The 40,823-nt window shown below is 60.4% G+C and carries 40 protein-coding genes and 1 pseudogene; 25 read left to right on the forward strand and 16 right to left on the reverse strand.

Features of this window, described 5'->3' with window-relative positions:
• Positions 1-188: 188 nt before the first annotated feature.
• From EKK30_RS17625 to EKK30_RS17640, 4 genes are all read left to right on the forward strand, one after another.
• Positions 189-1,586, forward strand: coding sequence for a GYF domain-containing protein (locus EKK30_RS17625; RefSeq protein ID WP_290986991.1), 1,398 nt, complete (start codon positions 189-191; stop codon positions 1,584-1,586).
• A gap of 2 nt (positions 1,587-1,588) precedes the next feature.
• Positions 1,589-1,939, forward strand: coding sequence for a DUF3147 family protein (locus tag EKK30_RS17630; protein WP_290986992.1), 351 nt, complete (start codon positions 1,589-1,591; stop codon positions 1,937-1,939).
• Between the two features lie 39 nt (positions 1,940-1,978).
• Positions 1,979-3,880 carry an ABC-F family ATP-binding cassette domain-containing protein gene (locus EKK30_RS17635; protein ID WP_290986993.1) on the forward strand — a complete coding sequence of 634 codons (1,902 nt, stop codon included), beginning with the start codon at positions 1,979-1,981 and terminating at the stop codon, positions 3,878-3,880.
• Between the two features lie 200 nt (positions 3,881-4,080).
• Positions 4,081-4,365, forward strand: coding sequence for a hypothetical protein (locus EKK30_RS17640; RefSeq protein ID WP_290986994.1), 285 nt, complete (start codon positions 4,081-4,083; stop codon positions 4,363-4,365).
• A gap of 98 nt (positions 4,366-4,463) precedes the next feature.
• On the opposite strand, the gene glyS is transcribed toward EKK30_RS17640, so the two are convergent.
• From glyS to EKK30_RS17675, 7 genes are all read right to left on the reverse strand, one after another.
• Entirely contained in the window at positions 4,464-6,593 is a 2,130-nt protein-coding gene (gene glyS / locus EKK30_RS17645) for a glycine--tRNA ligase subunit beta (RefSeq protein ID WP_290986995.1), read from the reverse strand.
• Positions 6,594-6,732: 139 nt separating this feature from the next.
• A complete protein-coding gene (locus EKK30_RS17650) occupies positions 6,733-7,200 on the reverse strand; it encodes a hypothetical protein (RefSeq protein ID WP_290986997.1) in 468 nt (155 codons plus the stop codon).
• Positions 7,197-8,147 carry a glycine--tRNA ligase subunit alpha gene (locus tag EKK30_RS17655; protein WP_290986998.1) on the reverse strand — a complete coding sequence of 317 codons (951 nt, stop codon included), beginning with the start codon at positions 8,145-8,147 and terminating at the stop codon, positions 7,197-7,199. The genes EKK30_RS17650 and EKK30_RS17655 overlap by 4 nt, the downstream gene beginning before the upstream one ends.
• 180 nt (positions 8,148-8,327) lie before the next feature.
• Entirely contained in the window at positions 8,328-8,534 is a 207-nt protein-coding gene (locus EKK30_RS17660) for a hypothetical protein (protein WP_290986999.1), read from the reverse strand.
• A gap of 17 nt (positions 8,535-8,551) precedes the next feature.
• Complete coding sequence (locus tag EKK30_RS17665; RefSeq protein WP_290987000.1) at positions 8,552-9,385, reverse strand: S49 family peptidase; 834 nt, start codon at positions 9,383-9,385, stop codon at positions 8,552-8,554.
• 108 nt (positions 9,386-9,493) lie between these two features.
• Positions 9,494-10,282 (reverse strand): methyltransferase, encoded by a 789-nt coding sequence (locus EKK30_RS17670; RefSeq protein WP_290987001.1) that lies wholly within the window; start codon positions 10,280-10,282, stop codon positions 9,494-9,496.
• Positions 10,269-10,502, reverse strand: coding sequence for a DUF2007 domain-containing protein (locus tag EKK30_RS17675; RefSeq protein ID WP_290987130.1), 234 nt, complete (start codon positions 10,500-10,502; stop codon positions 10,269-10,271). The genes EKK30_RS17670 and EKK30_RS17675 overlap by 14 nt, the downstream gene beginning before the upstream one ends.
• A gap of 182 nt (positions 10,503-10,684) precedes the next feature.
• On the opposite strand from EKK30_RS17675, the gene EKK30_RS17680 reads away from it, so the two are divergent.
• Positions 10,685-11,620 (forward strand): polyprenyl synthetase family protein, encoded by a 936-nt coding sequence (locus EKK30_RS17680; protein WP_290987132.1) that lies wholly within the window; start codon positions 10,685-10,687, stop codon positions 11,618-11,620.
• Positions 11,621-11,640: 20 nt separating this feature from the next.
• Here the strand turns inward: EKK30_RS17680 and EKK30_RS17685 are convergent, their stop codons facing one another.
• From EKK30_RS17685 to EKK30_RS17695, 3 genes are all read right to left on the reverse strand, one after another.
• Entirely contained in the window at positions 11,641-12,507 is an 867-nt protein-coding gene (locus EKK30_RS17685) for a 4-(cytidine 5'-diphospho)-2-C-methyl-D-erythritol kinase (RefSeq protein ID WP_290987002.1), read from the reverse strand.
• 69 nt (positions 12,508-12,576) lie between these two features.
• Positions 12,577-14,409 carry a tetratricopeptide repeat protein gene (locus EKK30_RS17690; RefSeq protein WP_290987004.1) on the reverse strand — a complete coding sequence of 611 codons (1,833 nt, stop codon included), beginning with the start codon at positions 14,407-14,409 and terminating at the stop codon, positions 12,577-12,579.
• 239 nt (positions 14,410-14,648) lie between these two features.
• The gene (locus tag EKK30_RS17695; RefSeq protein WP_290987006.1) at positions 14,649-16,331 is read right to left on the reverse strand and encodes an electron transfer flavoprotein-ubiquinone oxidoreductase; all 1,683 of its coding nucleotides are present in this window, start codon (positions 16,329-16,331) and stop codon (positions 14,649-14,651) included.
• 143 nt (positions 16,332-16,474) lie between these two features.
• Between EKK30_RS17695 and EKK30_RS17700 the strand changes: the two genes are divergently transcribed.
• Both EKK30_RS17700 and moaB read left to right on the forward strand, forming a co-directional pair.
• Positions 16,475-17,371, forward strand: a complete 897-nt coding sequence (locus EKK30_RS17700) for a uracil-DNA glycosylase (RefSeq protein WP_290987008.1) — start codon at positions 16,475-16,477, stop codon at positions 17,369-17,371.
• Positions 17,372-17,385: 14 nt separating this feature from the next.
• The gene (gene moaB / locus EKK30_RS17705) at positions 17,386-17,922 is read left to right on the forward strand and encodes a molybdenum cofactor biosynthesis protein B (protein ID WP_290987009.1); all 537 of its coding nucleotides are present in this window, start codon (positions 17,386-17,388) and stop codon (positions 17,920-17,922) included.
• Between the two features lie 11 nt (positions 17,923-17,933).
• Here the strand turns inward: moaB and EKK30_RS17710 are convergent, their stop codons facing one another.
• On the reverse strand, positions 17,934-18,641 hold the full coding sequence (locus EKK30_RS17710; RefSeq protein WP_290987011.1) for a TIGR04283 family arsenosugar biosynthesis glycosyltransferase: 708 nt from the start codon (positions 18,639-18,641) through the stop codon (positions 17,934-17,936).
• A 147-nt stretch (positions 18,642-18,788) separates the two neighbouring features.
• Between EKK30_RS17710 and EKK30_RS17715 the strand changes: the two are divergent.
• The 4 genes and pseudogenes from EKK30_RS17715 to EKK30_RS17730 all read left to right on the forward strand — a co-directional run bounded on the left by EKK30_RS17715 (position 18,789) and on the right by EKK30_RS17730 (position 24,342).
• Positions 18,789-19,901: pseudogene (locus EKK30_RS17715) on the forward strand (PA0069 family radical SAM protein).
• Positions 19,902-19,933: 32 nt separating this feature from the next.
• Positions 19,934-20,575 carry a ribonuclease HII gene (locus EKK30_RS17720; RefSeq protein ID WP_290987012.1) on the forward strand — a complete coding sequence of 214 codons (642 nt, stop codon included), beginning with the start codon at positions 19,934-19,936 and terminating at the stop codon, positions 20,573-20,575.
• A 162-nt stretch (positions 20,576-20,737) separates the two neighbouring features.
• The gene (locus EKK30_RS17725; protein ID WP_290987013.1) at positions 20,738-21,853 is read left to right on the forward strand and encodes a DNA methyltransferase; all 1,116 of its coding nucleotides are present in this window, start codon (positions 20,738-20,740) and stop codon (positions 21,851-21,853) included.
• Between the two features lie 290 nt (positions 21,854-22,143).
• The gene (locus EKK30_RS17730; protein WP_290987015.1) at positions 22,144-24,342 is read left to right on the forward strand and encodes an EAL domain-containing protein; all 2,199 of its coding nucleotides are present in this window, start codon (positions 22,144-22,146) and stop codon (positions 24,340-24,342) included.
• Between the two features lie 13 nt (positions 24,343-24,355).
• On the opposite strand, the gene mutY is transcribed toward EKK30_RS17730, so the two are convergent.
• The gene (gene mutY / locus EKK30_RS17735; protein WP_290987016.1) at positions 24,356-25,486 is read right to left on the reverse strand and encodes an A/G-specific adenine glycosylase; all 1,131 of its coding nucleotides are present in this window, start codon (positions 25,484-25,486) and stop codon (positions 24,356-24,358) included.
• A gap of 46 nt (positions 25,487-25,532) precedes the next feature.
• Between mutY and EKK30_RS17740 the strand changes: the two genes are divergently transcribed.
• The 10 genes from EKK30_RS17740 (at position 25,533) to EKK30_RS17785 (ending at position 34,533) form a co-directional block, all read left to right on the forward strand.
• Positions 25,533-26,132 carry a DciA family protein gene (locus EKK30_RS17740; protein ID WP_290987017.1) on the forward strand — a complete coding sequence of 200 codons (600 nt, stop codon included), beginning with the start codon at positions 25,533-25,535 and terminating at the stop codon, positions 26,130-26,132.
• Positions 26,133-26,275: 143 nt separating this feature from the next.
• The gene (locus EKK30_RS17745; RefSeq protein WP_290987018.1) at positions 26,276-26,944 is read left to right on the forward strand and encodes a DsbA family protein; all 669 of its coding nucleotides are present in this window, start codon (positions 26,276-26,278) and stop codon (positions 26,942-26,944) included.
• Positions 26,945-26,956: 12 nt separating this feature from the next.
• On the forward strand, positions 26,957-27,766 hold the full coding sequence (locus EKK30_RS17750; RefSeq protein ID WP_290987019.1) for a DsbA family protein: 810 nt from the start codon (positions 26,957-26,959) through the stop codon (positions 27,764-27,766).
• Between the two features lie 58 nt (positions 27,767-27,824).
• The gene (gene smc, locus EKK30_RS17755) at positions 27,825-31,286 is read left to right on the forward strand and encodes a chromosome segregation protein SMC (protein ID WP_290987020.1); all 3,462 of its coding nucleotides are present in this window, start codon (positions 27,825-27,827) and stop codon (positions 31,284-31,286) included.
• Positions 31,287-31,387: 101 nt separating this feature from the next.
• On the forward strand, positions 31,388-31,690 hold the full coding sequence (locus tag EKK30_RS17760) for a hypothetical protein (protein WP_290987021.1): 303 nt from the start codon (positions 31,388-31,390) through the stop codon (positions 31,688-31,690).
• 245 nt (positions 31,691-31,935) lie between these two features.
• Positions 31,936-32,343 carry an AtpZ/AtpI family protein gene (locus tag EKK30_RS17765; protein WP_290987022.1) on the forward strand — a complete coding sequence of 136 codons (408 nt, stop codon included), beginning with the start codon at positions 31,936-31,938 and terminating at the stop codon, positions 32,341-32,343.
• An 18-nt stretch (positions 32,344-32,361) separates the two neighbouring features.
• A complete protein-coding gene (locus EKK30_RS17770; RefSeq protein ID WP_290987023.1) occupies positions 32,362-33,111 on the forward strand; it encodes a F0F1 ATP synthase subunit A in 750 nt (249 codons plus the stop codon).
• 89 nt (positions 33,112-33,200) lie between these two features.
• A complete protein-coding gene (locus EKK30_RS17775; protein WP_013949763.1) occupies positions 33,201-33,425 on the forward strand; it encodes a F0F1 ATP synthase subunit C in 225 nt (74 codons plus the stop codon).
• Between the two features lie 46 nt (positions 33,426-33,471).
• On the forward strand, positions 33,472-34,029 hold the full coding sequence (locus EKK30_RS17780; protein ID WP_290987027.1) for a F0F1 ATP synthase subunit B': 558 nt from the start codon (positions 33,472-33,474) through the stop codon (positions 34,027-34,029).
• 12 nt (positions 34,030-34,041) lie between these two features.
• Entirely contained in the window at positions 34,042-34,533 is a 492-nt protein-coding gene (locus EKK30_RS17785; RefSeq protein ID WP_290987029.1) for a F0F1 ATP synthase subunit B, read from the forward strand.
• An 87-nt stretch (positions 34,534-34,620) separates the two neighbouring features.
• Here the strand turns inward: EKK30_RS17785 and EKK30_RS17790 are convergent, their stop codons facing one another.
• Positions 34,621-35,280 (reverse strand): hypothetical protein, encoded by a 660-nt coding sequence (locus tag EKK30_RS17790; RefSeq protein WP_290987031.1) that lies wholly within the window; start codon positions 35,278-35,280, stop codon positions 34,621-34,623.
• Positions 35,281-35,452: 172 nt separating this feature from the next.
• On the opposite strand from EKK30_RS17790, the gene ispH reads away from it, so the two are divergent.
• The 3 genes from ispH to rnhA are packed head-to-tail and all read left to right on the forward strand — an operon-like array spanning position 35,453 to position 37,923.
• On the forward strand, positions 35,453-36,454 hold the full coding sequence (gene ispH / locus EKK30_RS17795; protein WP_290987032.1) for a 4-hydroxy-3-methylbut-2-enyl diphosphate reductase: 1,002 nt from the start codon (positions 35,453-35,455) through the stop codon (positions 36,452-36,454).
• 15 nt (positions 36,455-36,469) lie between these two features.
• Positions 36,470-37,441, forward strand: a complete 972-nt coding sequence (locus EKK30_RS17800) for a homoserine kinase (protein ID WP_290987034.1) — start codon at positions 36,470-36,472, stop codon at positions 37,439-37,441.
• Positions 37,438-37,923, forward strand: a complete 486-nt coding sequence (rnhA, locus tag EKK30_RS17805) for a ribonuclease HI (protein ID WP_290987036.1) — start codon at positions 37,438-37,440, stop codon at positions 37,921-37,923. Before EKK30_RS17800 ends, rnhA begins: the two co-directional genes overlap by 4 nt.
• Here rnhA and EKK30_RS17810 read toward each other — a convergent pair.
• Entirely contained in the window at positions 37,915-38,412 is a 498-nt protein-coding gene (locus EKK30_RS17810; protein WP_290987038.1) for a peroxiredoxin, read from the reverse strand. The genes rnhA and EKK30_RS17810 overlap by 9 nt on opposite strands.
• A gap of 61 nt (positions 38,413-38,473) precedes the next feature.
• Positions 38,474-39,295, reverse strand: a complete 822-nt coding sequence (locus EKK30_RS17815) for a protein-disulfide reductase DsbD domain-containing protein (RefSeq protein ID WP_290987039.1) — start codon at positions 39,293-39,295, stop codon at positions 38,474-38,476.
• A 168-nt stretch (positions 39,296-39,463) separates the two neighbouring features.
• Between EKK30_RS17815 and EKK30_RS17820 the strand changes: the two genes are divergently transcribed.
• Positions 39,464-40,081 carry a YqgE/AlgH family protein gene (locus EKK30_RS17820; protein WP_290987040.1) on the forward strand — a complete coding sequence of 206 codons (618 nt, stop codon included), beginning with the start codon at positions 39,464-39,466 and terminating at the stop codon, positions 40,079-40,081.
• Positions 40,082-40,118: 37 nt separating this feature from the next.
• Here EKK30_RS17820 and EKK30_RS17825 read toward each other — a convergent pair whose 3' ends face one another.
• The gene (locus EKK30_RS17825) at positions 40,119-40,520 is read right to left on the reverse strand and encodes a hypothetical protein (RefSeq protein WP_290987043.1); all 402 of its coding nucleotides are present in this window, start codon (positions 40,518-40,520) and stop codon (positions 40,119-40,121) included.
• Positions 40,521-40,823: the final 303 nt, after the last annotated feature.

A 40,823-nucleotide genomic window follows, 5' to 3' on the forward strand; every position in this document is an offset into this window, starting at 1 on the left:
GCGATCCGCCGCCAGCAAGCGCGGCACGGCGGGCGGCCGGGATCCGGTTGCACGTCGCACGCAAAAGTGGAGCTTTACCGCATAATCGCCCGATTGACGGGCGCAATTACGTGTGAACAGTGTGGGCCGGCGAAAAGCGCACGGTCGGAGGGTGGGGCAGCAATGCCTACGTGTGCGAAGAAGCAGAGATGACGGCACAGGCCAACGACATTCAGTGGTACATCGCCCGTGACGGCAAACAGCACGGGCCGCTGACCGACATCGAGATGCGCACGTTCGTTGCGCACAATTACCTGCGGCTCAGCGATCTGATCTGGCGCCCTGGCATGCCGGAATGGCAGTCGGCGCCGAACGTGTTCCCGACAGCATTCGAAGCGCTTGGGCAGGAGCCGGGTGCAGCTCCCGTAGCTGCGAGTGCGCCGGTCGCTGCGCAGAATGGCCCCGCCTATTCGTCCGCTGCCGTACAAAATAATCGCCGCGGCATCGACTATGAAGGCCAGCCCGCGCCGACGCCCGATCGCAGCTTCATCAAACGGCTGGCGATTGCCGCTGTGGCAATCACGGTCATAGGTGGGGGAGCTTTTGCCTTCACGAATTACCGCGATGCGATCATGGAAATGGTTTCCGGAGGTTCCAGCGGTACGACGGCGGACAACGCGCCTGTGGTCGCTGCTCCCGACAATTCCGCATCGGGACAAGCGCCTGCCCCGCATAGCGATCCAGTGCAGACCGCCGCGACCTCGGCTGCGAACGGTCCGTCGACGAGTGACGTCATTCCTCCGTCGCAGCCGGCCGACACGACGACATCATCCGTTTCGACGCCGAACACGGTCACCGACGCTTCGCCCGCACCTGAGACGCCAAGCACGCAAACACAAGTTGCCGCGGTGGAGCCGCAGTCGTCGACACCGCCTCCGCCCGCCGGAATCGATGGCTCGCCGCTCGATCTTCGCCTGCAGACGGTTCCCGTGTGGGCGCTGATCAAACGCGAATATCCCGACTGGTATTCCAACGAGATCACGTCGGCGAACAAGCTCGTCGCCGATAAGAAGCCGGACAACGAAGTCGCGACGTTGTTGGCCCAGGGCCTCGTCAATCTGCGCAGGCAGAACGCGGAGAAAGCTCTCGCCGCGAGTTCGGAAAAGCTCCAGGCAATCGCGGAAGCGTTTCTCAACCACTTGAAGTCGCTGCGCGCCCAGAGCGTCAGCGCCTGCTTCGGTTTCATTTCCAAGGGTGAGATGAGCCCCGCCGTCATTCAGATGATGGAGCATCCCGAACAGGCTTCCGCGCTCAACGCGCAGGCCGGGGCCATCTTCGAGGCCATCTCGGAAGGTTCGAAGAATCCGGCGAAGCACGACTCAGCCGTCAAGAGCGATTACGACATCCTGATCAAGGAACTCGGCAAGCTCGGCTGGAAGGAAGAGGATCTGCAGGTCTTCTCAAACCCGAAGCTGCTTGCGAAGCGCGAACCGGAGCAGGTTTGCAAGATGGTGCAGGAGTGGTTCGTTGCGCATCTGGCCGTGCAGGATAAGTCCGTTCGCGACAGGCTGCTCTATGAAACCCTGAAGCCCGTCGTTTCGGGCTGACGATGGCTTACACCGCGCTCAAAGTTCTGCTGAGTGCGGTCATGATTGTTGCCATCTCGGAAATCGCCAAGCGCTCGACCGTTCTGGGCGGCATTATCGCCTCGCTGCCGCTGACATCGCTATTGGCCTTCATTTGGCTTTATGGCGAAACGGGCGATACGGCGAAGATCGCCGGGCTATCGAATAGCATTTTCTGGTACGTGCTGCCGTCGCTGGTGTTGTTTCTCGTCCTGCCGCTCCTTCTAGCGCGCGGGCTCGGCTTTTGGGCGAGCCTGGCGATTGCATCGGCGCTAACCTTTGCGGCCTATCTGCTGATGACGGCCCTACTCGCGCGCTTCGGCGTAACGCTCTGACCCGGTGACAGCGGGCGGCGGACCGGCTATCGGCATCCCATGCTGCACATCAACGATCTCACCTATCGCATCGAAGGCCGGCCTATCCTGGACCAGGCTACCGCCGCCATTCCGTCAGGCCACAAGGTTGGGCTCGTCGGTCGAAACGGCGCAGGAAAATCGACGCTGCTTCGGCTCTTGAGGGGCGAGATCTCCCCCGACGATGGCTCGATTTCCATTCCGCGCAATGCGCGTCTTGGCCATGTCGCGCAGGAGGCGCCCGGCGGCGACGACAGCCTGATCGACTGGGTACTGTCGGCAGATACCGAGCGCGCCAGCCTTCTCAAGGAAGCCGAAACCGCGAGCGACCCGGAGCGGATCGCGGAAATCCAAATGCGACTGACGGACATCGACGCGCATTCTGCGCCCGCTCGCGCCGCGCGCATCCTTTCAGGCCTGGGGTTCGATGAGGACGCACAGCGACGCGCGTGCCGCGACTTCTCGGGCGGGTGGCGCATGCGGGTGGCGCTCGGCGCGATCCTGTTCCTGAAGCCGGATATCCTTCTGCTCGACGAACCGACGAACTATCTCGATCTTGAGGGCACACTCTGGCTCGAGAACCACCTCAAGAGCTATCCGCATACGGTGCTGATCGTCAGCCATGACCGCGACCTGCTCAACAGCGCGGTGACGGAAATCCTGCATTTGGACAAAGGCAAGCTGACCCTCTATGCGGGCGGCTACGACGATTTTGAAGAGGCGCGGCGCGAGAAGCAGCGCCTCGAAATGAAGCTCAAGAAAAAGCAGGACGAGCAGCGCCGGCATCTGCAGGCATTCATCGATCGCTTCAAGGCGAAGGCCAGCAAGGCGGCGCAAGCGCAGAGCCGTGTGAAAGCCTTGGCGAAAATGCAGCCCATCGCCGCGCAGGTGGACGATCGGGTGGTGCCGTTTCATTTCCCCGATCCGCAGAAAATCATCGCCAGTCCGCTGCTGCGCATGGAAAAGGCGAGCGCCGGTTATCAAGCCGATAATCCGGTCCTGTCCGGTATCGATCTTCGCATCGACAACGACGATCGCATTGCGCTTCTCGGCCAGAACGGCAACGGCAAATCGACGTTCGCCAAGCTGATCGCAGGACGACTGAAGCCGCTATCGGGCGACATGTTCGGCGCCCAGAAAGTCGACGTCGGCTACTTCGCACAGCATCAGCTCGACGATCTTCTGCCCAACGCGACGCCCTATGATTACATGTTGAAGCTCATGCCGGAGGCAACGGAGGCGCAGCGGCGCACGAAGCTCGGCACATTCGGTTTCAGCGCCGATAAAGCCGACACCGCGTGCGGGAAGCTTTCGGGTGGCGAGAAGGCGCGCCTTCTGCTGGCCCTGACCGCGTTTCATGGTCCGCACATTCTTATCCTCGACGAGCCGACCAACCATCTCGACATCGACAGCCGCGAAGCCCTGATCCGCGCGCTGATGGAGTACAACGGCGCCGTCATCCTGATCAGTCACGACCGACATCTCGTCGAAGCGACTGCCGACAGGCTCTGGCTCGTGCGGAATGGCACGGTGAAGCCTTACGACGGCGACATGGAAAGTTATCGCGCATTGCTGCTCGAAGAACGCGGGGCACGATCGAGTGAGCGGCGCGATGACAGCGGCGGCGAAGGGCGTGCGTCGCGAACCGACCAGCGCCGTCTCGCAGCGGAAAAGCGGGCCGAGCTGGCCCCGCTCAAGAAGGCGATGGTTGCGGCCGAGAAGCAGGTTGAAAAGCTGTCGAAGGAAATCGCGGCCCTCGACGCGGTGCTCGGAGATACTTCGATCTACACGGTCAATCCGCAAAAGGCGCGGGCCGCCGCACAGCAACGAGGACAGCTCGCGCGAGACCTCAGCTCTGCCGAAGAGGCGTGGCTTTCGGCGACGGAGGCTTACGAGCAGGCGGCCGAAGGAGCCGACGCCTAGCCGTTTTGATTCGGCTGAAAGGCGTAGACCCTCTGATTTTCCATCGTGATTTGAAGAAGAAGGGCGGAATTGCGAATTCGTCGCGTCTATCCACACCTGGACGCGGGGCATTTCGGAACCCATTTCACTGTCCAGAAGTTCAATGGAACGCGCAGACAGAGTGCACCTTCCCCCGGCGTACTGCGCAAGTGAGAACGATCATGGACCAGAAATTCGTCTACCACCCCCTCAACCGCACGAACTCTTCGCGTGCACACGCCGCGAGCGCGAAATTGGTCGTGTCGGAATATCTTGCTTATCTGACCATGCTTTCGGCGGCGGTCGTTATTGCAATCGTTACCTTCGCTTACGCCGCTAATATTACAGTGCACTGGCTCTCTCACGTCAACGGCCCTGGCTTCTTTTCGTCAGAAGTCCAGCCCGTATCGAATTCCAGCATCAAGCCGTTCGCGCCCGAGAAGGTTGCGATGGTTTCAGCGCGTTGAACTGAATTCTTCGTCCACGCCTCGTGAATGCTTGATCCTCGGGTTTCCCAACCCGAGGACTTTTTATTGCGTGCGAGCGGCTGCAGCGGCGGTGAGGATCAGCCGCTGATCTTGGAGAAGTCGGCGACGGTGGCCGTCGCGGCGCGGATCTCGGACAACAGGTGCAGGCGGTTCTCGCGCACCTTCTTATCTTCTGCATTCACCAGGATCTTATCGAAGAACTGATCCACGGGGGCGCGGAGTTCGGACAGCGCGCGCATAGCACCGCCGAAATTTTCGACCTGTATCGCGGCGACGGTATCCTGCTTTACGGCTTCGATGGCGGCGGCGAGCGCGATTTCTTCTTTCTCGGTGAGAAGCGCAAGATCATAGGAACCCGCGTAGGACTTCTTGTCCTTTTTCTCTTCGATCGAGAGGATGTTGGCGGCGCGTTTGACGCCGGCGAGCAGATTGGCGCCGTCGTCGGTCTTCAAGAAGTCGTCGAGCGCTTCGACGCGACGGACGATGAGCGCGAGGTCCTCCTGGCCCCCTAGCGAAAACACAGCGTCGATCAGGTCGTGGCGCTTGCCTTGATCCTTGAGGAAGACCTTCAGGCGGTCGGCGAAGAAGGAGAGCAGATCTTCCTTCACCTTCGGAACATCGAACCTGTTGGGCATCAGCGCGTTGCTTGGAGCCCCTACCCCGCCTTTGAGTTTCCAACCAAAGAGTTTGGCAGAACTGTCGATGGCAGTGAGCAGAGGAAGACGAAGGTCATTCTCCAGCACGATGCGAATGACGCCGAGCGCGGCGCGGCGAAGCTGGTAGGGATCGCCGGAGCCGGTTGGCTTTTCGCCGATGGCCCAGAAGCCAACGAGCGTGTCGAGCTTGTCGGCGAGGGCGACGGCGCAGGCGACGGCGTCGCCCTGATCTTCACGCGGAACGGAATCGGTCGGGCCCTTCGGCTTGTAGTGCAGCTCGATGGCGCGGGCGATTTCGGGCTTAGTGCCGACGTGCTCCGCATAGTAGCGGCCCATCAAGCCTTGCAGCTCGGGGAACTCGCCAACCATTTCGGAAACGAGGTCCGCCTTGCAGAGACCAGCGGCGCGGCGCGCATCTTCCGGCACGGCATCACAGGCACCAGCGAGTTCGAACGCGAGCTGCTCGATGCGCTCAACGCGATCTTTCTGCGAACCGAGCTTCTCGTGGAACGTGACGTGTTCGAGCCGACCCGCCATCTCGCCCAGCGGATGCTTCAGGTCCTGCTCCCAGAAGAACTTCGCATCCGACAGGCGCGCGCGACTGACCTTCTCGTTGCCCGAGATGATTTCCTTGCCCCCATCTTTGGCGACGAGGTTCGAAACGAGAAGGAACTTGTTTGCGAGTTTCTTTGATTTCGGATCGCGAACGGAAAAGCACTTCTGGTGCGTCTTCATCGAGGTGGTGAGAACTTCGCCCGGGACTTCGAGGAAGGCCTTTTCGAACGATCCCATCAGAACGACCGGCCACTCGGTCAGCCCGGCATTCTCCGCTAGAAGCGCGTCATCCTCAACGAGCTCGAGCTTGGCTTCCTTGGCGAGCGCATGCGCCTGCTCGGAGATCGCAGCGACCCGTTTTGCCGGATCGAGCATGACGTGGTGCGCCAGGAGCTTCTCTTCGTAGTCGGCGAAGCTTTTGACCTTGAACGGTCCGGGACCGAGGAAACGATGGCCTCGGGTTTCATTGGCCGACGCAAGGCCGTTGATTTCGAACGGCACGACCTTGCCGCCAAGCAGGCAGAGCACCGACTGGAGCGGACGCACCCACTGAAAGGGAGACGCGCCCCAGCGCATCGATTTCGGCCAGGGGAATTTCGCGACGACGTCGATGACCGTTTCGGCGATGATCTCAGCCGCGGCCCGGCCGGGCTTCTCGATGTTGGCGACGTAATAATCGCCCTTCTTGTCGTCCTTGACGACAGAGGCGTCCTTGATAGACGCAAGGCCAGCAGACTTCAGGAACCCGGCGACCGCTTGTTCCGGCGCACCGACGCGCGGACCCTTCTTCTCTTCGGAAATCGCAGGGGAGCCGTGCGGGACATTATCGATGACAAGCGTCAGCCGACGAGGCGTGGAATAGGCCCGCGCGTCGCCAACTTCCAGACCGCGCGATTTAAGGCCGTCGAGGACAAGGCGTTTCAGATCTTCCGCTGCGCGCAATTGCATGCGCGCCGGGATTTCCTCCGACAGAAGCTCAAGCAGCAGTTCAGACATTCAGGATCGATCTCGCGAGACTGTCTCTTTCCTGGTCTTACAGGAAAGAGTGAGGGTGAGGGGTAAAGATGCAGGGCGCCCTTAGGCCCCTCACCCTGGCCTCTCCCCATCGCGATGCCGCTACGGGGAGAGAGGTTTCTTATGGGTTCGCAGGCGCCGGCGTTGCAGGCGGCGTCGCGTTGTCGGGTTTGCTTTCCGGAGCCGGAGTTGCCGAAGGCGCGGGCTCGGCCGGCGGCGTCGCAGGAGCCGCTTCCGGAGCAGGTGCTGGAGCCGCCGGCGGCGTTGCTTCCGCGGCAGGTGGGGTTGGTGGGGTCGGTGGCGTGGCTGGTGGCGTTGTTTCCGCTGGCGGTGGCAACGCCTTCATCGCGCCGCCATCAGCCGGCGCCTCTTCCGCCTTTTTGTGCTCGGGCAGAATTCCAGCCGGAAGCGAAACGCGCACCTTGTGTCCGAACTCCTTCATCGTGCCGGTCGTTTGCAGATAGCCAATGCCAACGGCGACCAGCGCGATGAAAAACGCAAATACCCACGGCAAGCGCCGGAGAGCGAAGAAGCCAATAATGACGAGCGGCACAGCAGCCGCGATAATACCGAGGGTCGTGTCGTTCATACGCGTCCTCCTCCTTCAGTCTTAAGCCACGCGCCGCAACAGGCTTTCGCCAACTCCCGAACGCGCAGGATATAGCTCTGACGTTCCGTGACCGAGATCACGCCCCGAGCGTCGAGCAGGTTGAAGATGTGGCTCGCCTTTATGCATTGATCGTAGGCGGGGAGAGCGAGCAAGTGCTCCTCGCCATTTCTTGCGCCGGCCTCAAGCAGGGCCATGCATTCCGCTTCTGCGTCCTTGAAATGCCGGAGCAGCGCCTCGGTGTCGGCGTGCTCGAAGTTGTAGCGGGAATATTCGCGCTCGGCCTGCAGAAAGATGTCGCCATAGGATAGGCGTTTGTCGTCGTCGCGACCGTTGAAGTTCAGATCGAACACGCGATCAACGCCCTGGACGTACATGGCGAGGCGCTCGAGCCCATAGGTGATTTCGCCGGCAACAGGATTGCAGTCGAAGCCGCCGACCTGCTGGAAGTAGGTGAACTGCGAGACTTCCATGCCATTGCACCAGACTTCCCAGCCAAGGCCCCAGGCGCCGAGCGTCGGGCTTTCCCAGTCATCCTCGACAAAGCGAATGTCATTGAGCGTCGTATCGATGCCAATGGCATCGAGGCTCGCCAGATAGAGCTCCTGCATATTGGCGGGAGACGGCTTCATGATGACCTGGAACTGGTAGTAATGCTGAAGCCGGTTCGGGTTTTCGCCATAGCGTCCGTCCTTGGGACGACGGGACGGCTGCACGTAGGCGGCGGACCATGGCTTGGGCCCAAGCGAACGCAGGGTGGTTGCCGGGTGGAACGTGCCGGCGCCGACTTCCATGTCGTAGGGCTGCAGGATCACGCAACCCTCGGCGCTCCAGAAGCTTTGCAAAGTCAGGATGAGATCCTGGAATGCTGCTTTTGGGCGCAACGGCGGGAGGCGCCCGGCCTTGGTTGCAACCGACGTCTGGGGCATATTTTCTTGCTCGATCCGGCTGGAATTTGCGGCCGCAATATACGCGTTAAAGAACCCTTGTCACGCGCTGTCGGCGTTTTGAGGAAGGTAGGGCCAGGCGCGCTCCGCCTTGCTTGCATCCGGGGCTGCGATGCGCCGCAGCACAGCCGTCATCTTGAACGACCGGCGGTTCAGAGTTGGTCAGTTGTCGCGTTGCGCGCGGGGACGATAAACGCCGGCAACCTCGTCCCATTCGAGGTTGCCCAGATCCCGGACCGGTGCCGTCGCCCGGCGCACCCGGGCTTCTTCCTTACGCGCGGCCTGACCATATCGAGCCAAAGAGGACAGCAGCCGGTATCCGGCGATCCCAGCGGCACCAACGACTGCAAGAAACATCAACGGGGGCATTGTTCGGCCCTCCGGGCCTAGATCCCAAAACGCGACCACATCGTGCGCGTCTCGGCAGCGGACACCAGATCGTCGGCAAAAGCAAGACCACCTAGGCCTATGGCAGAGGCGCCAGGGGCCCGTCGCAGCCGCGACAGCAGACCACCGCGCTCGGGTTCAACGACTTTGAAGCGGACTTTGTCGCCGAAAACCTGCTGCATCTTGGAACGCATATCGGAAATGCCGTCGATGAGGCCAAACTCGGCGGCCTTCGAGGCGGACCAGAAGGCGCCCGAGAAGAGTTCTTCGTCGGGTGCCTTGAGCTTGCCAAGGCGGCGCTCTTTGACAAGGCCGATGAACACGTCGTGGACGTCCTTCTGAATGGCCTTGAGGCGTTCGACGTCTTCCTGATCCTCGGGAAGAAAGGGATCGAGCTGGTTTTTGTTGGCTCCTGCCGTGTAGACGCGACGCTCGATTCCCGCCCGCTCAAGCAGCTCCACAAAGCCAAAGCTGCGAGAGACGACCCCGATCGAGCCGATAATCGATGAAGGATCGGCATAAATTTCGTCGCCTGCGATGGCGAGGAAATATCCGCCCGACGCGGCGACGTCTTCGCAGAAGACGTAGATCTTCTTCTTCTTCTCGGCGGCCATCTGACGGAGCCGCTTGAAGATCAAGTTCGACTGCACCGGCGAGCCGCCTGGCGAGTTGATCACGACGGCCAAGCCCGGAAGCTTCGATAGCGAGAACGCTTTGTCGATGGCGCCGGCGTAACTTGCGAGCGACAGCCCCGGCCTTAGAGGCGTCGCCATTCCGATTGGACCGGTAAAGCGCAAAACAGGGATAGTCGGCTGACGCGAAAACGGCCACATGAATGGAAACTCCTGCGGGGCGATGTGGGGATTTGTGAACCGGCTTGAAAGAGGCGAGTTTCTAGAGCAATTGCCCGTTTGCTGCCAGTAGAGATCGGGTCGCCGGTATCAAGTAGGCAGAGCGGCGCCGTGGCGGAAGACGGCTTCGATCTCGGGTCTAAAAGCCTGATCCGGACCATGGAGCACGATACCGGGCTGAATGGAAATCGGTGCTCGGCTGCCCTTGATGCCGGATACGATCACGCGAATGGCCGGTTCGCTGGCACGTGCGTGTATCGGAAGCACGCTAATCGCACCGAACCTGGTCGCGAAGGCTGAAAGAATGCGCGGCAGCGCCTCCGCCTTATGGATCATCGCCGCGCGCCCTCCAGGCGCGGCCATCCGGTTCATGAAGCGCGCCCAGGTATCCAGCGCGTCCGGTGCCATCTGATGTGACGCCGCTCGCAACTGGTTGCCCGCCGCAGTGCTGCGCCCCTCCTCGTGGTAGGGCGGGTTGGCTAAGACGTGGGCGAACGTTTCCGATGGGATCCCCGCGAGGTCGAGCGCACCGGAAGCGCGTGCGAGATCGCCCTCAACAACCGAAACGCGCATCGCCAGGCCGTTTTTCTCGACATTCAAGCGGGCGAGCTCGGCCAGCTGCGGCTCACGTTCGAACAAAACGACTTTGGTGCCAGGGCACCGCGCTGCTACGCAGAGCCCGACGACACCGACGCCCGAGCCGACGTCCAGGACGGGCCCGCCGTGAGCTGAATTTGGCTCCAGAGTGGCTGCCAGGAGGACGGCATCGGTACCCGCCCGATAGCCGCTTCGGGGCTGTACGACGCTTAATGCGTCTCCCAGGAATAGATCTTCGGTCACCGGGTCGGACGAGCGCTTTTCAGCCTCAAGCGCGTTCATTGCTCACGACCCATTCACCAAGTCCGGCGTCGACAAGGATGCGGCTTGCGCGGTGCCATGTTTCCTGCGCAACGACAAGACGTCGCGGGAATGCTCCGATTGACCCTTCCATCAAGCTCATATTTCGATCAAATACCACCGCTTCGATCCCTTGGTCGGCGAGCAGAGCCTCCACGTAACTGAGCAAGACCGCATCATTCGTTAAAATTAACTCGCGCATGGCAATTCCGAAAATGAACAAAGTTGTTGCCACGCTGTACCGCGTGACGACTTGACGACGACTGCATATATATTAGCACGCAATGAAAACTGGGGGCCACCTTGGGTCGCGTAATTCCACTCGAAGACGTCCGGGAAACGAGCCAGAAGCTGCAGCCGCTTCTCGATCTCGTGGCCGACGACATGGAAGCGATCAATCGCATCATTCTCGACAAGGCGGTGTCCGACGTCGAGATGATCCCGGAACTGGCGCATCACCTCATCGACAGCGGCGGGAAGCGTCTTCGGCCGATGGTGGCGCTGGCGACCGCGAAGCTCTGCGGATACACGGGCAACGGCCACATCCGCACGGCTTCGGCTGTGGAATTCATGCACACCGCGACGCTTCTGCACGATGACGTCGTCGACGAAAGCGCCGCACGGCGCGGCCGGAAGACGGCGCGCATGATCTGGGGCAATCAGGCGAGCGTTCTTGTGGGCGATTTCCTGCTCGGCCAGGCGTTCAAGATGTTCGTGGATGTCGGGTCTCTTTCCGTGCTCCGCATCATGTCCAATGCCGCTGCAACGATCGCCGAAGGCGAAGTCATGCAGCTCGCCGCGGCCAAAAACACCTCGACCACCGAAGACGATTACCTGACGATCATCAATTCCAAGACGGCCGCTCTGTTCTCTGCCGCGGCCGAGGCCGGCGCCGCGCTTGCCATGCGGCCCAGCGAAGAGCAGGCGGCGCTGCGTTCCTACGGAAAGAATTTGGGCCTGGCATTTCAGCTTGTCGATGACGCCCTCGACTACGCAGGCGACAGCACGCGGCTGGGAAAGTCAGTTGGCGACGATTTCCGCGAGGGCAAAATCACGCTCCCCGTCATTCTCTCATTCCGGCGCGGTTCGAACGACGAGCGGCAGTTCTGGAACCGGACCGTGGCGGAAGGCAAAATCGCCGACGGTGATCTTGAGCACGCGGTCGGCCTCATGCGCCGGCATAAGGCAATCGAGGCGACGTTCGAACGCGCACGCTCCTACGGTTCCATTGCGCGCGACGCGCTCGCGATATTCCCTGACAGCCAGGAAAAAGATGCGCTCGAGCAGGTGATTGCATTCTGCATTAGCCGTTCTCACTGAACGAGCGAACGGCCGGCTGTTCAAACCAAACGCGAGTGGGCAACCCACCATTGGGGCTGCCGCGATTTCAAGATGCGCGCTCCTGTCTTAGCTGCGTGCTCTGTTTCGAAGAGCGCGAAACAGGTGGGGCCTGCCCCCGACAGTTGCGCAGCGCGTGATCTCGGGAGCTTGGCGAGCGCGGAGACCACAGCGTTGATCTCGGGGATCAATTGGCGTGCCGGCGCCTCGAGTGCGTTGCCCCGCAACGCTGCGTAGCGAAACACATCCCGGACGGACGAGAAGACCGGTGCGCTTTCCTTGGCGGCATCGGGCGCGAGCGGCTGGGCGTTGAGAAGACGAAACACCTCTGCGGTTTTCTTTGCCGGAACAGGTACGAGCGGATTCGCCAGAACCACGAATAGATCGCCGGGAAAAGCAGTCGGGCTGATGTCCTCCCCGATGCCGGTCATCGTCGCTGCCCGGCTCTGCAAGCAAACGGGAACATCGGCGCCAAGTTCTTGCGCAATTCCGGTGAGATCGAGCTCAGCAATTTCAGGATGCGCAAGGCGCAAGAGACGCAGCGCAGCAGCCGCGTCTGCAGAGCCGCCGCCGATACCGCTCGCGACAGGCAGATTTTTCTCGAGCTCTATCCGGCCGAGTTCGCGTGATGGCACCACGCGCGATACTGCGGCAATGGCGGCGTCGACGAGATTGGATCCCTGCAGGCCCACGGCGAAAGGGCCGCTCGCTTCGGTCGGCATGGAAGGTCCAGGGAAAAGCGTCAACCGATCCCCGATGTCGGATGCGAAGGCAACAAGACTGCGAAGCTCGTGATAGCCGTCAGACCTCCGCCCTAACACTTCGAGCGTCAGGTTGATCTTCGCTGGAGCGAATTCCACTTTCGACATGCATTCCATGATGTAAAAACGGGCGCTGTTGCGCCCGTCTTTCCCACAAACATTCTTGATGCGTCGTTACTATTCGACCGCTCGGCTGGGCGTTCCCGTCTTGTTTTCGCTACGGCGACGAAGCTCGTCCCGCTGGACCTGACGCGTCTTTTCAACGTTTTTTGCTTCGCCTTTGGAATCCAGCCCACGCTCGAGCTTCGCTTTGATCTTGTCTACGTCGTCCGGCTCGGGATTGAGGGACAGAGCCTGGCTCCACTGGAAGCGCGCCTCGCGCTCGCGGCCAACCTTCCAGAAGGCATCACCCAGGTGGTCGTTCAAGGTCGGATCTTCGGGCTTAATCTCGACAGCACGCTCGAGGTAGCGAACGGCTTCCTTGAAGTTGCCCTGCTTGTAGTGGGCCCAACCGAGGCTATCGACGATATAGCCGTCATCCGGTTTCAGCTGGACGGCCTTCTCGATCAGGCGCGTGCCCTCTTTGAGGTTCTTGCCCTGATCGACCCAGGAATAGCCGAGATAATTCAAAACAAGCGGCTGATCGGGCGCGAGTGCCAACGCGCGCTTCAAATCCGCTTCCGCAGCCGACCAATTCTTCAAGCGCTCGTAGGCCGTGCCTCGTGCGTAGTAGTAACCCCAATTGCGCGAATCGGACTTGTTCAGAACAGCGAGCGCTTTGGTGAAGTACGTGACAGCGCTCTGATAATCCTTGCGGGCACGCATGATGTTGCCCAGCGCTTCAAGCGGGCGAACATCCTTGGGGTCCTGCTCGCTCAACTTGACGAGGATGGCTTTGGCTTCATCCGTGCGATCGAGCGAATTGAGATCGAAGGCGCGGCGGATGTCGATCGCGCTCTGCAGCGGCGTTCCGGCCGGAATGCGGTCGTACGTTTTCAACGCATCGTCGTAACGCTTGACGGCTTCCTGTGCGTTGGCAAGAGCTGCGAGTGCAAAAACGTGATCCGGCTTCGCATCAAGAGCAAGCTGGAGATAAATCGTGCCGAGGCTGACGCCGCCCTCGCCCGCCAGCGCCTCACCGAGACCGTAGAAGACTTCGGCCAGACCTTCGGTCGGCGACGAAATGAGAAGCGGCGGCTTTTCTTTCTTATTGATGATCTCGAGCATCTCCTTCGCCAAGGGATGCGGCTCACCTTGCGTTTTCGCGAGTTGCTGCTTGATCACCTGACGCGCAGTTTTGAAATCGCCGTAGTGAGCGGCCGACTGCGCATAGGCAAGTGAGGTCCGGAGCGTGCGGCTGTCCTGACGAAACACTTTTTCATAGGAGGCGCGTGCATCGGCCTTGCGACCGGCAAGATCAGCGATCAAAGCGCGATGGTAGCGGAGATAGAATTGTGCCCAATCCGGCTGGCGCGGAAGATCCAGAGCCTTGAGCGCGCCATCGGTATCGCCAGCGGCCAAGCGCGTCCAACCGATCGCAATCGCGCTAGTCAATTCACCGATGGGGTTCTCGGAAGCGGCGGTGAAACGATCCTCCGCCTTTTTATAGTCGCCCGCCTTGAACGCGGTCACGCCAAGGAGGAATTGCGACATGCGATGCGACTGATGGGAGGCAGACAGCTGTTCGGCCAAAGGAATAGCCTTCGACCAGTCGCCCGACATCGTTTCCATCTGGAAGGCTTGCTCGAGCAGAACCTCGTTCGTCGGATCGCGTTCGAGCGCGCGGCCGTAAAAGTCTGCCGCTTCTTCCGTATCCTGTGCCGCGCGAGCGAAACGCCCGGCGAGATAATTCCCAAGGATCGAATTGGACGTCTCGTCCTGACCGGTATCTTGCGCTTGATCCTGGTCCTGATCTTGAGAGCGGGCCGGAGCCTCGCTGAAAAACCCGGCAATCGTCAGTGCAATTGCGACAAGGCATACACTCAGCACGCGCCCGAAGGGTCCCCGCATCGACTTTTTCCCTTTGCTGCCGGAAGCCAATTCGATTCCTGCAGGGTCAAGCCTAGCAAAGATACCGCGCTGTTGGCGACAAGCTTTACGTGAAAAATAAGACATGAGCCGAAATTGCTAACCGTTATCAACATTGTGCGCGAGACTGCGCTACAATGCACCTAGCGATCTGGCTTATATCGTCGCGAGCGGGCACGCGACGATCGCGCCCTGCTCAGCAAACGTTATTCAGTAGAACGTCACATTCCGGCGTAATTGGGTCCGCCGCCGCCTTCAGGGCACGTCCAGACAATGTTCTGGCTCGGGTCCTTGATATCGCAGGTTTTGCAGTGGACGCAGTTCTGCGCGTTGATCTGAAACCGTGCTGCGCCGGCGCTGTCATGAACGACTTCGTACACGGCGGCGGGACAGTAGCGCTGAGCCGGCTCGGCATATTCGGGAAGATTGACGGCGATCGGAACGGTCGGATCGAGCAGCTTGAGATGAACCGGCTGATCTTCCTCATGGTTCGTCGCGGAGAATGAGACGTTCGTCAGACGGTCGAACGTCAGTTTGCCATCCGGTTTCGGGTACGCGATCGGCTTATAATTTCGCGCTTTTCCGGTCGCCGCCGCATCGGTCTTGCCGTGCTTCAACGTGAAGCCCAGGCCCACACCTGAAATGATGGTGTTGAGCCAAAGATCGATGCCGCCAAGCATCACGCCCAGGATTGTTCCAAATCGAGACCACAGCGGCTTCATGTTCCGTACGCGCTTCAGGTCTCTGGCGATATCGCCACTGCGCACATCGGCTTCGTACGCATCAAGGGTGTCATGCGCGCGTCCCGCAGCAAGTGCATCGACCACGGCATCGGCGGCTGCAATACCGGACAGGATGGCATTATGGCTGCCCTTGATGCGCGGGACGTTGACCATGCCTGCCGCGCAGCCCAGGAGCGCGCCGCCCGGAAAAACAAGATCCGGCATCGATTGCCAACCGCCCTCTGTTATCGCGCGTGCGCCGTAGCCGATGCGCTTGCCGCCTTCAAAGACGCTTCGGATCGCCGGGTGCGTTTTGAAGCGCTGGAATTCGTCGTAGGGCGAAAGATACGGATTGGCGTAATTCAGATGCACGACAAAGCCGACGGCAACGAGATTGTCTCCATAGTGATAGAGAAAAGAGCCGCCGCCCGTGCTGTTGTCGAGCGGCCAACCGAACGAGTGCTGGACATATCCGGGCTTATGTTTCTCCGGCGCGACCTGCCAAAGTTCTTTGATGCCGATACCGTATTTTTGCGGCTCGTGATCGTTGGCCAGATCGAAATGGCGGATCAGCGTTTTCGAGAGAGAGCCGCGGGCGCCTTCTGCGATCAAGGTATACTTACCGCGAAGTTCCATGCCGCGGACGAAGGCGTCTTTCGGTTGCCCATCCCGACCGACGCCCATGTCTCCCGTCGCAACACCCGCCACGGCTCCGCTCTCGTCGTAGAGAACTTCACTTGCCGAAAAGCCCGGATAGATTTCAACGCCGAGTTCAGCTGCCTGGTCGCCGAGCCATTTGCACAGCGCGCCGAGGCTGACGATGTAATTGCCGTGGTTCTTCATCAGCGGCGGCATCGGCCAGTTCGGCAGGCGGATGTCACCTTCCGGGCCGAGCACGAGGAATACATCCTCGGTCACCGGCGTTTCGACCGGAGCGCCGCGTTCTTTCCAATCCGGGATGAGGCGGTTGAGGCCGATCGGATCGATGACCGCGCCCGAAAGGATGTGCGCGCCAACTTCTGATCCCTTCTCAACGACGACGACGGATATTTCTGAACCCGTTTGCGCCGCCTTCTGCTTCAGGCGTATCGCTGCGGCCAGTCCCGCCGGTCCGGCACCGACGATCACCACGTCGAAGTCCATTGCCTCGCGGGCCGGCAATTCGGCGTCGTCAGCGGCCATCGTCACCTCTTTCGGATGTTTGGAAGTCCATCAGTAAACTCGATTAGGTTGCGGGACGAGAAGCGTCAAGTTGACCGATGCCACGGGTGGGGTCGCGGCGGACGCGTGCATTTTGGCGGGGCTGTCTTTATTGTTCGATCCCGATGACAAGTTTTTACGATCGGGATGAAATGCTGGCGCTGCTCGATTGGTTGCACGCCATGGGCGCGGATGCGGCTGTCGGGCACACAGCTCAAGACTGGCTGGCGCGCGGCGACGAGGCCCCGGGCGCTGGTTTTTCTTGGCCCAAACGGGGACATGACGTCGCTTCGCCACCCGGCGCGGCTGCCCGGCCTTCTGGAGCTTCGCCGCCGATCCGGCCTCAAGTGGAAATGAGAAGTCCTGCTCGTGCCGACACCGGAAGGGCGGAGGCCGTTCGTCCGCGCGCCGCAACGCCGCTCGGTGCGAGCGAAGCGGAGACCGGCGCCCGACGCATTGCGCGGTCTGTGACATCGTTGGAGGGATTGGAGGCCGCACTTCGCGATTTCGACGGCTGCGGGCTGAAATCCACGGCGACAAAGCTTTGCTTCTATCGCGGCGCGGCCAAGGCGGACCTGATGATCATCGGCGAAGCACCGGGACGCGACGAGGATCTCGCGGGCAAACCTTTTGTCGGACGGGCGGGGCAACTGCTCGACAAGATGCTTGCCGCGATCGGGCTTTCCGAAGCCGAAGTTCACATCACCAACATCGTCTATTGGCGGCCGCCTGGAAACCGCACACCGACGCCGCAGGAAGCACTCGCCTGCCGGCCTTTTCTTGAAAGGCAGATCGAACTCGTTGCACCAAAAGTGCTGGTTGCAGTGGGCGGTTCGGCCGCAAAAGAAGTGTTGGGCGCCGCTGAAGGCATTATGAGGCTTCGCGGCAAGTGGCGCGAAGTCCAGATCGGCGACCGCACGGTGCCAGCCATCGCGACGTTGCACCCGGCCTACCTTCTACGTACGCCAGCCGCCAAGCAACTGGCGTGGATAGACCTGTTACAGATCAAGTCGAAGCTCTAGCACGAGAGACTGCCATGGCCGGCATCGATGCCGAACGCCAATTCATTCCAATCCGCATCGCGATCATGACGATGTCAGACTCGCGGTCGCTCGCGGACGATACGTCGGGATCGTATTTGGAACGCGTGATCGGCGAGGCGGGCCATGCCTTGGCCGACCGCAAGCTCGTCAGGGACGACGCAATGCAGATCCGGCAGATCATCCAGGGCTGGATCGAGGACCCGTCGATCGATTGCGTGATCACGACGGGCGGCACTGGGTTCACGGGCCGTGACGTGACGCCGGAAGCGGTGAAGCCGCTTTTCGAGAAAGAAATCGAGGGCTTCTCGATCCTCTTTCATATGCTTTCATATCAAAAGGTCGGAACGTCGACGATCCAATCGCGCGCTTGCGGAGGTGTGGCGCGGGGTACGTATATCTTCTGTCTTCCAGGATCGACCGGCGCCTGCAAAGACGCGTGGGAAGGGATCCTGAAGTTCCAGCTCGATATTCGGCATCGGCCGTGCAACTTCGTCGAGATCATTCCTCGTCTCGAAGAGCATCGAAAATGATCGTCGCGCGTCTAAGGCGCGCTTTCTACGTTGCCGCTCAGCCGCGCTATCATGCTGATCGGCAAGCCCGCCCCGTAAAGCATGTGGCAGATCTGATTGCGAAATGATCGCGAGAGATAGCCGTCACGCCGATACCGATGTGCCGATGTCACCGCTTCCGCATCAAGCATCGCAAACCTGCGGCGACCGAGACGACGGGCGAGATCGATGTCTTCCATGATCGGCAGATTCTTGTAGCCGCCGACGGCATCGAAGAGATCGCGCCGGATCAGCAAGCCCTGATCGCCGTACGGCACGCGGAGGAATTTACATCGCAGGTGCACGGCCGCTTCGAGCAATCGGGGAGCGAGCCCCCTGTCATCGAGGCGAAATTTGAAGGCGCCGGCTGCCATCGAGCGCTCGCCGAGGTCCACACGGCGCATGAACGCGGTGGCGCTTCGCTCCCATCCGTCCTGGAGGACGGTGTCGGCGTTCAGAAAGAGGAGCCAAGGGAATCGCGCGGCGGCTGCGCCCTGTGCCAGCTGCCCGCCACGTCCCGGAGCACTCGTGACGACATCGGCGCCAGCGATGTCCGCGACCTTGGCGGTGGCGTCCGTGGAGCCGCCGTCGACTACGATGACCTGCCGCACGATCCCGTCGACGGCAGCTGGGACTAGCGCCGACAGCGTCATCGCCAACGTTCGTTCGGCATTCCGGGCGGGAATGATTACTGAGATCATCGTCTTTTCCTTACACGACAATCTTTGGTCGGCAAGGCGCGCCAAGTCGCGGGCTTTAACTACGGCCCGTGCCGGGCCGACCTCTCGATGTTCTTTATTTGTTCCATGACGTCTGGTATGGAGGTGGAAAACAGCAAGTGAGCCAGGATGCGGGCTGACAGAGAAAACCCAAGCCGACCCCTTTCGCAAGACGCCGTGGATGCGGAGCGCCGCCGCGGGCGTGGAGCCCGGACGAACAAGACCGGCCGCTTCGAGGCAGAGGTGCATGAAGCCTTCGACGACGGGTGGGAAAGCCTCGGCGATCTCGACGCCTTCAAGACCGAGGTGGTCGAAGAGGCCGCGAAATCAATCATTTCGCACAATGACAGCCCCGATGTTTCGTTCGACAGTTCGATCAATCCCTATCGAGGATGCGAACACGGCTGCATCTATTGCTATGCGCGTCCGAGCCACTGCTATCTCGGGCACTCGGCCGGGCTGGATTTCGAGACCAAGCTCTACGCCAAGCCCAATGCGGCGGCACTTCTGGAACGGGAATTCAGCAAGCCGAGCTACAAGCCGGAGACGATCGCGATCGGCGGCAACACCGACCCATATCAACCTATCGAACGCGAACGGCGCATCACGCGATCAATCGTTGAGGTGATGGCGCGCACCAATCATCCGGTGGGGATCATTACCAAATCGGCGCTCGTCGCCCGGGACATCGACCTGCTCGGGCCGATGGCGGAGAAGACTCTAGCTCGCGTCGCGGTGTCGATCACCACGCTCGACCGTCATGTTGCGCGGGCGATGGAGCCGCGCGCAGCGACACCGCCTAAGCGGCTCGAGACGGTGAAACGCCTCGCTGACGCGGGTATCCCCGTGACCGTAATGGTGGCGCCGATCATTCCGGGGCTTACGGATCACGAGATCGAGCCAATTCTCGAAGCGGCGCGCGAGGCTGGCGCGCGGGATGCGGGCTACGTCCTGCTGCGCTTGCCCCTTGAAATAAAAGATCTCTTCCGCGAGTGGCTGGCATAAGAGTTTCCCAATCGGGCCGAACGGGTGATTTCTCTTCTACGCTCGATGCATGGCGGCCGCGATTACACGCCTGACTTCGGCGTGCGTCAGGTGGGGCGCGGCCCCTATGCCACGCAAATCGCGTTGCGCTTCCGTCTCGCAAAAAAGCGGCTCGGTATGGGCCAAGATCGAGTTGCGTTGCGAACTGATCTTTTCCTGCGCCCTGGTAGCAGTGGACAACAGCTTCCACTGCTTTGACAGGCTGTTCGGCGCGATGACCAAACTGGCGAATGAAAATCGCCGATTCGCGCATCAAGCCGACATTCGAACTGGAAGCCGCCGAGCACCAACTCGGCTCGCGTCCGATCGCGGGGGTTGACGAAGCTGGACGCGGCCCGTGGGCCGGCCCCGTCGTCGCGGCTGCGGTCATTCTCGATCCCGATAAAATTCCGGCAAATATCGACGACAGCAAAATCCTCGACGAGGATTCGCGCGCCTATCTGTACCGACGCATCATGAAGGTCGCGATCGTGGCCGTCGGGATCGCCGATGTCGATCGCATCGATCGCGAAAATATTCTCGGGGCGACGCTGTGGGCGATGGCGCAAGCAATTGGCCAGCTCGCTGATGTGCCCAAGCTCGTTCTTGTCGACGGGAACAAGGCGCCCCGCGTACCGATGCCCACACGAACCATCGTCAAGGGTGATGCGAAGTGTCTGTCGATCGCCGCTGCGTCGATCGTGGCGAAGGTGACCCGCGATCGCATCATGACGCAGCTGGCGCGCGACTATCCCGGATATGGTTTCGAACGCCACAAAGGTTACGGGACGCCCGAACATCAAGCAGCGATCGACAAGCTTGGCGTTTCGCCGTTGCATCGGCGCTCGTTCAAGCCCGTTCAACTGGCTCTCGGGCTTGGGGCGCTGGTCTGAATCAGCGCTCGACCAGTTGCAGATCGAATCAAAAAATATAAATCGCTTGCGCGTCGCCGGAGCGTATCCAAGCGGAGTCCCGATGATGTAGAAAGCTTGGCCCGTCGCATTTTGAGTTCGAGGCGGTGCTTCAGTCACACGTAGCGTAACAGGTTCGAGTACATGGGTTCGCGTCGCGTCAAGGGCCGCTCGGAGAGCGGAAGGATTCTTATTGGTGATTGCATTGCTGAGCTAAAAAAGCTCGAAACGTCCAGCGTCGATCTCGTCTTCGCCGATCCGCCTTACAATTTGCAGCTCGCGGGCGATCTTCTCAGGCCGAACAACACGAAGGTCGACGGCGTCGACAATCAATGGGACAAGTTCGACGATTTCGCAGCCTATGATTCCTTTTGCCGCGCCTGGCTCGCGGAATGCCGCAGAGTACTCAAGCCCGACGGCGCGATCTGGGTGATCGGCTCTTATCACAACATCTTCCGGCTCGGCGTTGCGATCCAGGATCTTGGCTTCTGGATCCAGAACGACGTCGTATGGCGCAAGGTGAACCCGATGCCGAATTTCCGCGGCAAGCGCTTCACCAATGCCCATGAGACGATGATCTGGGCTGGGCGCGATAAGAAATCTCGCGTGACGTTCAACTACGAAAGTCTGAAAGCGTCGAATGACGACATTCAAATGCGCTCCGACTGGCTCTTTCCGATTTGCTCGGGTCCAGAGCGTTTGAAAGACGATGGCGGCCGAAAGGCGCATCCGACTCAGAAACCTGAGGCGTTACTTCATCGCATCCTGATCGCCTCCACGAAGCCCGGCGATACGGTGCTCGATCCATTTTTTGGGACCGGGACCACCGGTGCGGTGGCAAAGCGGCTCGGACGCAAGTTCATCGGCATCGAGCGCGACGTCGATTATGCGAAGGCGGCCGATGAGCGCATAGCGAAAGTCGTTCCGCTCGACCTCGATGCGATCGAAGCGATCCCATCCAAGCGTGGCGAGCCGCGCATTCCATTCGGGCAGATCCTCGAACTCGGCATCATCGAGCCGGGACGCAAGCTGTTTGATCCGCGACGCGAAGTGCGGGCCGAAGTGCGCGCCGACGGCACGCTGTTTTACGCTGGACAGCAGGCTTCCATTCATCGTCTCGGAGCCATCGTGCAGGGCAAGTCCGCTTGCAACGGCTGGACGTTCTGGCACTTCGAAGTCGAAGGAAAGCTCAAGCCGATCGACGTTTTGCGCGCGCAGGCGAAGCGGCAACTCGGCCTGAGCGGAAGCGTATCTGCTTAGACAGTTATGGCGCTAATCCTGGTGGCGTGCCGCGCCATCAGGAATTTAAGACATCCATAACCACGATTGGGAAAATCCACTGCCTACGCGCTCGGCAGAAAATTTCCCGAAAAACTCCAAAATCGACCGGGATTGTTCATTTGGCGATCAGCCTGCTTTCTCCCCAAGCAGCAACGCGCACGCCTTGAATATATATCGAGCAAGGCTCACGGCTCTCTCGCAAGTCTCGCTCAAGCTCTGTTAATTGCCCGGTCGAATACTCCCGCCGATTTTGCCAGTGGGGGGTATTCATGTCGCACGATTTTCTTCGAAAGCCGCAATCGTCTTCTTCTCGATCGACTGTACGCTTGGGCCTCCATCGCGTTCGTGCGCGTCGCCGCGCGGGGCCGAAGGCAACTTTAAGCGACGACGCCAAACATCTGGCCGAGCGCCTGGAGAATGCCGAGAGGACAAACAAGCAGCTTCGCGAAGCCATCGACATGCTTCCTCAGGGCGTGGTCGTTCTCGATCGCGAAGGCCGGTACGTACTGTGGAACCAGCAATACGCCGATATCTACAAGCGAAGTGCGGATCTTTTCGAAATCGGCGTTCGCCTCGAAGATACGCTGCGAATTGGCGTTGCACGCGGGGATTACCCGGAAGCGAAGGGCCGCGAAGAGCAATGGATCGTAGAGCGGGTCAAGCGGCTGTTCCAAGCGAAGGACCGGCACGAGCAATGGATATCGGACGGGCGCTGCATACTGATCGACGAGAGGCTGACGAGTGACGGGGGCGTCGTCGGGCTGCGTATCGACATCAGCGAATTGAAGGAGCGCGAAGCATCGTTTCGCATGCTGTTTGAAGCCAATCCCGTACCGATGTTCGTCGTGCGCAAGAGCGACAAAGGAATTCTAAGCGCAAACGCGGCGGCGCTTCGCCATTACGGTTTCACCGTCGAGGAGCTGTCGACGAAAACGCTGCTCGATCTACATCATCCGGATGACCACGCCTATCTCGATAATCTCTATGGCGGGAAAGCCGAAGAATTCGCCGGACAAACGTGGCGGCACATCAAGGCGGATCAGACATCGATCGACGTTGCCATCTACTCGAGTTCGATCACTCAGGGACAAACGCCGGCGATCCTGTTCGCTGCAATCGACATCACCGAGCGCAAGGCAGCGGAGGCGAAGGTCGCGTATCTTGCTCACCATGACGCTCTCACAGGGCTCGCCAATCGCGTATTCCTCCGCAAGCGGCTTGATGAACTGCTGGCGTCAAGGAAGCGTTCCGGTAACGGGGTCGCGGTTCTTTGCATCGACCTCGATAATTTCAAAGTCATCAATGACTCCATGGGACATGCGGCGGGCGACTCGCTTCTTCAGCAGTTGACCACGCGAATCCAAGGCAGCCTGCGCAAAGATGATATTGCCGCGCGTCTAGGAGGCGATGAATTCGCCGTCGTGCTTGCGAACGCAAATCATGCCGTCGAGGTGAGCTCTGTCGCACAGCGGATCATCGACGCGCTACGAGAGCCCTTCGCCATCGATGATCAAGCCGTCAACGTCACCGCGAGCGTCGGCATCGCTTTGTGCCCGAGCGACGGCGAGACGGCCGAAGCCCTTCTGAAGAACGCCGACTTGGCGCTCTATCAGGCTAAAGGTGACGGCAAGGGATGCTACCGGTATTTCGAGGCGGAAATGAACGTTCGCGTGCAAGCGCGGCGCAAGATCGAGAGCGAACTTCACCACGCTTACATGAGCGGCGGATTGGAAATTCATTATCAGCCGCTCGTGACGTTGAATTCCGGCGAGGTTTCAGGTTTCGAGGCGCTGCTCCGTTGGCCGCATAGCGAGCGCGGTTTTATCCCGCCCTCCGAGTTCATTCCGATCGCGGAAGAATGCGGGCTTATCGCGCCGATCACTGATTTCGTCTTGCATCGCGCCTGTCAGGACGCCACGACCTGGCCGAAAAAAGCGCGGCTCGCGGTCAATATGTCTCCGCAGCGGTTCCGGATTGGCAACGTCTTCCAAGCTGTTTCGGAGGCGCTCAAGGCATCGGGATTGGAGCCGGAAAGGCTGGAGCTCGAAATAACGGAGGCGCTGCTTCTGGAAAACTCCGAAAGCGTGCTGTCCATTCTCCATTCGATCCGGAGTCTGGGCGTGCGCATCTCCATGGATGACTTCGGCACCGGCTACTCGTCCCTCAGCTACTTGCGCATGTTCCCGTTCGACAAGATCAAGATCGATGGCTCGTTCGTTCGCGGGATTGGATTTGGAACTGAATCGCAGGCCATCATCCGGGCAATCATGGGACTCGGTTCAAGCCTGGGAATGACGATCACAGCCGAGGGGATAGAAACCGAATCCGAGCAGGCTTTCCTCAGAGCGGTCGGATGCGATGAGGGACAAGGCTTCCTTTACAGCAAGGCGCGGCCCGTCGGAGATGTCCCGTTGATCCTTGATGCCTTGAACGCGGCGGGGATCGGCGCAGCGTCCGGACAGTTTTAGCCCCGGCGCAGCATCAATTGTCGGCAAGGCCGTGCGCAATGACCTTCTTCATAACGCTCGGCAGCGCCTGAGCGTGAAGGTCGCGGCGATGAACCCAACGGCAGCGCTCGGGCTCAGCCCAGAGCGTGACGCTCGTGTCGGACGGGACGAGAGCGCGATAGACGATCAGCTCGAGGCGAAAGTGCGTGAACACGTGAACTACGGTTCCCGTCACCGCGTGCCAGGACGCCTTTACCGGCGCCGACCGCATTGCTTCACTCCGCGCTGGCTGTTGCTCGTCCCACGGCGTTGACGGCACCTCCAGCATCCCGCCGAGCAGTCCCGCTTCCGGACGCTGTCGTAGAAGCACCGCACCGTCCTCTCGCTGGACGAGGAACGCCACGCCTTGCCTGGTAGGCCGAGCCGTCTTGGCGGCTCTGATCGGGAGGAGTTCGGCAAGATTGTGAGCGCTCGCCGCGCAGTCCTGCTGGACGGGGCAGACGAGGCATGAGGGTTTTTTCGGCGTGCAGATTTCAGCACCGAGATCCATCATCGCCTGCGCAAAATCGCCGGCGCGCCGTTGCGGCGTCAGCGTCGCTGCGAGACGGCGAATCTCGGTCTTGGCGCCGGGCAACGGCTGCTTCACCGCAAACAAGCGAGCGACGACGCGCTCGACGTTGCCGTCGACCGGGGTCGCCTTTTCACCGAAGGCAATCGCGGAAATGGCGGCCGCTGTGTACGGCCCGATGCCGGGAAGCTTCAGCAGATCGGCCTCAGCGCGCGGGAACTCGCCTCCGAAATCTCGAACCACCGTCTCTGCGCATGCCTTCAAATTTCGGGCGCGCGAATAGTAGCCTAGACCAGCCCACTGTTGCAGAACCTCTTCGAGCGGAGCTTCCGCCAGGGCAGCGACCGTAGGCCATCGCGCCACGAACTTCTGAAAATAGGGCACGACCGCTTTGACAGTCGTCTGCTGCAGCATGATTTCAGAAAGCCAGACCCGATAAGGGTTGGCTGCCTTACGCGGGCCGTAGCGCCAGGGCAAATCGCGGCGCTCGGCCTCGTACCAAGCCAGCAACGATTTTACCGTCAACGGACCTGCCGGCCGCAACGGAAGCTGTTGCTGCTTTCTGCGAAGAGCGACATTTTCCTGGACCGCGCCCATGCGCCCTTTGTCTCCGGTTGCGCGGGAACCTCGAATCGCATCGACAATGCTAGCTGGCCTACGCGTCACCACAAGCCTCACGAGCGAGTTTACTGCCGTGTCCGAGCCGGAACCCACAGCCCAGACGACACAGCTGCCGCGCGACACGCGTATTAGTAGCAAGGGGCAATTTGCAAAAGCAGTCGGAGCCTTCGTGCCGAAGGTGACAGCCGCCGTTTTCCAGAAGTTCGGGTTTCACAGCGCCGAGATCATGGCCTCCTGGCCCACCATTGTCGGGTCAGATGTCGCCCGACTGACGCGTCCCGAATCGATCAAGTGGCCGCGCGGGAGCAAAGCTGCGGCGACCGAGGGCGATGACGAAGGCCGAAGTGCTGGTGCCACCTTGATTGTCGCAACCGACCCGGCATTTGCCCTCGAAGTTTCCTACCGGCACAAGGAAATCATCGACCGGATCAATCGTTATTTCGGCTACCGCGCCATCGGACAGCTCAAGGTCCACCAGGTTCCAGGCTCAATCGCTGCGGCTACGCCCAGTCCACCTCCATCTCCTGCGCTAGCCAGCGCACCATCTTCCAGAGGTGGAGGCGACCTCGCTACAGCCCTTGAAGCCCTAGGGAGAAGTGTCACGGCGGCCCGTACCCGCTGAGGGCCATCGTTCAGCTCATATTGCTGATCGTTTTGTTGCTATTCAGCTTCGATTGGGCTTATTCGGGCGCCGGAACCGCGTTCGGCCGGCCCTCGTTTGGCCGCCGTTGCAAAGCGAGATGCATTCCCAGAGGAGTTGGGACCTTGATTACCTTCAAAAAAGTCATTTCCGGTCTGCTCGCCATGGCGGCCGTTGCTGTCGTGGCGATTTCGAGCGCGGACCCGAGCTTCGCGCAGCGCAAAGACGGCCCGGCGGAAGTTTCCGTCGAGGAACTGATGAAGCCGACTGACCTTCCCGATCTTTCCCTCGGCTCCCCGGACGCGAAGGTAACCGTTGTCGAATACGCATCGATGACGTGCCCGCATTGCGCGCACTTCACGAACGACGTCTTCGAGAACTTCAAGAAAAAGTACGTCGACACCGGCAAGGTTCGCTACATATTCCGCGATTTCCCGCTCGATAACCTGGCGGCTGCCGTTTCGATGCTCGCGCGCTGCGTCGCCCCGGATAAGGCGCTCCCGATGATCGAGACCTACTACGCCAAGCAGCAGGATTGGGCGTTTGCCGAAGGCAGCCCGGTGCCGAAGCTGTTCGACATCGCGAAGCAAGCTGGGTTCACTCAGGAGAGTTTCGATAAGTGCCTGACGAACCAGAAGCTTTTAGACCAGATTACGGCCGAGCGCACACGCGCTAGCGAGACCTTTGGCGTCAATGCCACACCGACGTTCTTTATCAACGGCAAGAAGCTGCAAGAGGCTCCAACGCTCGAAGCATTTGATAAGGTGATCGAACCGCTGTTGGCAGCGAAATAACCGGAAACCCAAATGCTTTCTGTCCGCACGCTCAGCCTAGCCGCCGCTTTCCTCGTTGCAGGCTTGCTGGCGGGCTGCGGATCGACGCTGCCGTCCCTGTCGCCAATGGCTACGGCAAGTGTCTCCACCGACAGCAACAATCTCGGAGCCTATCCAACGACCGGCTCCGAGACGTCAGAAGGGATGCCGACGCCCTTCGGCGATTCGAGCGCAACGGCCGTAAGTGGCCGTCAGGTCATCGAAAATCCTACGATCGCTGATATCATGGCGCCCAGTCCGCTTCCCGAGATGAGCTGGGGGCAGCCGAACGCGCCAGTGACGATCGTGCAGTACATGTCGCTGACGTGTCCGCATTGCCGTAACTTTCACCTGACGGTCTATCCGGAATTTAAGCGCCGCTTCATCGACACGGGTCGAGTCCGGTATGTCCTGCGTGAATTCCCGATCGGGAAGTCTTCCGGCAATGCCACAATCGCCCTGCGCTGCGCGCCTCCCGACAAGTATCTGGAACTCTACGGAAAATTCATGGAGCAACAGGCCTCTTGGGTCAGCCAGGAGGTCAGGCTCGATGCGATCTACGCCGTCGCCAAACAGGTGGGGATGACGCGCCCGCAGTTTGACGCTTGCTTGCAGAATCAAGACATGATCCAGAAGTTGAAGTGGGTTAAGGATCGTGGGCGCAAGCTCGGCATCATCGGGACGCCGAACTTTTTCATCGGCACCAAGCTCGTGAAGAAAGAGCTGACGATCGCCGAGATTGCCGACTACGTCGAACAGGCCAATCAGCAGCGCAGCACGCCAACGGCGGCTGCAAGCCCTTAAGGGCTCTTGCGACGGTCCTGACGCCACGTCGAGCGGCTTCGAGGACTGACGCAAGCGAATGAAAATCACCCGGCTCAGGCTTCTCGGATTCAAGTCCTTCGTGGACCCGACCGAGCTCGTAATCGAGCCTGGGCTGACGGGCGTTGTCGGCCCGAACGGATGCGGAAAGTCGAACCTCCTCGAAGCGCTTCGCTGGGTCATGGGCGAAAGTTCGCACAAGTCGATGCGCGCCGCGGCGATGGACGACGTGATTTTCTCTGGAAGCGGCGGGCGACCCGAGCGGCAGAGCGCCGAAGTCACCATGTTTCTCGACAACAGCGCGAGAAAAGCGCCGGCCGAATTCAACGGCGGCGACATTATCGAAATCACGCGGCGGATCGAACGCGAGGCCGGTTCGGCCTATCGCATCAACGGACGGGAAGTCCGCGCCCGCGACGTGAAAGTCCTATTCGAAGATGCGGCTACCGGCGCGCGATCGCCCGCGCTTGTGCGTCAGGGCCAGATCGGCGAACTCGTCAACGCCAAGCCCGAACAGCGACGCCGCATTCTGGAAGACGCGGCCGGCATCGCTGGACTTCATACCCGGAGACATGAAGCCGAACTGAAGCTGCGCGCCGCTGAAGCGAATATCGAGCGCGTCAGCGATGTCGTTGGACAGCTTCAGTCGCAAACGGAATCGCTGAAACGCCAGGCAAGGCAGGCGCGGCGCTACAAGGAGCTTTCGAGCGAAATCCGTCAGCAGGAAGCGCTTGCTCTGCACCTCACATGGGAAGACGCCCAGCGCAGCGTCGATGCGGAAGAAGCACAGCTTACCGACGCTATGATGCGGCTTGGCGCGGCCACCGAAGCGGAAACGAAATCGTTCAACGCCGAGATCCGGCTCACCGAGGCGTTGCCGCCCTTGAGAGAAGCCGAGGCCGCCAAGGGTGCGGCTCTCGCGCGGTTCAAGATCGAACAGGAGAATCTCGAACGCGAGGCAACACGTGCGGCCGAACGTGCGCGCGAGCTTGATGCCCGCGCGAAGCAACTCGAAGCCGATCTGAAGCGCGAAAGCGGCTTTATTTCGGAAGCGAAGGAAACGCTCCTCCATCTCGATGCCGATCTGGCTGCAATCCAGGAAGCCGATCGCAAAGGGATCGAGGAGGAGGCCGCCGAAAAGATCACATACGAGGCTGCGGAGCAGCGCCGAGCAACTGCGGATGCGCACTTCGCCGACATCACGCATCGCGCCGCCGACGCCCGGGCACGATTGCGCAGCCTCGAATCGGCGCTCGCCGAAAGAAAAGATGTTGTGGCCAAGGTCACGCGTCAGATCGCAGCTTTCGATGCACAGATTGCCGATCTAAGGGCGAAGGCTCCTGACAGCGAAAAACTTTCGGCAATGGCCCAACGCGGACAAGCGCTGGCGCAGGAAATTTCCGCGATCGAAGCGAGTGCGCTCGCTGCCGAAGAGACGGTTCGAGCAGCTCAGGCCGAAGCAAAAGCGCGCCGTGATGAAGCGCAGCGGGTGCGGCTGGCTGCTAATGCTTTTTCCACGGAGCGCGAGACGATTGCGAAGCTGCTTGCAAGCGGCAACGCAGACGCCTATCCGCCAGCCGTCGATTACATTCGAGTGTCCCCGGGATATGAACCCGCCCTAGGTGCGGCGCTTGGCGATGATCTGGAAGCGCCGATCGCGCCCGAAGCTGCCGTGCACTGGCGGCGGCTCGATCTTCCGGCCGAAGATCATGCGTTGCCTGCCGATGCCGAGCCGCTCGATATGCACGTCGAAGCACCGATCGAACTTGCGCGGCGATTGAGGCAGATCGGCGTCGTCCAGCGAGCGGACGGAGCACGCCTTCAGCCACATTTGAAGCCCGGCCAGCGGCTCGTCTCGCCCGAAGGTGACCTGTGGCGTTGGGACGGCTTCGTTGCCGCATCTCATGGCGTGACACCGGCAGCGCAGCGTCTCGCTCACAAGAACCGGCTTGCGGAGCTCGACCGCAAGGCACAGGCCGTTCTCAATGAAGCCAAGGAAACGATCGATGCCGAGCGCGCTGCCGCGACAGCGATGCAGCAGGCCGAGGCGGAGGAGCGCCGGCTCCGTCAGCTTTATCGCGAGAAGCAGAACGAGCTTGCGCAGGTGCGCCAGCAGCTCACGGGCCTCGAAAAGCTACAGCGCGAGAGCGAGACGCGACTCGCTGCGGTCACGGCTCAGCGCGCGAGAGCGGACGAAGACCTAACGACCGCCCAGGCGCGTCACGTCGAGATCGAAGCCCACATCGTAACGATGAGCGAAGGAGAAGACCTCGAGCCGGTATTGAAGACGGCTCAGGCAGAGGCTGAAGGTGCTCGGCGTGAAGTGGCAGAAGCCCGGGTTCGTCTTGGCTCGTTGGATCGTGACAAGCAGATCAGAGCCGAGCGCATTCGCCATTCTCACGCAGAGATCGCACGCTGGAAGGCACGCCAAGCCAGCGCGGAAGCGCAAGTGGAAAGCCTGAGCGCGCGCCTCAAGGAAGCGCAGGACGAGATCACGGCGACGGCGGATCTTCCCGCAAAAATTTCTGCTCAACGCGAAAACCTACTTTCCGCACTGTCGCGAGCGGAAGCGGAGCGCAAGGCTGCGGCCGACGCACTTGCGGAGGCAGAGACCGCGGCCAAGGCGGCTGTAGATGCCCTCAGGGCCAATCAAGCCGAGGTTTCGGCAGCACGTGAAGCGAAGGCGCGCATCGAGACACGCCTTGAGAATGCGCGACATAAGCGGCAGGAAGCGGCCCGCGACATCCGCGAGACCTTCGAGGTTGCGCCGGAGAATTGCTTGGCGCTCGCGGGGTTGCCCGATGCCTCTGCGATACCGCCGCTTGTCGACGTCGAGCGTCATCTAACGAAACTCAAAGCCGATCGTGAGCGCCTGGGCGGCGTGAACCTCCAGGCCGATGAGGATTTGGCTGATATTTCCAAGCAGCTTGAAAGCTTGCTCGCGGAACGGGACGACCTGGAGCAGGGAATAGCCAAGCTGAGGCAGGCCATTCAGCAGCTCAATCGGGAAGGCAAGTCTCGGCTGGATGAAGCGTTCCAAACGGTGAATACGCATTTCGAACGGCTTTTCACTCACCTTTTCGGTGGCGGCGAAGCGCGGCTCGAAATGATCGAAAGTCCCGAAGATCCTCTGGAAGGCGGGTTGGAAATTATTGCCAAGCCGCCGGGAAAGAAGCCTGCGACGCTGTCTCTTCTCTCCGGTGGCGAACAGACGCTGACGGCACTTTCGCTGATTTTCGCGGTCTTCCTGACCAATCCTTCACCAATCTGCGTTCTCGACGAAGTCGATGCCCCGCTCGACGACGCCAACGTCGATCGCTTCTGCCGTCTCATGGAGCAGATGTCGGCCGAGACGGAGACGCGGTTCCTTGTGATCACGCATCATCCGATGACGATGGCGCGCATGAACCGGCTGTTCGGTGTCACGATGGCGGAGAAAGGTGTGTCGCAGCTCGTCTCAGTCGATCTGCAAACTGCTCAGAGCTTCCGCGAAGCCAGCTAAGCCTTGAGGTTGCGCCTACCACGAAATTGTGGTCGCGGCATCGTGCTGGAACCTGTCAGTGGGGGAGGCGTTCCGTTCCATTAGGAACAAGGAGGCGCAGCATGCAACCGCAACGAGATCCCCGGGCGACCCGAGAGACCATCGAGCCGACCGACGCGCGGCAGGCCAGTCCGAAAAAATCGAACTTTCGCGTGCTCATTGGGTCGATGGTTCTCGCGATCGTGGTCGGCGTGGTGCTGGTCGTTGGTTTTTGGTTTAAAACGCCAGCAAGCGTGGACGCTTCCTCTGGCGGAAATCCCGATCAGAACACGCAGCAGGCCGCTGAGCCTGCTTCCTCAGGAGGTGCAGACAGTACGCCAGCACCGGCTCCCTCAGCGGCTCCACAAAATCAGTCCGCGCCCTAGCGCGTGCCTAAAAGTTTAGCGAAACTGATCAGCCCATTCCGCACCCGCGGAATGGGCGTTTTGTTTCGCGCTGCACCGGAAATCGTGCTGAAAAGAGTTCAGGCGAGCCTGCGCGGTTTCGCCGTACCCCGATGAGAGACAGCATTATGCCCAATTCCTTGACACCCCTATACCCCCTAACTATGGTCCGCGCCGTCGATCTCCCCGAGCGGCAGGTTTTCCGCGATAACTGGATGGTTTGAGCCATGTCAGGCAATGACAAGGATCAGCGTCCGGAACGCGGTGAAATTAGCCCGGAAGACCGTGAAGCGTTTCGCAAGCGGTCGGCGGAACTTGGCCAAAAGCTTGACGCGCTCAAATCGCAGAAAGCCAAGGTCGAACGGTCGGCGGGCGGTGGATATCAGAACCAATCCGCCTATGGAGCCGCGTTCAAGTTTGCGGCCGAGTTGATTGTCGGCGTGGTCGTCGGCGGCGGGCTTGGTTGGGCACTTGATCGGCAGTTCGGCACGGCGCCTTGGCTGATGATCGTTCTGGTCATCATAGGCTTTGCGGCGGGCCTTCTAAATGTTGTCCGCGCTGCTCAAGAGGCGCAGACAAAAATCGAACCGCTGCAAAAAGCAGCGCCGTCCGTCAAAGACGACGAAGAAGAATGAGAGACTAGGGGGTAGGCCTTGGCTGCGGAAGGCACCGGACATCATGGTCCGATGGAGCAGTTCGAGATCAAGAAGATCATAGATCTTGATCTTCTCGGTCACGATATTTCGTTCACCAACTCGTCGTTGATGATGGTCCTCGCGTTTGCGGTCATCGTCGGCTACATGCTCTTTGCGATGCGCGGGCGCGCGCTCGTTCCGACCCGCATCCAGTCGACGGCTGAGGTCGTCTACGAATACATCGCCGGAATGGTGAAGGAAAACATCGGCGAGGAAGGCATGAAGTTCTTCCCCTGGGTTTTCACCATCTTCATTTTCATTCTCGTGCTCAACATTTTCGGGCTGATTCCGGGCAATTTCGCCGTGACGAGCCACATCATTGTGACGTTCGCACTGGCCGCCATGGTCTGGCTGGTGGCGACGTTCGTCGGCTTCTGGAAGCACGGCGTCAGCTATCTCAAACTCTTTGCGCCTTCAGGGGTGCCCCTCTGGCTGATGCCGATCATCATTCCGATCGAGCTGACGTCTTATCTCATTCGCCCGATCAGCCACTCCGTGCGTCTTTTCGCAAACATCATGGCCGGACACACCATGCTTGAAGTCTTCGCGGGCTTCGCGGTGCTGCTCCCCTGGTGGGGCAAGATCGCGCCGACCGGGTTCATGGTCGCGTTCACCGGCCTAGAGTTGCTGGTGGCGTTCCTGCAGGCCTTCATCTTCACCGTTCTGACCTGCATCTACCTGAACGACGCAGTCAACATGCATCACTGAACAATGCGGGATGAAGGCGGACTGGTTCGCCGACATCCCGTTTTGCTGTTTATCTGAAACCACTAAACTGCACTTAAGGGAGAGACTTCATGGATCCGCAAGCCGCCAAGTTCATCGGCGCCGGCCTCGCCTGCTTCGCGCTCATCGGCGCCGGCATCGGCATCGGCAACATCTTCGGCAACTACCTTTCGGGCGCGCTTCGCAACCCGTCTGCCGCCGCATCGCAGTTCACGAACCTGCTCATCGGCTTCGCGCTTGCTGAAGCGACGGGCCTTTTCGGCCTTCTGATCGCTCTCATCATCCTCTACGGTTGAGCCTGGGCCGGGAAGTCAAACCACGCCCGATCAACCGGAGGCACTGATGTTTGCCGGCACTACCATGCTGTTTGCGGTCGCCGCTGAGGCGGCCGGGGAAGCCGCCCATAAGGGAGGCTTGCCGCAGCTAAATCCTCACACCTTCGAGACGCAGCTCTTTTGGCTGGTCGTCACGTTCCTCGCGCTGTTCTTCGTGATGTCGAAAATCGCTTTGCCGCGCGTCGGCGAAGTGATCGAAGAACGTCGGGACAGGATCAAGCGCGATCTGGATGCCGCTGCCCGGCTCAAGGACGAGACCGATAAAGCGCTGGCTGATTACGAGAAAGCTCTGGCGGATGCCCGAAGCAATGCATCGGGGATCGCCAAGGATACGCGTGAGAAGCTCGCAGCGGAGACCGAAAGTGAGCGTCACCGTGTCGACGAGCAGATCGCCGGCAAGCTTCGTGATGCCGACTCACGGATTGCAGCATCGAAGTCGAAGGCTCTCTCGGCCATCGGCGATATCGCGAACGATACGGCGCGCGCCGTCGTCGAGAAGCTGATTGGTCAGGACGTTTCGTCCGACGACGTGAAGAAGGTTCTGCGTCCCGTGGCGGGCGAGTGAGGATTTAGGACCATGTTCGACCCTCAAGATCCTATTTTCTGGGTGATGATCGCCTTCCTGGCGTTCATCGGCTTGCTCGTTTACTTCGGCGTTCCTGGCGCTCTTGGGAAAGCCCTCGACGCCCGCGCTGAAGGCATTCGCAAGGAGCTCGACGAAGCCCGCAAGCTTCGCGAGGAAGCGCAGGCTCTTCTTGCCGACTACCAGCGCAAAGCGCGCGAGGCCGAGAAAGAGGCGCAATCCATCATCGAACAAGCAAAGCGAGAAGCGGAAGCCTTGGCTGCCGACGCACGCAAATCGCTTGCAGAGAGCCTCGACCGACGCTCGAAGATGGCAGAAGACAAGATCGCCCGCGCAGAGGCCCAGGCCTTGAGCGAAGTACGATCAACTGCTGTCGAGACGGCATTGGCCGCAGCGCACGAGATTCTGAAGTCTCGCGCGACCGGCGACACTGGGCATACGCTCGTTTCGCAGTCGATCAACGATCTTCGCGGCAAGCTCAACTAAGCCAACCGCGAATGGCTGAAACGATCAAAGCCGGGCGTCGTGCCCGGCTTTTTTATTTCAAGCGATGAGCAGTGTGCGGTTCGGGTCTCAGCCAGAACTTGGCGCGCGACTGTCGAAGCCGACAACCAGCTGATACTCACCTGGGCGAGAACCTTCTGCGATCGGAAACGTGATCGTGCGGACGGTCGAGAAGTAGCTGATGGGTTTGTCGAGGCCGACGCTGACATCCAGCTTCACGCTATCGGTCGTGATTTTCGTCCGCTTGCCGTCGTTGACGGCGACGGTGATCGGTAACGTCACGCTGCCCGGCTGACCTTTGGGTCCTAGCAACAGTCGCCCAGAGAATCCGTATTTGACCGTTACTCGGCCAGGCTCAACCTGACATTCGCGCGCTGTCTTCGTGATTTCGCCTCGTTGCGCGACGGCGAGCGCGTCGCCAACGTGGCCGACCTCGTAGAAGGTGATGTAATTGTCGTGCGGAGCAATTACGAGCCTCGGGCAGCCGGCATCGACGTCGCCGGAGAACGTGCTTCCAGTCGCACTCGGATCGCCCGACTTGGCGGCATCCAACAATTGCGCCTCATTCACGGAAGCAACCTCGGATGTGGCGGACGAACCGCCAAACATCCCGCCACCGAGGCCGGACGTCAGCGAGGACATACCGCAGCCACCAAGTGCAGCCAAAGGCAGAGCGAGCGTCGCTGTCGTAACGACGCGGGTAATCGGCGCAGAGAGGCGACGCTTCAACGTCACATCATTGCCAAAAGGGTGCCGAAAACCCGAATTGTGCAACACTGTCCCCCGAGGTTCGCTTCCCCGGCCCCTTGTATTGTCAGAAAACCACCGTAGCATCCGACGTCACCGGCCCCCAAATGCATTTTCATGCCAGTCGACCGAAAATAGAGGACGTCTTTCTTCCATGTCCGGCCTTAACCAAAGCGAAGCGACGATGAAAAAGCCGCCCCTCAAAATCCTACTTGCCGCGCCCCGCGGGTTCTGTGCCGGCGTGGATCGCGCGATTCAGATCGTAGAACAGGCTTTGACCAAATTCGGCGCCCCCGTCTACGTCCGACATGAGATCGTGCACAACCGTTACGTCGTTGATTCCCTGAGGGCCAAAGGCGCCGTTTTTGTGAAGGAGCTGGATGAGATTCCAGATACCGCTCAGCCCGTGATCTTTTCGGCACACGGTGTGAGCAAGGCCATTCCCGAGGCAGCGCGCCATCGAAATATGTTCGTGGTCGACGCGACCTGCCCGCTGGTGTCCAAGGTCCACATGGAGACAGCGCGGCATTACGAACAGGGCAAAGAGATCATCCTCGTCGGCCACGCCGGACATCCGGAAGTGGTGGGCACCTTAGGTCAACTTCCCGAAGGCGCAATTACGCTCGTCGAGACCGTCGAAGACGTCATGGCCTTCGTCCCACGCGATGCTTCCAAGCTTGCCTATGTCACTCAGACGACCCTGTCGCTCGACGATACGGCAGAGATCGTTGCGGTTCTAAAGGAACGCTTCCCAGGGATCGGTGGCCCGGTAAAAGAAGACATTTGCTACGCAACGACTAATCGTCAGAATGCGGTCAAGGCGCTTGCGCCGCAGATCGACGGCCTTATCGTTGTGGGTGGGCCCAAGAGTTCCAACTCGCTCAGGCTCGTCGAAGTAGCATCGCGCGCAGGGTGCCGTTTTTCATTCCTGGTCGAGCGCTCTGCCGATATCCCCTGGGATAGGTTAGAGGGCGCCGAGACGGTCGGAATAACAGCGGGCGCATCCGCGCCGGAAGTCATCGTCGAGGAAGTGGTCGAGGCGTTTCGCAGCCGTTATGATGTCACTATCGACGTCGTGACCACGCTCGAAGAACGTGTCGTCTTCAACGTGCCGCGCGAGGTCAGGGTCGCACGCGCTCCGGCCGAGCAGCACTAACTCAGCGCGCAGGACATGGCGGTTTATACTGAAGTCAGCGACGAGGAACTCGCGCGCTTTATTGCCGGGTATGACCTCGGCAAACTGCTTTCGTTCAAAGGCATCGCCGAAGGCGTCGAAAATACCAATTATCTGCTGCACACGACTGCCGGCACTTTCATCCTGACGATATACGAGAAGCGGGTTGATGTCGCCGATCTACCTTTCTTTCTGGGCTTGATGGAGCACCTCTCGGCTCACGGCGTGAGCTGCCCGTTGCCGGTGCGCGATCGCAGAGGCAATGTGCTCAATGAGCTTTCGAAGCGTCATGCGGCTCTCGTGACTTTTCTCAAGGGTGTTTGGCCAAAACGGCCAAAAGCCGATCATTGCCGTGAGCTCGGCAGCGCTCTTGCGCGCATGCATATGGCCGGCAGAGACTTCCCACTATATCGACCCAATGCGTTGGGACTTTCAGGCTGGCGGCCTCTGTTCGAGAAGTTCGCCTCACGCGCCGGCGAAATTGATTCAGGCCTCGGGTCGCTCATACAGCAAGAACTAGGTTTTCTCGAGCACGCTTGGCCAACCGATCTGCCGGAAGGCGTAATTCATGCCGACCTCTTTCCGGACAACGTGTTTTTCATCGACGAGAAGCTTTCCGGGATCATCGACTTTTATTTCGCGTGCAACGACTCCCTCGCGTACGACATCGCGGTATGCCTCAACGCATGGTGCTTCGATCCTGATTCGGAATTCGAGCCGAGCAAGGGCGCTGCGCTTCTACAGGGCTACGAAAGCGTGCGGCCCTTAAGCGCCAAGGAGCGCCAGTCCATGCCCACACTCGCGCGCGGCGCCGCGATGCGTTTTCTGCTGACCCGAAGCTATGATTGGCTCAATACGCCGAAGGATGCCCTGGTCGCTCGCAAGGATCCGGCCGACTACATCCGCCGGCTCGCATTCCATCAGTCGGCGGCCAGCATCGCAGACTACGCACCACAATTGATCTCATGACCGCCGAACGTCCCAAGGTTCAGATCTATAGTGACGGCGCCTGTTCAGGCAATCCTGGTCCGGGAGGCTGGGGCGCGATCCTTATTTCGGGCGCGCACCGCAAGGAGATCAACGGGGGCGAGCCGCTCACGACGAACAATCGCATGGAGCTCAAAGGCGCGATTTCAGCGCTAGAAGCGCTGAAGAGAAAAAGCGATGTCGAACTCTGGACCGACAGCAATTACGTCCGTCAGGGCATTACGTCGTGGATTCACGGCTGGAAGAAAAACGGCTGGAAGACAGCCGACAAGAAGCCGGTGAAGAACGCGGAGCTTTGGCAAGAACTCGACGCTCTTCGCGCCAAGCATCATGTCACCTGGCATTGGCTCAAGGGGCACGCCGGACACCCAGAGAATGAGCGCGCCGATGAACTGGCGCGCTTGGCCATGGCCCCTTTCAAGAGCGGCCGGCGTGCGGAGCTTGCCGCCGACGATCTAGAGTGAGCGATCGATCATTGAGCATAGCGTTGCGGCGCTCGACTTGTCGGCAATCGGCGGGGAATCTTCAACGTTGAGAACCTTGACTGTGCCATCCTCGACAAGCATCGCGTAGCGCTTTGAGCGCAAGCCCAGCCCGAAGTTCGATAAGTCGATATCCAGCCCGATAGCTTTCGCGAAGTCGCCGGACCCGTCGGCCAGCATCTCGATCTTGCCCGTTGCACCCGTATCTTCTGCCCAGTTCGTCAGGACGAAGACGTCGTTGACGGCAGTGCAGGCGATCGTATCGATGCCCTTCGCTTTCAATTCGTCGACGCGATCGACGAAGCCCGGCATATGGCTTTTGCTGCACGTCGGGGTGTAGGCACCCGGCACCGCAAACATCGCCACCTTCTTACCCGCGAAGATCTCGCTGACGGTTTTGGTTGCCGGGCCATCCGGTCCCATGACCGTGAATTTCCCTTCTGGCAGATGGTCTCCGACCTTGATCGTCATGCGGCTTTTCCTCCGTGATTGGGTGCTCGGTGGGCTATCTCTACCTCAACGTCGAGGCATGCTACTCGAACTTTATCGTCGTCTCTGACTGTCCCTGAGAGTCGATCATTGTGATACGCAACGGCTTGCCCGCCAGATCCTTTATGTTGACGCCATCGGTCAGATCGACTTCGAGCAGGGCCTTGCCAGCGACTGAAACGCGCTTGGGAAGCGGCACGTAGACCCCAGCTGGTCCTTCGACGAACGCATCCGCGGTTTCGGGAGCGGCGCTCGCCACATCGAGCACGAGCTTCGGCTTTCCGGCGGACTGGTCGATGCGCCAAGAAGCTAAATGCGGATCGTGTTCGGTCCGTGCGGTCGAGCCGGGAACGCTGGCCAACGCCTTCGCCAATTCGGGTGAGTTCCCGACGTCTGGCGGAACGACAAGCTTCAAGTCGGCTTCGGCCGGAATGCAGATATCCTTGCACACGCCGTAAGCGATCTTGGCATGAAGCGTAATTGGCCGTTTTGGGTCTTTTGGCGTGAGAAGAACGGGGAAAAGAATAGCGTCTTTGTAGCCGACCACATCGCCAGCCTTATCGTGAATTCGATGGGGGGCGGGATAGAGCACCGTCGCCGAGGCGAGATTGTCAGAGCCTTCCCAATCGAATTCCGGCGGAACGCCACCTGCGTCCCCGGGGGAACGCCAATATGTTTTCCAACCGCCGGGCATCGACAGATCGACACCGGCATACAGACCCTGCTGGCCATCGCGCGCGGCATGGCCGGCAACGAGCCGCACCTGATTGTTGAACCCGCGATACCAGTCTGAGGAGACCGCCGCGGTATCCGCCCAAGCGGCTGCCGAACTCACCAGCAACAAACCTAACGCCCACTTGATCACGATCAGCGCCTCTTCAAACTTAAATCCCGGTCATGAAGGCCCGGGCGGCCCTTGTAGCCCTGCCTTGCGCTCTAATATGCGTAGAAGGACGCGGCCGTTACATGGGGTATCCTCTTGCGTTGTTTAAGGATCTTCACGTCGCCGTAGTATAGGGTTAGTCTCGTTATTATGAAGGTCAGCCGACAGACGGGCCGGACGGAGAGTCCGGAGATTAAGCTCGAAGGGCAGCTCCTCATCGCGATGCCGTCGATGACGGACCGGCGGTTTCAACGCTCGGTCATCTACATGTGCGCCCATTCATCTGAAGGCGCGATGGGGCTCATTATCAATCAACGCGCGAACCATATTTCAGCGCCGGACCTGCTGGAACGGCTTGGCATTTCCCCCCGCAATAAAGATGATGAGATCACAAGCGAGGTTTTGTCGCTGTCGATTCAAGTCGGTGGACCTGTCGAAACCGGGCGCGGCTTCGTGCTTCATAGCTCTGACTATTTTACCGAAGATTCAACCTTGGCGATCGAGAAGGGCGTGTGCCTCACGGCAACCATCGACATTCTGAAAGCCATTGCGCAGGGGCGCGGTCCAGCACGGGCTCTCCTCGCGCTCGGTTACGCCGGTTGGTCACCGGGGCAGTTGGAGACGGAGTTGCTCGCGAACGGCTGGCTCCATTGTCCTGCCGATCCGGACCTCATTTTCGATGAGGATCTGGAGAGCAAGTATTCGCGGGCGCTTGCCAAAATAGGAATTGATCTTTCGCACCTGGTCAGTGACGCCGGGCACGCCTGAAGCCGGCGTCGGGCGGCAGTCTCCTGGTAACCCGGCCTTAGCCGATTTTTGACGCCTTCTTTGCGTCCCCGCGCGCAACCTCGCTACCCGCGGGCCCGCCACTCGTTTTCTCGCCTGGCAGAGGCGTACCCGCGAGCCGGGCGAGACTCGCCGCGATCGACGGGGGCAACGTCGAAAAATCAGGCTGGGTCGCGGGCTCGGACGGAAAGCCATTTGCCCCATTGGCCGGCAACGGAGGAGGCGCCGTCGTCGGAATGATCGTCGGCGTATCGCTGCGCTGGATCGGAGTTCCCGCCGGCGCAGGGCCCTTTGCAGGTCCGGGGGGCGGGGGAGGCGGAGGTGCGCTACCCTGCAGAGGCGACGTGCCGCTCGCCCGCGCGAGGGCCTCTGCAAGCGGCGAAACAATATTATCCCTCTGCTGCTCGGGGCGCTCTGACAATGCCCTCCCTGGCGCGGGCGCGGGCGGCGCCGATCCATTGGTCGCGACTTGAGCAGGCGGCGGTTGGAGCGGGCTCGGCGCGGCGCTTGGCGAGCGGGTCTGTGTTGACGGAGATTGCATCAAGGACGGCGGCGGCAGATTCGTCTTTGCCAGCGACGCGGAAATCGAAGGCGGTATGGTTGGGGTCGTTATGGGCTCAAGCCGCGGGGAAGGACCTTCAGGCGCGGGCTTGGCATGCCCATTCGATTTTCCGATCATCGGGGTGCCGTTCAAGGCTCCATTGGTCGTCGCGGATGGCATTGG

Origin of the sequence: Hyphomicrobium sp., assembly GCF_003987855.1 — a bacterium.
In the GTDB taxonomy this organism is placed as follows: Bacteria; Pseudomonadota; Alphaproteobacteria; order Rhizobiales; family Hyphomicrobiaceae; genus Hyphomicrobium_B.

Excerpts from the sequence above, each read along its gene's own strand:
- EKK30_RS17680 (WP_290987132.1), top strand. The coding sequence starts at position 10,685 with ATGGAAGCGATCAATCGCATCATTCTCGACAAGGCGGTGTCCGACGTC.
- EKK30_RS17700 (WP_290987008.1), top strand. The coding sequence starts at position 16,475 with ATGACAAGTTTTTACGATCGGGATGAAATGCTGGCGCTGCTCGATTGG.
- EKK30_RS17675 (WP_290987130.1), bottom strand. The coding sequence starts at position 10,502 with ATGCGCGAGTTAATTTTAACGAATGATGCGGTCTTGCTCAGTTACGTG.
- EKK30_RS17640 (WP_290986994.1), top strand. The coding sequence starts at position 4,081 with ATGGACCAGAAATTCGTCTACCACCCCCTCAACCGCACGAACTCTTCG.
- EKK30_RS17750 (WP_290987019.1), top strand. The coding sequence starts at position 26,957 with ATGCTTTCTGTCCGCACGCTCAGCCTAGCCGCCGCTTTCCTCGTTGCA.
- EKK30_RS17720 (WP_290987012.1), top strand. The coding sequence starts at position 19,934 with ATGAAAATCGCCGATTCGCGCATCAAGCCGACATTCGAACTGGAAGCC.
- EKK30_RS17775 (WP_013949763.1), top strand. The coding sequence starts at position 33,201 with ATGGATCCGCAAGCCGCCAAGTTCATCGGCGCCGGCCTCGCCTGCTTC.
- glyS (WP_290986995.1), bottom strand. The coding sequence starts at position 6,593 with ATGTCTGAACTGCTGCTTGAGCTTCTGTCGGAGGAAATCCCGGCGCGC.
- smc (WP_290987020.1), top strand. The coding sequence starts at position 27,825 with ATGAAAATCACCCGGCTCAGGCTTCTCGGATTCAAGTCCTTCGTGGAC.
- EKK30_RS17730 (WP_290987015.1), top strand. The coding sequence starts at position 22,144 with ATGTCGCACGATTTTCTTCGAAAGCCGCAATCGTCTTCTTCTCGATCG.
- EKK30_RS17695 (WP_290987006.1), bottom strand. The coding sequence starts at position 16,331 with ATGGCCGCTGACGACGCCGAATTGCCGGCCCGCGAGGCAATGGACTTC.
- EKK30_RS17685 (WP_290987002.1), bottom strand. The coding sequence starts at position 12,507 with ATGTCGAAAGTGGAATTCGCTCCAGCGAAGATCAACCTGACGCTCGAA.
- EKK30_RS17820 (WP_290987040.1), top strand. The coding sequence starts at position 39,464 with ATGAAGGTCAGCCGACAGACGGGCCGGACGGAGAGTCCGGAGATTAAG.
- EKK30_RS17780 (WP_290987027.1), top strand. The coding sequence starts at position 33,472 with ATGTTTGCCGGCACTACCATGCTGTTTGCGGTCGCCGCTGAGGCGGCC.
- EKK30_RS17665 (WP_290987000.1), bottom strand. The coding sequence starts at position 9,385 with ATGTGGCCGTTTTCGCGTCAGCCGACTATCCCTGTTTTGCGCTTTACC.
- EKK30_RS17740 (WP_290987017.1), top strand. The coding sequence starts at position 25,533 with ATGCTAGCTGGCCTACGCGTCACCACAAGCCTCACGAGCGAGTTTACT.
- EKK30_RS17630 (WP_290986992.1), top strand. The coding sequence starts at position 1,589 with ATGGCTTACACCGCGCTCAAAGTTCTGCTGAGTGCGGTCATGATTGTT.
- ispH (WP_290987032.1), top strand. The coding sequence starts at position 35,453 with ATGTCCGGCCTTAACCAAAGCGAAGCGACGATGAAAAAGCCGCCCCTC.
- EKK30_RS17765 (WP_290987022.1), top strand. The coding sequence starts at position 31,936 with ATGTCAGGCAATGACAAGGATCAGCGTCCGGAACGCGGTGAAATTAGC.
- EKK30_RS17760 (WP_290987021.1), top strand. The coding sequence starts at position 31,388 with ATGCAACCGCAACGAGATCCCCGGGCGACCCGAGAGACCATCGAGCCG.
- EKK30_RS17810 (WP_290987038.1), bottom strand. The coding sequence starts at position 38,412 with ATGACGATCAAGGTCGGAGACCATCTGCCAGAAGGGAAATTCACGGTC.
- EKK30_RS17655 (WP_290986998.1), bottom strand. The coding sequence starts at position 8,147 with ATGCCCCAGACGTCGGTTGCAACCAAGGCCGGGCGCCTCCCGCCGTTG.
- EKK30_RS17785 (WP_290987029.1), top strand. The coding sequence starts at position 34,042 with ATGTTCGACCCTCAAGATCCTATTTTCTGGGTGATGATCGCCTTCCTG.
- EKK30_RS17725 (WP_290987013.1), top strand. The coding sequence starts at position 20,738 with ATGGGTTCGCGTCGCGTCAAGGGCCGCTCGGAGAGCGGAAGGATTCTT.
- rnhA (WP_290987036.1), top strand. The coding sequence starts at position 37,438 with ATGACCGCCGAACGTCCCAAGGTTCAGATCTATAGTGACGGCGCCTGT.
- EKK30_RS17710 (WP_290987011.1), bottom strand. The coding sequence starts at position 18,641 with ATGATCTCAGTAATCATTCCCGCCCGGAATGCCGAACGAACGTTGGCG.
- EKK30_RS17625 (WP_290986991.1), top strand. The coding sequence starts at position 189 with ATGACGGCACAGGCCAACGACATTCAGTGGTACATCGCCCGTGACGGC.
- EKK30_RS17650 (WP_290986997.1), bottom strand. The coding sequence starts at position 7,200 with ATGAACGACACGACCCTCGGTATTATCGCGGCTGCTGTGCCGCTCGTC.
- mutY (WP_290987016.1), bottom strand. The coding sequence starts at position 25,486 with ATGGGCGCGGTCCAGGAAAATGTCGCTCTTCGCAGAAAGCAGCAACAG.
- EKK30_RS17670 (WP_290987001.1), bottom strand. The coding sequence starts at position 10,282 with ATGAACGCGCTTGAGGCTGAAAAGCGCTCGTCCGACCCGGTGACCGAA.
- moaB (WP_290987009.1), top strand. The coding sequence starts at position 17,386 with ATGGCCGGCATCGATGCCGAACGCCAATTCATTCCAATCCGCATCGCG.
- EKK30_RS17660 (WP_290986999.1), bottom strand. The coding sequence starts at position 8,534 with ATGCCCCCGTTGATGTTTCTTGCAGTCGTTGGTGCCGCTGGGATCGCC.
- EKK30_RS17690 (WP_290987004.1), bottom strand. The coding sequence starts at position 14,409 with ATGCGGGGACCCTTCGGGCGCGTGCTGAGTGTATGCCTTGTCGCAATT.
- EKK30_RS17800 (WP_290987034.1), top strand. The coding sequence starts at position 36,470 with ATGGCGGTTTATACTGAAGTCAGCGACGAGGAACTCGCGCGCTTTATT.
- EKK30_RS17635 (WP_290986993.1), top strand. The coding sequence starts at position 1,979 with ATGCTGCACATCAACGATCTCACCTATCGCATCGAAGGCCGGCCTATC.